Source organism: Gemmatimonadaceae bacterium (assembly GCA_035606695.1).
Taxonomy (GTDB): Bacteria; Gemmatimonadota; Gemmatimonadetes; order Gemmatimonadales; family Gemmatimonadaceae; genus JAQBQB01.
In genome coordinates this window covers 285,885-343,555 of the sequence record DATNEW010000026.1, presented here as the reverse complement: position 1 = coordinate 343,555, position 57,671 = coordinate 285,885, and the positions used below count along the sequence as shown (strand labels likewise).

General features: G+C 65.2%; 44 protein-coding genes and 1 riboswitch (2 of these 45 cut by a window edge). Of the genes, 18 read left to right on the top strand and 26 right to left on the bottom strand.

Annotated features, from left to right (window positions below; genetic code table 11):
* Positions 1-2,808, bottom strand: partial view of a hypothetical protein gene (locus tag VN706_12515; protein HXT16451.1) — the 5' portion only. 231 nt of this gene lie to the left of the window's left edge; the window shows 2,808 of its 3,039 coding nt (coding positions 1-2,808); its start codon is at positions 2,806-2,808; its stop codon lies off the left edge, out of view.
* Positions 2,809-2,993: 185 nt separating this feature from the next.
* On the opposite strand from VN706_12515, the gene mscL reads away from it, so the two are divergent.
* Complete coding sequence (gene mscL, locus VN706_12510) at positions 2,994-3,464, top strand: large conductance mechanosensitive channel protein MscL (protein ID HXT16450.1); 471 nt, start codon at positions 2,994-2,996, stop codon at positions 3,462-3,464.
* Here mscL and VN706_12505 read toward each other — a convergent pair.
* From VN706_12505 to VN706_12490, 4 genes are all read right to left on the bottom strand, one after another.
* The gene (locus tag VN706_12505; protein HXT16449.1) at positions 3,433-6,873 is read right to left on the bottom strand and encodes a hypothetical protein; all 3,441 of its coding nucleotides are present in this window, start codon (positions 6,871-6,873) and stop codon (positions 3,433-3,435) included. The genes mscL and VN706_12505 overlap by 32 nt on opposite strands.
* A 25-nt stretch (positions 6,874-6,898) precedes the next feature.
* Complete coding sequence (locus tag VN706_12500; GenBank protein ID HXT16448.1) at positions 6,899-7,789, bottom strand: DUF3667 domain-containing protein; 891 nt, start codon at positions 7,787-7,789, stop codon at positions 6,899-6,901.
* Positions 7,790-7,919: 130 nt separating this feature from the next.
* Positions 7,920-10,589 (bottom strand): ABC transporter permease, encoded by a 2,670-nt coding sequence (locus VN706_12495; protein ID HXT16447.1) that lies wholly within the window; start codon positions 10,587-10,589, stop codon positions 7,920-7,922.
* Positions 10,586-10,909 (bottom strand): PadR family transcriptional regulator, encoded by a 324-nt coding sequence (locus tag VN706_12490; protein ID HXT16446.1) that lies wholly within the window; start codon positions 10,907-10,909, stop codon positions 10,586-10,588. The genes VN706_12495 and VN706_12490 overlap by 4 nt, the downstream gene beginning before the upstream one ends.
* A gap of 230 nt (positions 10,910-11,139) precedes the next feature.
* Here VN706_12490 and VN706_12485 point away from each other — a divergent pair, with 230 nt between their 5' ends.
* The gene (locus VN706_12485) at positions 11,140-13,437 is read left to right on the top strand and encodes a carbohydrate binding family 9 domain-containing protein (protein HXT16445.1); all 2,298 of its coding nucleotides are present in this window, start codon (positions 11,140-11,142) and stop codon (positions 13,435-13,437) included.
* Between the two features lie 3 nt (positions 13,438-13,440).
* On the opposite strand, the gene VN706_12480 is transcribed toward VN706_12485, so the two are convergent.
* From VN706_12480 to VN706_12450, 7 genes are all read right to left on the bottom strand, one after another.
* Entirely contained in the window at positions 13,441-14,346 is a 906-nt protein-coding gene (locus VN706_12480; GenBank protein ID HXT16444.1) for a slipin family protein, read from the bottom strand.
* 105 nt (positions 14,347-14,451) lie between these two features.
* On the bottom strand, positions 14,452-14,904 hold the full coding sequence (locus VN706_12475; GenBank protein HXT16443.1) for a 3-hydroxyacyl-ACP dehydratase FabZ family protein: 453 nt from the start codon (positions 14,902-14,904) through the stop codon (positions 14,452-14,454).
* A gap of 15 nt (positions 14,905-14,919) precedes the next feature.
* Complete coding sequence (locus tag VN706_12470; protein ID HXT16442.1) at positions 14,920-15,198, bottom strand: hypothetical protein; 279 nt, start codon at positions 15,196-15,198, stop codon at positions 14,920-14,922.
* Positions 15,199-15,206: 8 nt separating this feature from the next.
* Entirely contained in the window at positions 15,207-15,494 is a 288-nt protein-coding gene (locus VN706_12465; GenBank protein ID HXT16441.1) for a hypothetical protein, read from the bottom strand.
* A 110-nt stretch (positions 15,495-15,604) separates the two neighbouring features.
* Entirely contained in the window at positions 15,605-15,937 is a 333-nt protein-coding gene (locus tag VN706_12460) for a hypothetical protein (GenBank protein ID HXT16440.1), read from the bottom strand.
* A gap of 14 nt (positions 15,938-15,951) precedes the next feature.
* Positions 15,952-16,536: a YdeI/OmpD-associated family protein gene (locus tag VN706_12455; protein ID HXT16439.1), complete on the bottom strand. Its 585-nt coding sequence runs from the start codon at positions 16,534-16,536 to the stop codon at positions 15,952-15,954.
* A 4-nt stretch (positions 16,537-16,540) separates the two neighbouring features.
* A complete protein-coding gene (locus VN706_12450) occupies positions 16,541-18,589 on the bottom strand; it encodes a M13 family metallopeptidase (GenBank protein ID HXT16438.1) in 2,049 nt (682 codons plus the stop codon).
* Positions 18,590-18,805: 216 nt separating this feature from the next.
* On the opposite strand from VN706_12450, the gene VN706_12445 reads away from it, so the two are divergent.
* Genes VN706_12445 through VN706_12435 form a run of 3 tightly spaced genes read left to right on the top strand, consistent with a single transcriptional unit; the run spans position 18,806 to position 22,126 of the window.
* The gene (locus VN706_12445; protein ID HXT16437.1) at positions 18,806-20,413 is read left to right on the top strand and encodes a M1 family metallopeptidase; all 1,608 of its coding nucleotides are present in this window, start codon (positions 18,806-18,808) and stop codon (positions 20,411-20,413) included.
* Positions 20,413-21,462 (top strand): glycosyl hydrolase family 18 protein, encoded by a 1,050-nt coding sequence (locus VN706_12440; GenBank protein HXT16436.1) that lies wholly within the window; start codon positions 20,413-20,415, stop codon positions 21,460-21,462. The genes VN706_12445 and VN706_12440 overlap by 1 nt, the downstream gene beginning before the upstream one ends.
* A gap of 58 nt (positions 21,463-21,520) precedes the next feature.
* The gene (locus tag VN706_12435) at positions 21,521-22,126 is read left to right on the top strand and encodes a hypothetical protein (protein HXT16435.1); all 606 of its coding nucleotides are present in this window, start codon (positions 21,521-21,523) and stop codon (positions 22,124-22,126) included.
* A gap of 85 nt (positions 22,127-22,211) precedes the next feature.
* On the opposite strand, the gene VN706_12430 is transcribed toward VN706_12435, so the two are convergent.
* A complete protein-coding gene (locus VN706_12430; protein ID HXT16434.1) occupies positions 22,212-22,598 on the bottom strand; it encodes an OsmC family protein in 387 nt (128 codons plus the stop codon).
* A gap of 155 nt (positions 22,599-22,753) precedes the next feature.
* Here VN706_12430 and VN706_12425 point away from each other — a divergent pair, with 155 nt between their 5' ends.
* Positions 22,754-26,218, top strand: a complete 3,465-nt coding sequence (locus VN706_12425) for a hypothetical protein (protein ID HXT16433.1) — start codon at positions 22,754-22,756, stop codon at positions 26,216-26,218.
* 59 nt (positions 26,219-26,277) lie between these two features.
* On the opposite strand, the gene VN706_12420 is transcribed toward VN706_12425, so the two are convergent.
* Entirely contained in the window at positions 26,278-27,120 is an 843-nt protein-coding gene (locus VN706_12420) for a hypothetical protein (protein ID HXT16432.1), read from the bottom strand.
* Positions 27,117-28,601, bottom strand: a complete 1,485-nt coding sequence (locus VN706_12415) for a hypothetical protein (GenBank protein HXT16431.1) — start codon at positions 28,599-28,601, stop codon at positions 27,117-27,119. The genes VN706_12420 and VN706_12415 overlap by 4 nt, the downstream gene beginning before the upstream one ends.
* Positions 28,602-28,829: 228 nt before the next feature.
* Here VN706_12415 and VN706_12410 point away from each other — a divergent pair, with 228 nt between their 5' ends.
* The 3 genes from VN706_12410 to VN706_12400 all read left to right on the top strand — a co-directional run bounded on the left by VN706_12410 (position 28,830) and on the right by VN706_12400 (position 31,381).
* On the top strand, positions 28,830-29,630 hold the full coding sequence (locus VN706_12410; GenBank protein ID HXT16430.1) for a hypothetical protein: 801 nt from the start codon (positions 28,830-28,832) through the stop codon (positions 29,628-29,630).
* Between the two features lie 10 nt (positions 29,631-29,640).
* Entirely contained in the window at positions 29,641-30,468 is an 828-nt protein-coding gene (locus VN706_12405; protein ID HXT16429.1) for a hypothetical protein, read from the top strand.
* A 139-nt stretch (positions 30,469-30,607) separates the two neighbouring features.
* Positions 30,608-31,381 carry a methyltransferase domain-containing protein gene (locus VN706_12400; protein HXT16428.1) on the top strand — a complete coding sequence of 258 codons (774 nt, stop codon included), beginning with the start codon at positions 30,608-30,610 and terminating at the stop codon, positions 31,379-31,381.
* A gap of 93 nt (positions 31,382-31,474) precedes the next feature.
* On the opposite strand, the gene metB is transcribed toward VN706_12400, so the two are convergent.
* Together metB and VN706_12390 are read right to left on the bottom strand one after the other, a co-directional pair.
* Positions 31,475-32,752, bottom strand: coding sequence for a cystathionine gamma-synthase (gene metB / locus VN706_12395; protein ID HXT16427.1), 1,278 nt, complete (start codon positions 32,750-32,752; stop codon positions 31,475-31,477).
* A complete protein-coding gene (locus VN706_12390) occupies positions 32,749-33,654 on the bottom strand; it encodes a homoserine O-succinyltransferase (protein ID HXT16426.1) in 906 nt (301 codons plus the stop codon). Before VN706_12390 ends, metB begins: the two co-directional genes overlap by 4 nt.
* 254 nt (positions 33,655-33,908) lie before the next feature.
* Positions 33,909-33,984, bottom strand: a riboswitch (SAM riboswitch).
* 104 nt (positions 33,985-34,088) lie between these two features.
* Between VN706_12390 and VN706_12385 the strand changes: the two genes are divergently transcribed.
* From VN706_12385 to VN706_12375, 3 genes are read left to right on the top strand one after another with little or no spacing between them, the layout of a single operon-like run.
* Positions 34,089-34,424, top strand: coding sequence for a PadR family transcriptional regulator (locus VN706_12385; GenBank protein ID HXT16425.1), 336 nt, complete (start codon positions 34,089-34,091; stop codon positions 34,422-34,424).
* 2 nt (positions 34,425-34,426) lie between these two features.
* The gene (locus VN706_12380; GenBank protein ID HXT16424.1) at positions 34,427-37,102 is read left to right on the top strand and encodes an ABC transporter permease; all 2,676 of its coding nucleotides are present in this window, start codon (positions 34,427-34,429) and stop codon (positions 37,100-37,102) included.
* Positions 37,103-37,122: 20 nt separating this feature from the next.
* A complete protein-coding gene (locus VN706_12375; protein HXT16423.1) occupies positions 37,123-37,680 on the top strand; it encodes a DinB family protein in 558 nt (185 codons plus the stop codon).
* Between the two features lie 78 nt (positions 37,681-37,758).
* Here the strand turns inward: VN706_12375 and VN706_12370 are convergent, their stop codons facing one another.
* From VN706_12370 to VN706_12360, 3 genes are all read right to left on the bottom strand, one after another.
* Positions 37,759-38,652 carry a sulfurtransferase gene (locus VN706_12370; GenBank protein HXT16422.1) on the bottom strand — a complete coding sequence of 298 codons (894 nt, stop codon included), beginning with the start codon at positions 38,650-38,652 and terminating at the stop codon, positions 37,759-37,761.
* Between the two features lie 312 nt (positions 38,653-38,964).
* On the bottom strand, positions 38,965-40,386 hold the full coding sequence (locus VN706_12365) for a lysozyme inhibitor LprI family protein (protein ID HXT16421.1): 1,422 nt from the start codon (positions 40,384-40,386) through the stop codon (positions 38,965-38,967).
* A 139-nt stretch (positions 40,387-40,525) separates the two neighbouring features.
* Complete coding sequence (locus VN706_12360; protein HXT16420.1) at positions 40,526-41,473, bottom strand: branched-chain amino acid transaminase; 948 nt, start codon at positions 41,471-41,473, stop codon at positions 40,526-40,528.
* Positions 41,474-41,643: 170 nt separating this feature from the next.
* On the opposite strand from VN706_12360, the gene VN706_12355 reads away from it, so the two are divergent.
* Positions 41,644-41,967: a helix-turn-helix transcriptional regulator gene (locus VN706_12355; GenBank protein ID HXT16419.1), complete on the top strand. Its 324-nt coding sequence runs from the start codon at positions 41,644-41,646 to the stop codon at positions 41,965-41,967.
* Between the two features lies 1 nt (position 41,968).
* Complete coding sequence (locus VN706_12350; protein ID HXT16418.1) at positions 41,969-44,713, top strand: ABC transporter permease; 2,745 nt, start codon at positions 41,969-41,971, stop codon at positions 44,711-44,713.
* Between the two features lie 188 nt (positions 44,714-44,901).
* Here VN706_12350 and VN706_12345 read toward each other — a convergent pair whose 3' ends face one another.
* Both VN706_12345 and VN706_12340 read right to left on the bottom strand, forming a co-directional pair.
* Positions 44,902-47,796: a prolyl oligopeptidase family serine peptidase gene (locus tag VN706_12345; GenBank protein HXT16417.1), complete on the bottom strand. Its 2,895-nt coding sequence runs from the start codon at positions 47,794-47,796 to the stop codon at positions 44,902-44,904.
* A gap of 162 nt (positions 47,797-47,958) precedes the next feature.
* A complete protein-coding gene (locus VN706_12340; GenBank protein HXT16416.1) occupies positions 47,959-48,360 on the bottom strand; it encodes a response regulator in 402 nt (133 codons plus the stop codon).
* Between the two features lie 153 nt (positions 48,361-48,513).
* Between VN706_12340 and VN706_12335 the strand changes: the two genes are divergently transcribed.
* Positions 48,514-49,599 (top strand): hypothetical protein, encoded by a 1,086-nt coding sequence (locus VN706_12335; GenBank protein ID HXT16415.1) that lies wholly within the window; start codon positions 48,514-48,516, stop codon positions 49,597-49,599.
* Between the two features lie 151 nt (positions 49,600-49,750).
* Positions 49,751-50,179, top strand: coding sequence for a cytochrome c (locus tag VN706_12330; GenBank protein HXT16414.1), 429 nt, complete (start codon positions 49,751-49,753; stop codon positions 50,177-50,179).
* Between the two features lie 7 nt (positions 50,180-50,186).
* Here VN706_12330 and VN706_12325 read toward each other — a convergent pair whose 3' ends face one another.
* Positions 50,187-51,758 (bottom strand): FAD-dependent oxidoreductase, encoded by a 1,572-nt coding sequence (locus VN706_12325; GenBank protein HXT16413.1) that lies wholly within the window; start codon positions 51,756-51,758, stop codon positions 50,187-50,189.
* A gap of 204 nt (positions 51,759-51,962) precedes the next feature.
* Between VN706_12325 and VN706_12320 the strand changes: the two genes are divergently transcribed.
* A complete protein-coding gene (locus VN706_12320; GenBank protein HXT16412.1) occupies positions 51,963-52,463 on the top strand; it encodes a c-type cytochrome in 501 nt (166 codons plus the stop codon).
* A complete protein-coding gene (locus tag VN706_12315; protein HXT16411.1) occupies positions 52,464-53,594 on the top strand; it encodes a peptidyl-alpha-hydroxyglycine alpha-amidating lyase family protein in 1,131 nt (376 codons plus the stop codon). It abuts the gene before it with no gap.
* A gap of 314 nt (positions 53,595-53,908) precedes the next feature.
* Here VN706_12315 and VN706_12310 read toward each other — a convergent pair whose 3' ends face one another.
* The 3 genes in view from VN706_12310 to VN706_12300 are tightly spaced (at most 58 nt apart) and all read right to left on the bottom strand, a layout consistent with a single transcriptional unit that may run on beyond the window.
* Positions 53,909-56,251, bottom strand: a complete 2,343-nt coding sequence (locus VN706_12310; GenBank protein HXT16410.1) for a PQQ-binding-like beta-propeller repeat protein — start codon at positions 56,249-56,251, stop codon at positions 53,909-53,911.
* 58 nt (positions 56,252-56,309) lie between these two features.
* Positions 56,310-56,813 (bottom strand): c-type cytochrome, encoded by a 504-nt coding sequence (locus VN706_12305; protein ID HXT16409.1) that lies wholly within the window; start codon positions 56,811-56,813, stop codon positions 56,310-56,312.
* Positions 56,810-57,671, bottom strand: partial view of a HupE/UreJ family protein gene (locus tag VN706_12300; protein ID HXT16408.1) — the 3' portion only. 503 nt of this gene lie beyond the right edge of the window; only the last 862 of its 1,365 coding nucleotides appear in the window; its start codon lies beyond the right edge, outside the window — the gene reads right to left on this strand; it ends in the stop codon at positions 56,810-56,812. Before VN706_12300 ends, VN706_12305 begins: the two co-directional genes overlap by 4 nt.

The window sequence follows — 57,671 nt, the reverse complement described above, 5'->3', positions numbered from 1 at the left end:
CGCCTCGACGTCGAGCGTGCCGCACACGTCGAGCTCCAGGAAATCGAATCCCATCTTGTACCGCATCTGCGCCACCGCGAGCTCGCCGCGCGCATCGCGCGTGTTGAGGAGCGCACGAATCGGCGCCATCACTTCATTCGCCCATGTGCCGTGCGTCCGCGTGACGGAATCGGGTACGGCGGTGTGCGCCTCGCCGTCGCAGCTCACCGGGTCGTTGCAGAGATACAGCACGATGGGCCGAACGTTGGCGCGCTGCGGGCTCGACTCGATGAGCCCAAGGACTTCCTGGAGCGTGACGAGTCCCGAATTCTCGAAGTAGCCGCCGTCCACGACGTGGCCGAGCTCCACGCCTTCCGAGGTTGGACTCACGAGATGACCGGCGGGACTGACGATGGTGAATCGCGCGCTGTTGTGGACGGCCGCGAACAACGGGAGATCGGCGTGCAGCAACTGCAACACGTCGGGTGAATCCTGGAGTACGTTGGTGACGATCACCGGCGATGCGACGTACCGTCTTCCGGTCTCGACATGCGTCGAGTTGAGAAACAGCGTCGGCATGGATACGCGGCTCGCCGAATCGCCGCTCAGCGACAGCAGGCCTTCGTGCATCGTCGGACGCGCGACGGTGTGCTCGTAGGAATCGTCCCACGAGTCCTCGAGTCCGCGCGAGCGATCGAACGCCATGATCGGCCAGGGGAGGAAACGCTGGAGCATGTCGGGCGCGACCATCTTGGCCAGGAGCGGCGACAGGAAATCATCGCCCATGAAATCCTTGACGCACGTCGTGTACGAGTGCGCTTGCGCCGTGTCGGCACACGGCAGCTTCGTGCGCGACCGGCCCGCGTCTCGCGCGACGGCCGTAAACATCGCGCCGCCCAAACTGCCGCCCGAGACGCTCGAGATGGCGAACAAATGCGGCACGAACGACGAATCACGATCCTCGGCCGCGGCAAGGCTGAGCGCCGTCCAGTACGCGGCGCGCAAGCCGCCGCCCGAGGCGGCGACCAGAATCATCGGCACGATCGGCTTGCTGTTTGCCGCTCCGCGCGCCGCAACCCACTGATCGAGCTGCGCCGCGGCCGTGACGCGCGGCGGCTCGACGGCCTTTACAGAACTCTCATCGGCCATCGTGCGAACGCGATGGTTGTCGTTCCACATGCTGAACAGGAACGCCGCGGCAATCGCGAGCCGCACGATCGGAACGCGGAAGCGCGCGTTCGCCCACACGGCGACGCTGCCGAAGAAGACCGCGTTCGCCACGACGAGCGACAGAATCCACACCGGGCCAATCGCGCGGCCGACGGGAACGGGCACGTACGCGAAGAGCAGCAGCAGCGTGGTGGTGATCACGGTCGCGATCGCCAGCTGTCGTCTCAGGCGCGCTCGGAGGAGTACGTCATCGTCGACGTCGAACGCCTCGAAATGATGCGGCCTGCCGGCGGCGACTCGCACCTCGCGGCGATAGTAGACGAAGAGATAGAAGAACCACGTCGAGACGAGACACAACCACGCGGCAATACGAAGCAGGTACAACCCGCGCGCCGTGTCGTCCCACGCGCCACTCGGCGGCAACAACACAACGAGGCCGAGCGCGCACGCGATGATCGCGCTGCCGAGCCGTCGCGCCGCGTAGTCGAGCGAGGCGTTCATGTCGGGGTCGTCCGTCGCCGCGGGCAGTGCGAACCGCGGCAGCATCAACACGCTCGGCGCGAACCGCTCGAGCAGCGTGACGCCGAGCAGGCCGCCCACGGCGGACAGCGCGAAAGCCGTGAGCGCGAGACCGGCGTTCGCGAACGCCGCGCCGCAGAGCGCGAACATCGCGACGCCGAGCACGCGCGGGAGATGCGTGGCGAAGAACGGATACCACGTCGATGCTTGTTCCGACTTGGCGTCGAGGCCGAGCTGCATCAGTCGCCGTCCGCAATACCACACCATCGTCGACGCGAACGCGATGGCCAGCACGGACTCGAGCGTGTGGATCACGCGATGGTCGCCCTCGGAGACGCGCTGCAGAATGTCCTGACCCTGGCCCACGAGCAACAGCGGCAAGGCGCCCAGCGCGACGGCGAGCACGCTGAATCGCAGGCGACGCAGCACGATTCCTCTTGGCCCCGACAACAATTCAGCGGCGATCGACCAGATGGAGCCGAGTACGAGCAGCCACTTGAGCGAGGCGCCGATCGAGCCGATGACGACCGCGGCGCCCACACCGGTCGGAATGGAGCTCGTCGCGCCCGCTGGAGAAAAGCCAATTGAACGACCGGCCAACCAGAGCGGCACGTTCTCGATCGTGAGATCGATCGCCGCCGCGACGAGCGGCAGCACGATGAACAGCCGGCGGCGGTGCTTATCAGTCTGTGCATGGACCGGCCGCCAGTCGTCGCCGGCTTCGTAACGCCGCCAGCGTTCGGCCCACAAATAGGTCGTGCTGAGCGCGAGCGCATAGCCGACGGAGAACAAGCCGTCGGGCAGGATGCTCGAGATCACTCCGTTGCGGCACGCGCCTTCGGCGCCGAGCAGGGCGGCGAATCGCGACGCGGAGAACGACACCTCGAGCCGCATCAGCGGTACGGGCAAGTTGAGGCATCCTGACGTGATCATCGCGTTCGTCAACAACGCGGTGCCCACGGCGATCGCGGCCGCGACGATGACGACGAACGCCGGGCTCGTGCGCTGTGAGGCCACGTCGAACCAGCGGCGCGCCGCGTCCGTCACGCGATAGAGCAGCGGCGCACGGTGCGCCGGGAGTACGGCGGCGGTCGATGCGTTGTACTTCGGCGTATCGGGACGATCGAGATGTGGCTTCACAAGCGACCGGTGGCTAGTGACCGCGGCACCAAATCCCGCTCTGGCGGCATCGCCCTCGAGAATGCGATAAGATGAAGCGGCGCGGAACCGACCGCCAGATTGCGATGGGTAATGGGCGATGGGCGACAAACGACGGCAGCGACCACCATCTGTTTGCGTTTTCTAATTCCTTCGAGGCTTCGCCAATGTGGAAGGATTTCAAGGCGTTCATCATGCGCGGCAACGTCGTCGATCTCGCGATTGCCGTGGTCATCGGCGGCGCGTTCGGCGCGATCGTCAAGTCGGCCGTCGACGACGTCATCATGCCGCCGATCAGTCTGATCACAGGCAAAGTCGACTTCGCGAACCGATTCGTGCTCTTGCGGCCGGGCACGAAGGCACCGCCGCCGTACGCCACGGTCGCCGAAGCGAAGGCGAACGGCGCGGTCACGCTCAACTACGGCGTGTTCATCAACAACCTGATCGCGTTTCTGATCATCGCGATCGTGATATTTCTCATATTGCGCGCCGTGAACCGCATGTACAACAAGCCCGCGCCGGCCACCGACAACGCTCGGCCCTGTCCCTACTGCACGTTGTCGGTGGCGAAGGCCGCCACGCGGTGTCCGCACTGCACGTCGGACCTCACGGCACGATCGGCCGCACCGTCTCCGTGATCGCCGGCAGCTTTCCTTCCATCTGCTTGTTGAACGCCGCGAGATCGCCGTCGACGAGCGAGCGATACGCCGTCTTCGCCGTTGCGAGCTGCTTCTCGATGTCGCCAAGCCAGGCGATGGACGCGTCGGTCGGCGCGTAGTCGGCGCCGCCCGCCACGTCGCCGGCGCCGGTGCTGATCGTGCCGTTCAACCAGATCAGCGCCATGTAGGGACTGAACGGCTCGACATAATACTTGTCGTCGCTCTCCATGTCGGATTTCGTGAGCAGCATGAGCTCGACGTCCATCATCTTCTTCTCGAGCGACGCCAGCGCGCCCGTGACGTCGGCCTTGCTCGCGTTCGCCTTCTCCTGATCGGCGATCTGCTTTCGCATCACCTCGAGGCGGTTGATCATGTCGACCGCGGAGTTCATGTCGTCGCGGACGCGGATGCCCGCGCGCGCGGACGCCACGAGATCGGCCTCGGTCGTGGTGATCTGCGGATCCTTGATGATCTCGAGCGGACTCGTCGTCGTGATGCCGTTGACGCTCAGCCGCACCGTGTACATGCCGGGCAGCGCGAGCGGACCGGACGTCTGCGCGCCCTGAATGCCCCAGTGCGTGACCGGCCGCGTTTGACGATTCTTGAATCGCGGTTCGTCGAAGATGAACGGATTGTCCGGCGCCGGCGTGCGCATCGCGACGACGCGCGGCGGATCGTAGCGCAGATCCCACACCGCGCGATTGTAGCCCACCCGCGTCGGCACCTGCATGGTGCGGACGACCTTGTTCGCCGAGTCGAGAATCTCGAGGCGCGCCGGACGCGCCGACACCGTGTCGAGACGGAACGTGATGTCCGCGTGTCCGCTGCGCGCCTGGCGATACCCCGGGTGCGGCGGATAGAGACGCGCCGCGTTCGCCGTGACTTCGACGGGCTGCTTCGTCTCGAGCGGCGCGATGTCGCGCAGAATGTAGATGCCGCGCCCGTACGTCGACACGACGACGTCGTGCCACCGCTTCGGCACCACGATCCACGACACCGCGGTGTGCGGCAAGCCCTCGTTGAACTGCGTCCAATGCGCGCCGTCGTCCAGTGAGTAATAGAACGCGTGCCCGGTGCCGGCGAACAACATGCCCTTGCGATTCGGATTCTCCGTCACGGCCATCACGTAATCGAGCGGGCTCGTCGCCGGCAGATCGCCCGTGATGTTCTTCCACGTCTTGCCGAAGTCCGTCGTCTTGAAGATGTACGGCTTGCGGTTATCCATCATGTGGAAATCGACGGCGACGTAGGCGGTGGCCGAGTCGAAGTGCGACGGCTCGATCTTGCGCACGGTGCCCCACGCGGGCATGCCCGCGGCGGTGAGACCGGGCGTGACGTCGGTCCACGAGTTGTTCGAGCCGCCGCCGGTGGTCGTGTACCACAGCTTCCCGTCGTTCGTGCCGGCCCAGATCAACCCGCGCTCGATCTCCGACGGCGCGATCGCGAACACGACCTCGCCGTAGAACTGGCCAAGGTTGTCTTCGACGATGCCGCCCGACGACACGATGTACTTGGGATCGCGCGTCGAGAGGTCGGGGCTGATCTCGCTCCAGCTCTGGCCGCCATTAGAGGTCTTGAATACCACCTGACAGCCGTAGTAGACCGTATTGTGATCGAACGGATCGATCGCCAGCGGCGGCGTCCAGTGGCAGCGATACTTGAGCTTGTCGGGCGGCGAATCGAGCGTGTGAATCCACGGGCTCACCGAGCGCGCGCGCTTCGTGCGATGATCGTAGCGCGTCACTTCGTTTCCGTAACACGATGCCCAGACGATGTTGGGATCGGTGGGGTCCGGTAATGTGAATCCGGATTCACATCCGCCGAGGCCGTGGTCCCAGGTCGAGGAGCCGCCGAAGCCGCCGCCCCCGCCGCCGCCTCGACCTCCGCCGGTGGTGTCGTCCGCCGGGACGGGGGTCCCTCGACTCGCTCCGCTCGCTCGGGATGACTGGGGAGAGGGCGCGCGGGAGCTTGTCATCCCGAGCGTAGCGAGGGATCCCCGTCCCGACGGAGGAGTCCCACGCCCGCGCGCCGCCGTCGAATCCGCATTGCCCCGACCACGGCCACCGCCACGCCCACCTCGCGCAAATTCCGCCGCGATGCCGCGCGTCGCCTGCGCGCCTTCCGGTGCGGTGCTCGGACCGCGCATCGTCCCGTTATCCTGCCGATTGCCATACACCCAGTACGGCACCTGATTGTCGACCGCGACGTGATACATCTGCGCGATCGGCAGTGCCACCGACAGAAAACCCTTCCCATGATCGTTCGTGAGCCGCGCGCCGAGATCGTTCGTCAACCCGAAATGATTGCCGTTCTTCGGGTCGATCCAGATGTCGTGATTGTCGCCGCCCCACGGCACTTCGACGAACGATTTGCCGCCGTCCTTCGACTGGAAGAAGCTGCTGTTCGCGAGCAGAATCTCGTCCGGATTCGCCGGCATCACAGCCAGATGGATGTAATACCCCGCTCGGCCTATGAGAGCTCTCTGATGGTTGACGACCTTCCACTTCACACCGCCGTCGTCCGAGCGCCATACTGAACCCTGATCGGCGGTTTGAATCAGCGCGTACACCCGCTTCGAGCTCGACGGCGCGATCGCCACGTCGATCTTGCCGATCGGCGGATGCGGCAGCCCCGGATCGATCACCTGCTTCCAGGTTTCGCCGGCGTCGCGCGACACGTACACGCCATCCTTCGGCTCCTCCGTGCCGCTGAACATCGCCCACGTGTGCATCACGACGTGCCACATGCCCGCGAAGAGCACATTCGGGTTCTTCACGTCGAGCGAGAGCCCCGAGCATCCATAATTGCCGCCGACGTACAACACGCGCTTCCAGTTCTTGCCACCGTCCGTCGTCTTGTACACGCCGCGCTCTTCCTGCTCGCCCGTCGCTCGGCCCAATGCACACACATAGACAACGTTGGGATTCGTCGGATGCACGATGATGCGCCCGATGCGCCCCGTCTGATCGAGGCCCATGTGCGTCCACGTCGCGCCCGAATCCGTCGACTTGTAGATGCCGTCGCCGAACAGATCGGCGTCGCGAATCGCCCACCCTTCACCGGTGCCGGCCCACACGATCGACGGCTTCGACGGTGCGACCGCCAACGCGCCGATCGCCTGCACCGGCATGCTGTCGAACACCGGGCGGAACGTGGCGCCGCTATCGGTCGACTTCCACACGCCGCCCGACGCGGCGCCCAGGTACCAGACGCGCGCATCGCCCGGCACGCCCGATATCGACGCGATGCGTCCACCCTCCGCGGGTCCCATCATCTGGAAACGGAACGGATCGGGTATCGGTGCGCGGGGTAAGGGTGTATTGCCTCGTTGCGCGAAGATCGCGCAGGGAACGAGAAGCGCGGCGAGCGCGCGGAGTGAAGTGCGCATCAAATGCATCAAGTGGGGTCTCGGATCAAACAGAGTGCATCCCGACGATCAGGAGTACGTAACGGTAGAGATAGAACACGAAGGTGATGACGAATGCGCCGGCAATCCCGGAAAGCACCGTCCTCAGCTTGCTCATATCGTACGCTCGCAGGAGCGCGCGGGCCAGATACATCGCGAGAATGATGGCAAGCAGCTCTGTCCACAGCTGGATGCCTGCGTCGTTGCTCATCGGATGCCCGAGCGGTCGCAGAATCCACCGGTTGGTGCGGATGATGAGCTCGAGCGTGACGGGAATCGCGATGAACACGAACGAATAGAAGTGCATCGAGAACACGATGTCCTTGACGAGCGATTGGCGGCGCCCCGCTGCCATGACGGCGACGCAGATCGCGAAGAACGGCACCATCAGGATCACGAGCGATTTGGCCTGTTCGTGACTCGTGGCGTCGTACGCCGCCTGGAAGGCGACCGAGTCGCGTTTGGTCGCGACCATGCGGTCGTGCGCCATCGCGCGCGCGGACTGCGACCACGGCATGCTCGTCGTGTGCACCGACAGCGGCGTATCGAGAATCGAAAAACGTTCGGCAGACGACCAGACGAAAAAGAGCAGGTTGAGCGCCAGGAACAGTTGCAACGGCGACAGATATGGCAGCCGCGCGCCGCGCATGAACTGCGCGGTCAGCTCGCCGGGGCGCAGCAACAACAGCTTGAGCGTGCGAAACGTCCGCCCATCGAGGCTTCCGATGGCGTCGATGACGTTCTCTTTCGTGAAGTGGAATATCGAGTACGAGCGGTCGGCGGCGCGCTTTTCGCCGCATTCGGGGCAGAAAGGCGTGCAGAGCGCGGCGCCGCAGGTGACGCATCGCTCCGTTGGCTCGGAAGCAGGGTCGGCGGCCGGGAGTACAGTGGCGGTCATGACGCGGATAGAGTATCACCCGCGAGACGGAGCCGGAATGGCCCGCCCGGGTCATCCCGAGCGGAGGCGCGAAGCGCTTCACCCTTTGTCATCCCAGGCGAGCGAGCGTAGCGAGCGCTCGGGATGACACTTAGCTGTCATTCAACGCCACGATCGGCGCCACGCGCATTGCCCGCCGTGCAGGCAGATACATCGCCAGCAACGCGACCGCGAGCAGCGTCGCACCGACGCCACCGAGCGTCACGGGGTCATGCGTCGTGACGTGATAGAGCTGTTGCCGCAGCACCGACGTCGCGAGCAGCGAGAGCCCAAAGCCGATCACGAGACCACTCACGATCGGCGCCAACCCGCGACGAATCACGAATTGCCACACGCGCCCGGGCGTCGCGCCCAACGCCATGCGCACACCAATCTCGTGCGTGCGCTGGCTGACGAAGTAGGAGACCACGCCGTAGATGCCCACCATCGCGAGAACCAGCGCGATGCCGCCGAGCGTCGATAGCAAAATGGTATTCATGCGCGCGGTGGCGAGCGATTCCCTTCGATAACTCTCCATGCTCCTCGCGTCGGCGATCGGCAGCGACGGATCGATGTGCGCGATCACCTCGCGAAGCGGACGCACGAGCGTCCGCGGATCGGCATCGCGATTCCTGGTCTTCAGCACGACGATGAGCGAACGCTGAAGCAGCGGCCACAGATACTCCGGCGTCTGCTCGACCGGCGAGTAAAATTCGGGCCGCACCGGCTTGTCGAGCCCCGCATCGTGCAGATCGCCGGCGATGCCGATCACCGTCATGTAATGCGGCGCTGCTCGGCTCTGCGACAACGCATCGACCCGCTTGCCGATGGTCTCGCGCGGATCGAGGGCGGGCCACAACTTCCTGGCCATCGCCTGGTTGATCACCATCACCGGCGGCGAGCTCGCGCGATCGGTCTTCGCGATGTCGCGTCCGGCAAGCAGCGGAATGCCCATCGTCGCGAGATAGCCGTCGCTCGCCAGGCGCATGTTCGCCGACGGCGGCTTGTCCTGTCGCTCGCCTTCGGCTTCGATGGAAGAATTGAGCGCCGAACCGGAAAGCGGAGGCAACAGCACCAGCGACGACGAACGCACGCCGGAAATGTGCGCTGCTTCGTCGCGCACGCTCTCGAACAGCCGCACGATCGACGGCCCGTCGGGGTAGCGCGATTCAGGAAGCATCAGTCGCGCGGTCAGCACGCCGCGTGGATCGAAGCCCGGATCGACATGCTCGATGAGCCAGGCGCTGCGAAGCAGGAGGCCCGATCCAACGAGCAGCGTGATCGCGAGCGCGACCTCGGCCGTCACGAGCACGGCGCGCAGACGATCGCGTCCGCCGCGACTGCTCCGTCCACCTTCACGCAACGCGCCCTGCAACTGCGGACCGGCCGAGCGAAACGCGGGCAGCAGCCCGAAGACGATCGCGCTCACCACACCGACGCCCAGCGTGAAGCCGAACACGCGCCAATCGATGCCTGCCTGCTCGATTCGCGGAACATCGCTCGGCGCCACGGTGACGACGAGCTTGACGAGCGCGAATGCGATCGCGAGTCCGAGCACCGATCCCGTGACGGCGAGCACCAGGCTTTCCGTGAGCAGTTGCCGCACGAGCCGGCCGCGACCGGCGCCGAGTGCGGCGCGAATCGCCAGCTCCTTCGCGCGTGTCGATCCGCGCGCGAGCAGGAGGTTGGCGACGTTCGTGCACGCGATGAGCAGCACGAAGCTCACGGCGCCCAGGAGGATCATGAGCAGATCACGGTAGTCGCCGACGAGGTCGTCGACGTAGCGATGCATCTGGATCGCATACTGATTTACGGGCCGGGTGCGTTCCGGAATTCGCTCGGCCATGGTGCGCTCCGCGGCGGTCGCGGAAGCCATTGCCCGCTCGAGCGTGACACCCGCGCGAAGCCGCGCGACGATCGGCAGATAGTGCTCGTTGTACTGCACCCTCTGCTCGGGCGTGAACGCGAGCGGCACCCAGATGTCTTCGGAGCCGTTGGTGAAGTCGAACGAGGACGGCATGACACCGATGATGGTCGACTGCCGCCCGTCGAGCGATACCGTGCGGCCGACGAGCGACCGTTCGCCATTGAAGTGCGACATCCACAGGCGATGGCTGATGACGGCCACATTCGGAGCGCCCAGCTCGTCGTCGTGCGCGGTGAACGCGCGGCCGATTTGCGGCTGCACACCGTACACGGCGAAATAGTCGTGCGCGACGCGGCCACCCTGGATCATCTCCGGCGCGTCGCCGGTTTTCATCGCGATCCCGACCTCGAGAATTCCGGCGGCAACGTGCTCGAATTCGTGCACGTTACGCATCGCGAAAAAATCGGGCACCGAGGGCGAGTGCGTATCGCCGTCGGTGCTCGCGTAGACGACCACGACGCGGTCGGCGTGATCGAACGGCAGCGGACGGAGCACGACGGCGTTCAAGACGCTGAACACCGCGGCCGTGGCGCCGATGCCAAGCGCGAGCGTGAGGACAGCGATGGCGGCAAACGCGGGGGCCTTGACGAGCTGCCGCAGCGCGAACGCGACGTCCTGCGTCAGCTCATGCCGATATTCGGCCTTTCGTTGATTGCGGTCGCGCTCCTGCGCATAGCGGCGGCATTCGGCGTCGACCGCGGCGGCGTTGCCGAAGCGGCGCGCGGCTTCGGCGCGAGCATTCTGTTCGGACATTCCATGCTCCACGAGCGCTCGCGTGGTCATCTCGAGGTGGAAGGCGAGCTCGCTCTCCACTTCGTCCTCGATCGATGCGCGCCAGAACGGACGGCGCGTCATGTCGGCAGCAGCAGCGGCGCGATGGCTTCGACGAATGCGGCGAACTCCTTCGTCTCGGCGCGAAGCTGCCGGCGGCCCTTGTCGGTGATGTTGTAGAACTTTGCCCGGCGTCCGAGCTCGGAGGTTCCCCAGTCGGCTTCGATCCAGCCGTCGCGCTCCATGCGATAGAGCGCGGGATAGAGCGAGCCTTCCTCGACCTGGAGCGCGTCGCGGGTTTGTTCGCGGATCCAGGAGACGATGGCGTAGCCGTGGCGTGGGCCGAACGTCAGCGTTTTGAGGACGAGTGCGTCGAGGGTGCCGTGGAGGGAGTCTTTGGGCATGGGCGTCGGGGCGATGTCATCCCGAGCGGAGGCGCGCCGCGCCGGAGTCGAGGGGACCCCGTATGCCGAGGAGAGCGCTCTGTTCAGAATGGTGTTGCCTAGATGTCTAGACCAACATTCACCGATGATACCTAGCTGTCAAGGCTACGTTCCCTCGCCGCGTTCTACGCGCGGTTAGGATTCACCGAACTCCCCGACGATCCGCCCCCCGCTCCTATATAAGTTCGCTGATGCTTCTTCCCTTCCTCGCCGCGTTCCAGCTCGGCTTGGGCGTTCCGCCGCGCGTGTACAACGGCCGCGCCGGCGACACGCAGGTGGCCGCCCCGCGCATCGACGCCGACGTCGTCATCGACGGTCGTCTCGACGAGCCGGCGTGGAGCCGCGCGGCCCTGCTCACCGGATTCTCTCTCTATCAGCCCGTGGATCAGCGGCCGTCGCCCGACTCCACCGACGTCCTCGTGTGGTACTCGAGCGACGCGATCTACTTCGGCATTCGCGCGTACGCGCAGCCGGGCACCGTCGCGGCCACGCTCGCCGATCGCGATCGCGTGAGCAGCGACGACAACGTCGAGATTCACCTCGACACCTTCCGCGAGCTGAATCGCGCGTTCGTCTTCATCGTCAATCCACTCGGTATTCAAGCGGACGGCACGAAGAACGAGGCCGGCGGATTCATTCCCGGCTCGAACGTGGCCCCCGGACAGAACGACTTGAGTGCCGACCTGGTCTGGCAGTCGCGCGGGCGGGTGACAGACTGGGGCTACGAGGTCGAGGTTCGGATTCCGTTCAGCAGCCTGCGCTATCCCGCCCGTGCCGTCGAGTCGTGGGGCCTGCAGATCGACCGCCACGTGCAGCGCAACGGCTATGAGGAAACGTGGACAGCGGCGCGCCGAGGGTCGGCGTCGTTCGTCGCGCAGGAAGGAATGCTCACGGGGCTCGCCGGAATGCATCACGGGCAGATCGTCGAGGTGAATCCCGAGCTGACGAATACCACGAACGGCCTGCCGTGCTGCGATCCGGCGTTCACGCAGTGGCGCTACTCCTCAAACCCGCAGTTCGGCGGCAACATCCGCTGGACGCTCGGCAGCAACGTGGTGCTCAACGGCACGGTGAAGCCCGACTTTTCGCAAGTCGAAGCGGATGCGACGCAGATTGCCGCCGACGAGCGGTTCGCGCTCTTCTACCCGGAGAAGCGTCCCTTCTTCGTCGAGGCGCTGGATCAGTTCAACGTGCCGAACACGCTCGTGTACACGCGATCGATCGTGCAGCCCGAAGGCGCGGCCAAGGTCACGGGCAAGGTCGGGCAGGCGGACGTCGCGGTGCTCTCGGCGGTCGATCAGCCGCAGCTGGGTGCGAGCGACCATCCGCTCGTCGACATCGTGCGGCTGAAACAGAGCTTCTGGGGTCAGTCGCAGGCCGGAATGTTGTACAGCGATCGCGTCGGGGCGGATCGCGCGAATCGCCTCTTCGGCGGCGACACGCACATCGTCTTCGGCGACATCTACTTCGCGCAATTTCAGGCCGTCGAGAGCATGACGAGCGACCACGGCATCGCGCGCAGCGGCCCGATGTGGGAGGCGGTGCTCGACGCGACGGGCCGGAAGTGGGGCTTTCATTACAACGTCATCGGCATTCACCCTGATTTTCAGGCCGACAACGGATTCGTGCCGCGCGTTGGCTTCGTGCAGCCGAACGCCGCCAATCGCTTCACGTGGTACGGCAAGCCCGGCGCCTTCGTCGAGCGATTCAACATCTTCCTGACCGAAAACGCGCTCTGGGGCTATAAAGACTTTTTTAATACCAAAAGTCTACTCGAGGATCACGCGAGCGCGCAGTTGAGCGTGAACGTGCGCGGCGGATGGAGCATCGGCGCGTCGCCGAAGGTGTCGAGCTACGCGTTCAGCCCCGGCGATTACGCGCAGCTGGTGAACTTCGTCCCGTCGGATCGGATCGAGTCGCTCGTCAGCGGATTCACCGTCGCGACGCCGCAATTCCGCCGCTGGGCAGCGTCAGTCGGCACGACCATGGGCGGCGACGTCGATTTTCTCGAGACCTCGCGCGTCGAGCGCCGGGATTACAACGCGTCGCTCGATCTGCGGCCGAACGAGCGGCTGCGCATCGGCGCGACGTACGTGAGCAGCGCGTTCACCCGACGCAGCGACGGTGAGGTGAGCGCGACAACGCGCATTCCGCGCATCAAACTCGAGTATCAGCTCGCGAGGCCGATCTTCGTGCGCGTCGTGTCGCAGTACACCGCGACGCGCCGCGAGCCGTTGGTCGATCCGCGCACGGGCGAAATCATCGTCCTGGCGAACAACGGTTCGCCGACGCCGTCGACCGCGAGCGCGTCCAACTCGCTGCGCACCGACTGGCTGTTCTCGTACCGCCCCGCGCCCGGCACCGTGTTCTTTCTCGGCTACGGCGGCAGCATGAGCGAGGCGGATCCGCTGGCGTTCAACGGCCTCAGGAGAACGGCGGATTCGTTCTTCGTCAAAGGCAGCTACGTCTTTCGGACGACCGTGCCGTAGCGATTACTCGGAACCTGGTTTCGGCGTGTCTGGTGAGACGTCCTGCAGCGCCGGTTCGCCGACCTTGATCGCGGGCGCTGCGCCGTTCGCGCCGGCCGCCTGAAGCAAACTCGCCGCGGCGCGCACGAGCGCCGCACCCGGCGGCGTGGCCGCCGCGATGCTGTCGTCGGCGGTCCTGAGAAACGGCGTGAGCAGATCGATCGGCAACGGAAAGATCGTCGTCGAATTATTCTCGGCCGCGATCTCGCTCACCGTCTGGAGATAGCGAAGCTGCAGCGACGCAGGCTGGCTTTGCAGCATGCGCGCCGCCTGCGCGAGTGTTTCCGATGCCTGGAGCTCTCCCTGCGCGCTGATCACCTTGGCGCGGCGCTCACGCTCCGCCTCGGCCTGGCGCGCGATCGCGCGGCGCATGCTGTCAGGCAGCAACACGTCCTTGATCTCCACCGCCGACACTTCGATCCCCCAGAAATCCGTTCGCTCGTCGATGATCTTCTTGAGGATCTCATTCACCTTGTGCCGATCGGCAAGCAGTTCGTCGAGCTCCACCTGGCCCAGCACCGACAACAGCGTCGTCTGCGCGAGCTGCGTCGTGGCGTACAGAAAGTCCTGCACTTCCAGGACGGCGAGCGACGGGTCGGTCACGCGAAAATAGAGAACCGCGTTCACCTTGACCGAGATGTTGTCGCGCGTGATGACGTCTTGCGGCGGGATGTCGAGCACGACGACGCGCATCGAGACGCGCCGCATGCGCGAGAAGATCGTCGGAACGAAGATGAGACCAGGCCCGTGCGTCCCGCGATACTTGCCGAGCAGGAAGACGACGGCGCGCTCGTATTGGGTGACGACGCGGAGGCTCGACAGCACGTATGCGGCGATGGCTGCGGCCGCGATTCCGATCACTTGTAGCACGTCACACCTCTGGTACAACGACCAAAACAGACAAAATCTGACGAGATCCGAGAACTGCGATCGGGAAGCTTCGGCCCGTACCTTAACAGTACTTCTCGGATCTGGTCAGATCTTGTCTGTTTTTGTCGTTGTTGATTCTTTCTCGCCGGGACGGACGATCGTCACCAGCTCCGCGCGCAGAATTTCAGATCCGGTCACCGAGGCAACGCCGTGGGTGCGACAAATGCCACGACGCCACAGACGCAGTCGTAGGTCCAGCAGCACCTCATCCCCCACGCGCGCGGCGCCGCGCATCCGAACGTGCTCGGCGCCCATGAAGTAGGCGATCGCGCCGGCGGGGCTGTCGCTCAAATCCGCGATCAGCGCACCGCTCGTCTGCGCCAACGCCTCGAGCAGCAGCGTGTGCGGCATCGCCATGCGATCGCCGTCGCTCCACCACTCGCCCGCCGTCACCTGCTTGTGACCCACCACGCGCTTGCCCGGCTCGATCACCTCGACGCGATCTACCAACAAGAACGGATAACGATGCGGAAGGAGCGCGGCCGGTGAACGTCTCACGCGTCGAGCGTGCGTCTAGTGAAGGTGTTTCAGGTATCCGTATATCGCGACGACGACGACGCCGATCGCCAAGCCCGAGAGCAGATTGCGCAGATTACGGTTCGATGTGCTCGACGATGCGACGGACAGCGCCAGACCGACGATCAGCGCCCACGAATAATACGGCACCGGCTTCCATCGAAGCGTCACGAACAAGTTCACGCACGCGGCGAGCGCGACCAACACGAGCGCGAGCCAATTGAGCGGCTTCACACGCGCGGGAGCGAGTGATGCGGATTCAGGTGCGGTCATCATCGACCTCCTCAGAACGTGTGCGTGAAGATCCCGTACGCGGCGGCGAGAACGAGGCACAGTCCGACCGCGGCGACGACGGACTTCATCGTACGACTGCCGATCGTCGCCGACACGATCGAGATGACCAGGCCGCCCATCAACAACCAGCTGTCCATCTCGGGCGGATGCCCGCGCATGCTCCGCACGATGGTGTAGAGCGCGACGACGATCAAGACCGCGGTCGCCCCAAGCTTGACGCGACGATCGCTCGCCGCAGTAGTGAGCTCGGGGGTACTGCCCGGATGCGCGGTCATCATCGGCCTCGTCAATAGGAAGGATGCGCGTAATGTGTGTGCGCCCACCTGTCGCGGCCAGAGGTTTCGTTCCTGGCCGGTATCGTTACGAGACCTGCGACCGTAGCCCGCGCTTACGCGCGATGCACCGGATCAGACGCGGGGTGCTGCTCACCAAGCCGCACGAATCCGCCGAACGTCAGCACCCACCGAAAGGCGCGATACACCGCGGCGGCCGGTCCCGCGAACGGACCGTGGCCCTTCCCGAACACCGAATTCAGTCCGCGCAAAATCACCAGCAGCAGGCCGAGGACGCCAAGCGCGACGCCCCAGAACGGGAACACGATGATGAAGAAGATGAGCGCGAACGGCAGCAGCAGGAGCGGAACGATCGGCAGGTTCGCGACCGCCTCGGTCGACACCGTCAACGCTCCCGGTTGATCTACCTGCGAGCGTGTGTCAATCATATATGGGAACCTAACTACATGTACTTCCAATTGCGAGGCTTGCCCTCCGCCATCCACTCGACGGCCTGAGCAATTCGCTTGGCTCGCGTTTCCTCGCGCTTCGCATCGACGATCCACTCGACGTACTCCCGCTGATGGCTCGGGCTGAACCGATCATAGGCGGCCAGCGCCTTCTTGTTCTTCCGGATCGCCGCCATGAAATCATCCGGCATCACGAGCGCTTTCTTCGGCTTGGTGGGTCGTTTGGGAAGAGGCGTGCCCTCCGCGTTCAGCGCCATCGCCTTCCTGATGAAAGAAGCCATCAATTTTTTCGATGGCAGATCGTTCACGCTCGTCGCCTTGCCGAACACGTCAACGGCGTTCCGGCCGTCGACCTCGAGCAGCTTCTCCTTCCAGAAGCGAAGCAAGGCGTACTCCTTGAACGCGACCATCGCGCAGAGAATGCCGTGATACATGAACGTGGGATGACTCCACTTTAGAGTTTCCTCACATTCCGGGCACGCCTCGTGAACGGTCGCGCGCAAAGTGTCGAGAATCGGCTTCGCGAATTCCGGCGCCTTGGCGATGTACGCGTCGATGCGCTTGTCCTTCGTGCCCATGCCGTTACCAGATGTGTGGTATCAACGCCGCCGATCGCACCATCGGATCGCCGGGCTTGCAGTTGAACGCCGCCGCGAACGCCGCCATGTTCGAGAGCGGTCCATTCACACGCCATTTCTCCGGCGCGTGCGGATCGACCGTGACGCGCGTCTTCATCTGCTCGGGACGCGAATGGCTGCGCCAGCTCTGCGCGTAGCCGATGAAGAATCGCTGCTCCGGCGTGAAGCCGTCGATCAGCCCCGGGCGGCCGTCACGCTTGAGCGCACGCTGCAGCGCGTCATACGACGTGAGCAACCCGCCGTAGTCCGCGATGTTCTCGCCGAGCGTGAGCTTGCCGTTCACATGGAAGGTGTCGACCTGGATGTAGTGGTTGAACTGATCCACCACCTTCTGCGCCTCGCGCGTGAATTGCACCGAATCACTCGGCGCCCACCAGTCGCGAAGATTGCCCTTGGCGTCGAAGTGACGGCCTTCGTCGTCGAACCCGTGCGTCAATTCGTGGCCGGCCCAGCTGCCGCCAAGCGAACCGTAGTTCGCCGCGTCGTCGGCCTTCGGATCGAACGTCTGCGGCGCGAGCGCGCCGGCGGGAAACACCATCTCGTTCTTCGTCGGATCGTAGTACGCGTTCACGGTCGGCACGGTCATGCCCCATTCGGTGGTGTCCACCGGCATGCCCGGCCGATTCATCGTGCGCTTCCACTCGAACTCCGCGGCGTGCTGCGTGTTGAGCACGAACGGGCCTTCGTCGACGCGCAGGCTGCTGAAGTTGCGCCACACGTCGGGATACCCGACCTTCTCGCCGACGTGCGCCAGCTTGTTGGCCGCCTGGCTTTTCGTCGCCGGCGACATCCAGCTCAGCGCCTGAATGCGCTGCCCGAACGACGCGCGAATGTCGTCGATCACCGATTTCGCGCGCGCGCGCGCCGCGGGCGAAAACGTCTTCGCGATGTAGGCCTGGCCGAGTGCTTCGCCGATCGTGCGGTCGGCGACGCGGAGGCACCGCTTCCAGCGCGGCAGGAGCGCCTTCGCGCCGTTGAACTTCGATGAGAACTTGAAATTCTCATTCACATATGCGCTGCTGAGCCACGGCGCACCGTCGGCGATCGTGTGATAGCGCAGGTACGCTTTCCACGTGTCGACGGGCGTCGACGCGACGAGCGAATTGAATCGCTTGAAGAACTCGGGCTCGGACACGTTGAGCTTGTTGACCGGCGCATTGAGGCCGACGTCGTGAAAGTACGCGGCCCAGTCGACGTTCGGCGTGATCGCGCGGAACTGCGAGAGCGTCATCGGGTGGTCGATCGCCGACGGATCGCGGCGCGCGACGCGCGTGAGCGTCGCCTTCGCGAGCTCGGTCTCGAGCGCGATGATTTTTTGCGCGTCCGAGTGCGCGGTCGCCGCGGGCTCCCCGGACATCGTGAGCAGCGTCGTGATGTGATTCAGGTACACGGTGCGCAGCGAGTCGGACGAGGGATCGGTCTTCGTGTAGTAGTCGCGATCGGGCAGCCCGAGTCCGCCCGAGCCGAAGCCGCCGAGATAGCGCTGGGCATCGTGTGGATCGACGTCGGGACCGTAGCCGAATCCGGCGTCGACGCCGCGGACGTGCGCGGCGGCGATCTGATGCATGACGTCGGCGCTCGTTTTCATCGCGGCAATCGCGTCGAGCTCCGGTTGGAGCGGCGTGACGCCGGCGCGTTCGGCGCCCGCGGAATCCATGCACGTCGCGTAGTAGGTGCCGAGCTTGTGTTCCGTGCTCGTGGCGGGAAGCGAGGCGCGCTTCGCCATCGCGTCTTCGACCACGGAGCGCACGACGAGCTCGTTGCGATCGCTCATGTCGCGACCGACGCCGGATGTCGAGTAGGCCGCGGGAATGGTGTCCGTAGCCAGCCACGCGCCGTTCGCGAATTCGTTGAAGTCGACGCAGGCGTTCGCTTTGCGGTTCATGTACGCGACGTCGATGACCTTGAGCGGGGCGAGGGAGGTCTTGGCCGCCTGCGCGGAGGCAAGCGATGGGAGCGCGAAGGCAACGACGAGGAATACGCGTTTGATCATTGGGCGTCGGCGATGGGCGTTGGGCGATGGGCGTTGGGCGATGGGCGTTCGGTACAGGGAATATGAGTGCTGGGAGACCGCTTGTCATTCCGAGCACTGCCTTGTCATTCCGAGCGCTGCCTTGTCATTCCGAGCGTAGCGAGGAATCTTGCCTCCGTACGGATTGGCCTGCCTCTCTACCATGACGTTAGATCCCTCGCTTCGCTCGGGATGACAATGCGACTCATTGCATTTCTGCTGGTACCCTCCGTCGCGCTCGCCCAGCGCCCCGCGCACGTTTTCACGCACGCCGACACGTTGCGCGGCTCGAACGGCGCCGGCCGCGCGTGGTGGGACGTGACATTCTATGACTTGCACGCCACGGTGAATCCCGCCGACAGCAGCGTGCACGGATGGAACACCATCACGTACCGCGTGCTCCAGCCCGGGAAGAAGATGCAGATCGATCTCCAGCAGCCGATGCAGATCGACAGCGTCGTTCAGGACGGTGTGCGGCTGTCGCCGAGTCGAGATGGCAACGCGTTCTTCATTCCGCTCCTGGCCGCGCAGAAAACCGGGGCAAGCAAGTCGATCACGGTGCACTATCACGGTCGGCCGCGCGTTGCGATTCGTGCGCCGTGGGATGGCGGCTACGTGTGGACGCGCGACAGCCTCGGGCATCCGTGGATCGCGACGGCGGACGAAGGATTGGGCGCCAGCGTGTGGTGGCCGAACAAGGACTACCTGGCCGACGAGCCGGACAGCCAGCGGATTGCGATCACACTGCCGTCGTCGATGAAGGATGTGTCGAACGGGCGGCTGCGCTCGACGAAAGCGAACGCCGACGGCACGACGACGTACGAGTGGTTCGTCGCCGATCCGATCAACAACTACAACGTCGAAGTCAACGGCGGCGACTACGCGCATTTCAGCGACGTGTTCAAGGGCGAGAAAGGCAATCTCACGCTCGACTTCTGGCCGCTGTCGTATCACCTGGACACCGCGCAGGTGCAGTTCAAGCAAGCGAAACCGATGCTCGCATGCTTCGAGCATTGGTTCGGGCCGTATCCGTGGTACAAGGACGGCTACAAGCTGATCGAGGCGCCGCATCTGGGGATGGAGCATCAAAGCGGCGTGGCGTACGGCAATCACTACAAGAACGGCTACCTGGGCCGCGATCTGTCGGCCACCGGCTGGGGCATGAAATGGGACTTCATCATCGTGCACGAAAGCGCGCACGAGTGGTGGGGGAACAACATCACGGTGAAGGACCAGGCCGACATGTGGGTGCACGAGAGCTTCGCGAACTACGCCGAGGGGCTCTATGCCGAGTGCCAGGACGGCAAGCAGGCCGGCGCGGAGTACATCATCGGCAGCCGCCACAACATCAAGAACGATGCGCCGATCGTCGCGCCGTACGGCGTGAATGCCGACGGCTCGGGCGACATGTATTACAAGGGCGGCAGCATGCTCCACATGATGCGCCAGATCGTGAACGACGACGAGAAGTGGCGGCGCGTGCTGCGCGGCGCGCAGTCGGCGTTCTGGCATCAGACGGTGACGGGCGCGCAGATCGAGGCCTACTTCAGCCGCGCGTCAGGCGTCGATTTGAGCAAGGTGTTCGAGCAGTACCTGACCACGACGGATATTCCTGTATTGGAATATCAGAATACTGATAAGAACACGACGTATCGCTGGACGAACGTCGTGAAGGGATTCGCCATGTCGGTGAAGGCGAATGGGGCGTGGCTGCATCCGACGGCGCAGTGGAAGACGATGGCGCGGGCGGACACAGTGATCGTTGATCCCAACTTCTATGTGCAGGTGCGGAAGGTGGCGCGGTAATGCATTGGACCAGAGCGCGGTGCGCCGCTGCGCTCTTGATCGGCGGCGCCGCGCTGCTCGGCAGGCCGCGCGTCGCCGGCGCGCAGCAACTCGAGTCGCTGTGGTACGCCACGGGCTCCGAGCAAAGCACGCAGGCGTTCCTCGCGCACGCCGATCGCATCGCGATCGTTTCGCCGCAGGTGTTCTTCTTCGACTCCCTGGGCAACATCTCCGGACATGTCGATCCGCGCATGGTCGCCGCGGCCCGCGAGCGTCACGTGCAACTCGTGCCGCTGGTGATGAATCCGGGATTCAACCAGGCGCTCATGCATCGCATCCTCGTGACGCCCGACGTACGCCAGCATGCGGTCGAACGCCTTGCGTCCCTCTGTCGCGACAATCAGTTCGCCGGCATTCAGTTCGACATCGAGAACGTGCACGTTTCCGACCGCGATTCGTTGACGGCGTTCATGCGAGCGTCCGCGACGGCATTGCACGCGGTACACTGCACCGTGTCGGCGGCCGTCGTTCCGCGCATGAGCGACGATCGCGGACCCACGACGTACCATCAGTGGATCTTCGACAACTGGCGCGGCGTGTACGACTACAAGGCGCTCGCCGACGCGCTCGATTTCCTCTCGTACATGACGTACGCGCAGCACACGGGCGGCTCGACCGTCGGACCGGTCGCCGGCTACCCGTGGATGGAGGATTGCCTGCGCTTCGTCCTCGCCCAGGGTGTGCCGCCGGAGAAGATCTCGCTCGGCATCCCGTCGTATTCGGACTATTGGTATCCCGCGTACGACACCACGGCAGGCGCGCGCATGCGAGGCGGCGACGTGTCGTACGCCCGCGTCACGGAGCTCGTCGCCAAGTTCGGATTGGTGCCCGTGTGGGACGATCGCGAGAAGGCGGCGACCGCGTCGTGGAGCAACGCCGGCGTGTATGAGCATTTGTGGATCGAGGATGCGCGGGCGTTCGCCGCGAAGCTCGAGCTCGTGCGCAAGTACAAGCTGCGAGGCTATTCCGTGTGGGTGCTGGGGTCGGAAGATCCGGCGGTGTGGCGCTGACGTCCCGTCAAGACATTCGAGCTTGCGTGTTCGATCGTGCGTCCCATCTTTGTGCCTCATGACCATCATGATCGGAGGCACGAACATCGCCGTCGCCCGCGCGACGACCATCGCGAGCGAGAGGTTCACCGACGCGACGAACCGCAATCAATTGCCGCTCTACTACTTCGACCAGTTCTGTCTGGACTTCGTGATCGCCGCCGTGAACACGGCGAACAGCACGTTCGTCGGCACGTCGGAGTATCTCGCCGACCTTCGGACGCGGCTGACGACGTTGGATACCGAGTTCACCAACACGCGGACCGCATGGCTGGGGCGGACCAACCCGGGATGGATTCGCTTTTCGCAGATTCCTGCCGCCCAGCAGCCCGGAGCGCGCAATCTGATCGTCAACAACTTGCCGGCGCCGGGCGCCGATCGCGGCGTGCACAACACGAATCCGGTGGCGGCGGGCGGCGGAACCGTGCGGGAATTCGATCTGACCGCCGCGCACGACGGTCGCATGACACGGCGCGTCGCCGGTCCGGGACGCCGCGGCTACTACTTCTCACGCCACCATGCGGCGGCGCAGTATGAGTATTTGCTCGTGACCGATTCGCGCGGCCGCCCGCTGCTGCGCAATCTGCCCGCCGCCGATCCGATTCCTGAGGTTCCCTGCCCCTGAGCGTGGTGAAAACGCGTCGTCGCTAGCCCACACGATACGTGACGACGACATCCGGGGTCGCGACCGCGACCGTGCCGTAGAGGGGTCACCGCCGCTTGAAACTCTCCACGAGCGCCGCGGCGGTTGCATCGTCACAGCCCGTCAGCGTGAAGTCCACGCGGACGGTATTGAGCAACGTGACGTCCGTGCGCGCCTGTTTGGTGCGATCGTTGGCGCCGTAGATCTTCACCGCGACCTTGTCGAGCGGCTTGTTCTCGGTCCTGGCGATCACATGAATCAGCTCGACGCCGCACGCCGCCACCGCCGACAGAAACAGCTCGACCGGCGTGATCTCCTCGCCCGGACAGCCGTTCTGCGCCGGTCCGTCGACGATGAAATGATGGTCGCGCGCGCTGCACAGCACCCGGCCGAAGATGTCGGTCGATTGGGCGGCGATGGTGTATTCGCGGAGGGTGGTCGGGGGGGCGGTCATGAAAGGCGGGCGTATGGGCGTATGGGCGTATGGGCGTGAACCGCGAACCTAACCCCAGCGAAGGCGCGTGCAAGGCCGTACAATATCATAGCCAATCGCCCGCCTTTGGCTTGTCGCCCATACGTCCACGCGCCTACACGCCCATACGCCCGCCTATGCATCGCATCGCGCTCGCCGCGCTCGCCACACTTTTCGTCGCGGCGTCCAGTCCCGCCCTCGCTCAGAATGCGCAGAACCGCCCGCTCCCCGCGGACTCGATTCTCGTGCGCTCGCTCGCGTTCCGTTCGATCGGACCCGCCGTCATGTCGGGCCGCATCGCCGCCATCGCCGTGGCCGAGAGCAAGTCAGGGCGCGCGCAGATCGGCAACGTGATCTATGCGGGTGCCGCAACGGGCGGTATCTGGAAGTCGACCAACGCGGGCGTCAGCTGGACGCCGGTGTTCGACTCCGTGCGCACGGGCTCGATCGGCGCCGTCGCCGTCGCGCCGTCGAATCCCGACGTCATCTGGGTCGGCACGGGCGAATCGAACAACATGCGCAGTTCGTCGTGGGGCACGGGCGTCTACAAATCGACCGACGGCGGCAAGACGTGGTCGAGCGCCATGCTCCCGAAGTCGCAGCACATCGGCCGCATCGTCGTCGACCCGCGCGATCCCAACATCGTGTACGTCGCCGCGCTCGGTCCGCTCTGGGCGTCGGGCGGTGACCGTGGTCTCTACAAGACCACCGACGGCGGCAAGACGTGGACGAACACGAAGCAGATCAGCAAGTACACGGGCTTTGGCGAGCTCGTGATGGATCCGTCGAATCCCGACGTGCTGTACGCGGCGTCCGAGCAGCGCGAGCGCCGCGAATACGGATTTCTTCCCGCGGGCACCGAAGCCGCGATCTACAAGACGACCGACGGCGCGAAGACGTGGACGAAGCTCGCCGGCGGACTGCCGAACGGTGAGATCGGCCGCGTGGGCTTGAGCGTTTGCAAATCGCGGCCGTCCGTGCTCTACGCGATGGTGCACGCGAAGGCGCCGGAGAACGGCTTGTATCGCACCGATGACGCCGGCGCATCGTGGAAGCACGTGAATGACGTCAACGGCACGGCCTGGTACTACAGTCAGGTGATCTGCGATCCGACCGATCCCGATCACGTCGTGACGCTCAACGCCAACTCGCGCGAATCGCACGACGGTGGCCGTACGTTCACTCCGTTCGCGGCGGGCAACGGCATTCACACCGATCACCACGCGCTCTGGATCAATCCCGAGAACGCCGATCAAATGATGCTCGGCTCCGACGGCGGGTTGTATCAATCGTATGACGCCGGCAAGTCGTGGGATCACGTGGAGAGCATCGTCGCGGGCCAGTTCTATTCGATCGCGGTCGACGACGCGCAGCCGTTCTACAACGTGTATGGCGGATTGCAGGACAACCAGACGTGGGGCGGCCCGAGCCGCACGCGCAATTCGTTCGGCCCGACCAACGCCGACTGGTTCCGCATGGCGGGCGGCGATGGATTCTTCGCCGTGCCCGATCCGGCGGATCACGAGATCGTGTTTGCCGAGTCGCAGCAGGGCGGCGTGGTGCGATATGATGCGCGCACGGGGCAGACGAAGAACATTCGTCCCACGCCGACGCCGCCGGAACGCTACCGCTTCAACTGGAGCGCGCCGATTCTGCCGTCGATGCACGCGCCGAAAGTGGTGTACATGGCGGCCAACTATCTCTTCCGCTCGAACGATCGCGGCGACACGTGGGAGAAGATCTCGCCCGATCTCACGCGCGGCATCGATCGCAACACGCTCGCGCTGCGCGAAGGCGTGCCTGATTCCACCGCGCTCGGGCGCAATGAAGGCACAGCAGAGTTCTCGAATATCACAACGATCGACGAATCCGGCTTCCGCGCCGGCGAGCTCGCGGTCGGCACCGACGACGGCATCATTCAGGTCACGCGCGACGGCGGCAAGTCGTGGACGAAGGCGGATCATTTCGCCGGCGTGCCCGACACGACCTTCGTGAGCCGGGTGGTCTGGTCGAAGACGAACGAGGGAACGCTGTACGCCACGTTCGACGGCCATCGCAGCAATGACTTCCATCCGTACGTCTACAGGAGCACGGACTTCGGCAAGAGCTGGACGTCGATCACGGGCGACTTGCCCGACGGCGGCGCCACGCAGGTGGTGCGCGAGCATCCGCGCACGGCCAATCTGCTGTTCGCCGGCACCGAGTTCGGCGTCTTCTTCACGACGGACGGCGGCACGCACTGGACGCAGCTCAAGAGCGGCATTCCCGGCGTGGAGGTCGCGGACATTCAGATTCAACCGCGCGCGAACGATCTCGTCGTCGGCACGCACGGTCGCGGCATCTACATTCTCGACGACATCACGCCGCTCGAGCATCTCGCGAAGGCGCGCGCGGCCTTGCAGTCATCGGTCGCCTATCTCGTCCCGGTGCAGGACGCGCTGCTCTTTCAACCGAACGGAAGCCGCAATTCCGGCATGGGCACGCGCGGGTTCAGCGGTCAGAATCCGGAGCCGGGTCCGCACATCACGTATGCGTTGAACGCGCCGACTGATGCGAAAGTCTCGCTCTCGATTCTCGACAACGCGGGCACGGAAGTGCGCGAATTACCGGTGAGCAAGCAGCCGGGCATGCATCGCATCACGTGGGACATGCGTGTTGGTCCGCCGTTGACGGCGCCCGTCGACACGTTGACTCTCAACGCGGCGAACGCCGGTGGTCGCGGCGGTCGAGGTGGACGTGGCGGCGGCGGTGGCGGTGGTGCACCGGCTGATTCCGCGGGCCGCGGCGCCGGTGGGTTCGGTGGTGGATTCGGCGGCGGCCGCGGCGGCAACGCGGAGCCGATGTTCCCCGCATTGCCGGGTCGTTACGTTGCCCGACTCACGGTGACGCCGACGACCGGCGCACCGACGGTTCTCACACAATCGTTCGCGCTCACGAAAGATCCGATGGTGACGCTGAGCGAGACGGAGCTCAAGCAGCTCTACGCGTTCCGTCTCGACGTGACGAAGCTTCAGCGCACGCTGCGCGAGCGGCAGGCGCAGCTCGACACGGCGCAGCGTGTGTTCGCCGCGGCAAAGCGCGCGGCGGATTCGTCGGGCACCAAGGTCACGCCCGAGCTCAAGACGCAGATCGCGGCGGTCGAGAAGGAGCTGGCGGACGTGAACCGCGAGCTCGGCGTCGCGGGCGGCGGTCGCGGTGGATTCGGCGGGGGTGGTGGCGGTGGTGGCGGTGGTCGCGGCGCCGTGGTGGCGAACGCGGGTCGCGGCGGAGCTGGTGGCCGTGGCGGACGCGGCGCTGGCGCGACGCAAGCGGGTCAGCCGGCGAGCGCAGAGCCTGGTCGCGGCGCTGGCGCCGCACCTGTCGAGGATGAACAGACACCCGCGCAACAACAGACGCCGCAGACCATTCAAGCGCGACTTGGCACGACGACAGAGATGCTCAACGTCACGTTCAATCCGAGCCCGGCGCAGAAGAAGACCGTACAGGCGCTGCCGGCGGAGATCGACAAGCAGGCGGCGCGCGTGAAGAAAGTGTCGACGACTGATTTGCCGGCGCTGATCAAAGCGTTGAAGGATGCGGGTGTCGAGGTGAAGGCGCCGTAATGCCCGCACGTTCTGTCATCCTGTGCGTGAAGCGCGCAGGATGATAGGCAACGCTCGAGTCAGATCAGTACGCCGCTCACCTGTGCGGGGAGCTCGGCTTCGACGTCGGCAAGCGAGACGTTAACTACCCGAAATCCGTTCGCGACGCCAAGTCGCTCGGCCAGCACCGTCGCGGCCGTGATCTGGGCAAGGCAGCGCATCGGGATCATCGCGATGAGCAGCTCCACGCCGCGCATGCGTAACTCTGTGATTAGCTCGAAATAGCCACTCGCGCAGTTGCCGTTGCCGGATTCGATCATACAGAATTCGCCGAGCTCAGGATCGCGCACGGAAATTCTGCTGAGCGTTTCGTCCGAGTGTAGATGCGCGAGGCCGTGACGACCGTTCATGGCGTGCTCGCGCAGGTGTCCCACGCTTCGCTGGCGCAGCCAGCGTTCCGAGAATAGCCAGCGATTCTCCATGCACGGCAGCACGTCATCCGCGTCGAGACCGGCTTGCGAGAGTAACACATGATGGAAATGCGGAAGTTCCGGAACCGCCTGGTAGTATTGTTCGACGAGGGCGACTGCGAGCTGTTCGCGTAAGTGCCGATCTTCGACTGCGGGGCGGACGAATTGAACGTCATCGACGGATGCGACGAGCTGCGTTCGGGGAGAGCACGCCGACGCCAGCGCTTGGCACGCGGCGTACCATGTGAACTTCGTAAACGCCATGAGGTCGGCTGGCACGCCCTCGGGAAAGCTGGAAGCGTCGAGGAAATCCATCGTCTTACCGCCCGCCGAAAACAGGGCGTAATGGCCCGCCAGCACCGCCACTCGACTGGGCTCCGCGTCGACGATGCGTTGCGCGAGCCACTCCGAGAGCTTTGGAAGCTCAATCTTCGTGGCGGCCGGAGACGTCATTTCGCAACCTCAGGCGGCATGGCCAGGCGATCGATGAAGTAGGTACGGATCCACTTTGTCGAAGCGAACACGTGCTTCGGCGGCGACTGCCGAACCGAGTCGTTGTAGCGCGGCGCGCCCCACGTTCCAAGACCGACAATATGGACCATGGCGCCAGCGCTCACGCGGGTGCGGTGCGGGTTACCGACCGAACCCTCTCGCGAATCTGCATCGGGCCCTGGTGCGCACGCGTCGCGGCTTTCGTTCACGTTGGCGGAGAGCTCCTCCATCGACGAGCGAGACTTCGAGTCGAGCGTTTGGCTCCCGAACCCCGGAAGCAGAATATCCTTGCTCCAGTCCAGCTCTTGCAGTGACGGAGGCGGAACGAGCGTGCTGTAGCCATCCACGAGCGCCGGTCCACCACACAGCAACGCGAGGCCGGTTTTGAGACTGGCTTGCACCGTCGCATGAACCCTGTCTTTGAGCGTCCGAAACGAATCGTTCTGCTCATCGTGCCTGAGCTGGCGTGCAAGTAGGACGATATCCAGGACCAGCGCTTCGAAGAGCTGCTTCGCCGAAGTCGTGGGCGGGGCGGACGCGTTTCTTGGCGGCAACCATCCGTGGTCGAGGTATGCCTGCTTCGCCGCGGCTTCGTTCGCGCACGCCTTGACCAACAGGTAATAGCCCACGGGGTCGTACGGATAGAACCAGTGATGCGCGAACAGCATCTGGAGTACGCACTGCACCGAGTGATCGCTAACACCGGCCTCGAGGAGGGCGCCGAGATGCCGCGTCACGCGGGCTTCTCCGAAGAGCACGTTCGCGCGCACCGTTCTCAGACGCGGCGCAATCGCGGCGACATAGTCGATGAGATTGGAGTATTCGGGAACTTGGACGTCCCGTGCGCTTTGCTCTTCCTTTGTCAAGGTGAAGATCGTGCCCAGCACCGGCGTGCGCCGCCAGACTGGAAGATCGAACGCGTTGACCAAGGGCGCTAAGGCGAGATGGTGGATCCACCAGCCCTTTGGAGGTACCGGGTCGCCGCCGCCCGGCTTCGATGCCTCTCCGACAGGAATGCGGTAGCGTGCTTGTTGCACGCGAAAATCCGCTGACCGGGCGATCGCCGAATTGGCCTGGCGATAGTTCGATACCGCGCTAACGTCGATCTCGTCCGATTTCGGGAATCGGCTGAGGCAGTGTTCCTGGTTCAAGAGAAACAGTCCGGTTTTTCCCGATGCTGCGCAGGTGTGAACGGTATCTGGCTCGGTGATTCCGGCGGCCGCGGGATGCGGCCCGACGTCGAACAACGGACCTGGAGATTCGTCCCGCAGCCCGTCACAGCCGAGCGGCTGGAACAAATACACCGAGACCTTGGCGTCGACAGGCAGAATGCGTCTCAGCCGGCTCCGCGCATCTTCGCGTTCCTGCTGGGCGAGGACTTCGAGCGGGTGTAAGGCACGCGGCGACGGCGTCGTTCGCCCGTCGAATGATGTAGTGGCCACGGCGTCGGGGATCGAAGTATTGGGAGGGAATTAGGCCCGAAACTTCACGCGAAAAAACCAATGATGCAAGAGCTCTAATCACCCGTAACCTTCTAATCGAACCTTCCGAGCGTCTTTCAGCTGAAACGAGCCGGTTAATCCCTCGGATTCACGTCTTCACACCCTCGCAGCGGGGAATTGATTCCACGTCGTCCCGGTGCTGCTACCCCAGTCCTGAGGGTTTTCCTAATGAGCGTGATCCGCCTTTTCCTTTTCGCCGCGAGCGTCGCGTCGGCGCCGCTCGCCCCCCCGCACAACAGCGTATCGATCATTCCTCCGACGACGCAAGTTCAGCCGACGATCGCGCCGACCGTCTCCGCCGCCGACACCACGTGCCGGCCCGCAACGGACATCGTCCTCGTCGACGACATGTCGACGTCGATGCTCCACAGTGCCCACCTGGCGCCGAAACGAGAGGGGCTGGATGCGTTCGTCCAATCCGTGCCGGCGTGCAGCGCGGGCGGAATCCTCGTCACCGTCGTCGGAGCCGATCCGACCCGGCGCACCGTAGAACTGCGCATCGACGCGCGTCCCGCGCACAGCCGCCTGCCGGTTCGCGTCAGCGATACCGCGCACAACCCGTTTGCGGCAAAACAAGCACAACGCGCCCAGCACGTCGCGGACTCGCTCGCGCTCGTCGCGGCGGCCACGTACGACAGGACCTCGGCGGCGGAGCGCGCGGCCTTCATCAATGAGGCGATCGCGATTCACAATCAGGTATTCGAGAGGGCCAACGGTTCGCGCGTCTGTCAGGCGCTTCGAGACGCCGTCGAGTTCTTCAACAGACCGAAACCGGCCGGCGCTCCGCGCGCCATGCGCATCCTGATCCTCAATACCGATTTGTTGGCAACCGATGTCGGGACCGGTTGTCCGTCCGCGCGCATCGCCGACATGGTGCTCACGCTCGCCGACCGACCTCGACACAGCGTCAATGTCATCCCGGAGCCCGCCCGCGTCTTTTCACTCAAGGATGTTTCCCTACTCTTCTGAGAACTCGAACATGTCGACCACCATTCCTTTCGCCGAAAATCCCGACAGAGCACGCACGCGCGCGGTCGAGCAACTCGCCGATGGTGTCATCAACGCGAAGATGCAGTCCGACCACGACACGACCGCGCTCACCCTGGCCGAGACGGCCCTCAACACGCTCGACATCGACGCCGGCGAGCTGCTGGACGAAGCCGACAAGCTGCGCCCGCGCACCGTCATGCTGATCATGATGATCGTGTTGGTGATGTTCCAGGACCAGCGGTTCCTCTCGGCGTTCGCGCGCATGATCGCCGATCTCTCTGGTACGGCGGCGTCGTCGCTGTTCTGGATCGCGTCGGTGGTCTCGCTGGTGCTGACCGGAGCCGACGTCGGTGTGGGGTTGCTGTTCCCGCGCCGCGCTGTGTCACGACAGATGGCATATGGGCGCGCGGCGATCATCGGTTCTCTGCTCGCCGTGCCCGCGATCATCAGTTGGGCGACGTGCGTCGCCGGATGGGCGGACGTCAACGGCGTCATGCCGCCGGAAAAGCTGGTCGTCAGCGTCGCGATGGTCGCCCTGACGGTGGCGGCGCACGCGGTGGTGATTGCGCTGGCGTCGAGCGGCGTGGGGCCGTGGGTTTACTATCGCGCGGCGCGTATGTTCCGCGTCGTCGGGCTTCGCGATCTGACGGAAAAGCAGCTCGAGAGTCGCAAAGAGCTCGATCGGCGTATGGTTCGCTTCCTGTTGGAGGTCGGTGAAGCGAAAGCGGAGAAGTTGCGCGACTTCATCTTCAATCGCGCGCCCAGCAAGGGGGTGCCGACTCAAACGGAGTTGTTCTCCGAGCTCGGCATCAACTAATCGATGACGAGCACGATAACTGGCTGATGACCCAAGGTCTTCAGCCAGTTTTTCGTTGTCGGCCGAGCGAAGGCGCGATCAGGCTCCCAGCTCGCTCGTGGGCGCGCGTCGAAAGCCATAGTTTCCGAACAACAATCGGATGGTCGAGCGCGCGTACGCGCGATACGTTGCGAACATGGTGGTCATCGAACGGGATTACGTCCTCGGAACACACGACGAGGAAGGGGAACGGCTCGGAGTGCAGCACGTCGTGTGGCGCTCACGTGCACTTGCGGCGTGGCGGCGCGCCGGATTCGGCCGCGGGGACACGCTGATCGACGTCGGGTCAGGGCCCGGCTACGCCACGATGGATCTTGCCGAACTTGCTGGCTCCCGTGGACGCGTGATCGCGGTCGATCGATCGCGGCGCTTTTTGAACGTATTGCGGAAGGTGCAGCACAATCGCGGCATCGGACACATCGATACGATCGAGTCCGACCTCGCCGAGATCGATCTCGGCGATCGCGTCGCCGACGGAGCGTGGTGCCGATGGGTGCTGGCGTTCCTGCCGAACCCGCGCGCGTTGCTCGAGCGAATCGCGCAGGCGCTCAAGCCCGGCGGCGTGTTCGTGTCGCACGAATACTTCGACTATGCCAGTTGGCGTGTGCTGCCCCGCTCGCCGCTATTCGAGGAGTTCGTGCAGGCCGTGATGGCGAACTGGCGAAAGAGCGGCGGCGAGCCGGACGTCGCGCTGGACATTCCGCGGTGGCTCGAGGAGCTGGGCTTCACAATCGAATCCACGACTCCGCTCATCGATGCGATCACGCCGGCCAATCCGATCTGGCAATGGCCGGCGTCATTCATGGATGTTGGGTTGCGGCGGTTGATCGATCTGGGCGCGGTGAGCGCCGAGCGCGGGGCCGCCCGGAACTGACGCGCGTCGCGAACGATCCGACGGCGCGCATGATCACGCCGGGGGTGTTGGAGATCGTGGCGCGGAGGCAGTGAACCACTCTCCCCCGCAATGTCATCCTCGCCCCGAGCGTAGCGAGGGGGAAGGACCCCTTGGTCGCCGAGGAGAACTCTCTCCGCAGCGATCGGGGTCCTTCGGTCGCTGCGCTCCCTCAGGATGACAAGAGTGCTCAATCGCCACCACATCCAGCGCCCGTACCAGATCGCGCGCCAGATCTTCTCCCGACTCGATCCCCACCGACACTCGCACCAGCGAGTCACTAATCCCCGCGCTGGCACGCGCCGCGGCGTCCATCGACGCATGCGTCATCGTCGCGGGATGCGCGATCAAACTCTCGACGCCACCCAGCGACTCGGCGAGCGTGAACAGCTCGAGATTGGCCGCAAGCGTCTCGACCGCCGCCGTACCGCCGCGGATCTCGAAGCTCACCATCGCGCCGAACCCGGCTTGTTGCGATGCCGCGATCGCGTGCCCGGGATGCGTGAGTAAACCGGGATAATAAATTCGTGATACCGCCTCATGCCCCTCGAGCGCGGCAACGACCTCACGCGTCGACGCCAAATGCTGCGTGAGCCGCGCGTGGAGCGTTCGGATGCCCCGCAACGTCAGGTAGCTGTCGAACGGCGCGCCGGTAATCCCGAGACAATTGGCCCACCACGCGAGCTCCTGCCCGAGCGACTTGTCGCGCGTCACGACCGCGCCGCCGACGACGTCGCTGTGTCCGTTCAGATACTTCGTCGTCGAGTGCACGACGACGTCGGCATCGAATCGAACGGGCTGCTGCAGCGCCGGCGACAAGAAGGTGTTGTCCACGACGGCCAACGCCCCGGCCGCGTGTGCGGCCTGAATCACGGTACGGAGGTCCGTGATGCGCAGCAACGGATTGCTCGGCGTCTCGATCCAGACGAGCCGCGGCGCATGACGCGCGATCTCCAACGGCGCCTCGACGCTCGTCAAGTCGGCGAACACCAGGGTGAAGTGCGCTTTCGCCGCGAGCGCGCGCAGCAGCCGCTGCGTTCCACCGTAGCAATCGTGCGCCGCGACGATGGTGTCGCCGGGCCGCAGGAGCTGCAGCACCAGCGTCACCGCCGACATGCCGGTGCTCGTCACCACGCCCGCCGCCCCGCCCTCCAGATCAGCGATAGCGTCGGCCAGGTTCGTGCGTGTCGGATTTCCGCTGCGCGTGTAGTCGTAGCGCCGCGGCCTGGCGAAGCCCTCGAACGAGAACGTGGACGAGAGGTGCAGCGGCGGGACCACGGCCCCATGTTCCTTGTCGGTGGCGATCGCGGCGCGCACGGCACGCGTGGTCGGGGTGTATTCGAGTTTGCTCATTGGATGATAGTCGTGGCGATGGCGATCTCGAGAATGGTCCCGAGCGCATCAGGTTCCGTGAGAAAGGCGTCGTGACCGCACGTGGACGCGAGATGAATCAGGCGAGTCGGCGCGGCGATCGTCGCCGCCAACGCCTCGAGCTGCGCGCCCGGAACGATCGCGTCCCCCTCGGCGGCGACGATGACGGTGGGCGTCGTGATGCGCGCCGGATCGACGCGATGCAGGTCCCCCGACAGCGAGAGTGCTAAGAACCGTTCGGCCGACCACCGGTCGGCGAATTGCTCACCGTGATGCGCGAGATACGACTCGACCGGAAAGGTCGCGTCGTTATCGTACAGCGAGTCGGGCCGCGGATCGAAACGCTCGCCGAATTCTTCGCGGCTGCGGTACGTCGTCATCGCGACTCCGCGCGCGATCGCGAGCGCGGAGCGCGTGCGGCCCGTCTCGAGGCCGAGCTTGACGATGCGCCGCTGCAGCGCACGCAGCGCCGTGCTCATCGGATGCGGTTCGTGCGGCGCACTGATCGCCACCAGCCGCTCGATGCGTTCCTGATACCGCTCGGCGAACGCCAGTCCGACCATTCCACCGTACGACGCGCCGACGAACGCGTGAACGCGCGCGACGCCGATCTCGTCGAGCACCGCGGCGATCGCATCGGCCTGATCGTGCGTGGTCACGACGCGTCGCGGCTGGCCGTCCGCACGCCGGCCGCCGTCGATGAAATCGACGCCAAGCACGCGGTAGCGCGTCGTATCGATGGGCTTTGCGTCGCCGACGATGTCGCTCCACCACGCCGTCGCGTGACGCGTCGCGGAGATACCGCCGAGGACGACGATGAGCGGCGCGCCGGCTTGACCGGCGAGCTCATAGGTGGTTGTGGATTGCGCGATGGTTGTCGTCATGGCGATCGGCGGCGAAAAAAAATCCCCGGGCTCGAGAAGAGACCGGGGAGGGGTGAGCGGGTTGCTCGCGGCGATGGCGCGCTCATCCGCGCATGCGTCGTCCTCCGTGCGACTCTCTCGAGAGAGAAGCGGTCGTCATTCGCATGGTCATTCGCATGGTCATTCGCATGGTCATTCGCATCATTCGCATCATTCGCATGGTCATCGACATGATCGTTCGCATGAGGGACAACAAAAAAGCCCGGGCGATGGTGGCCGCCGGGCTCGATCGCTTTTTAGCACATTGTTTTACGTGGCGGCAAGAGGCGGCAAATGACCACGAGACTTCGATTGTGAGATCATGATACGCCGCGACCGGACCCGTGTCAAGAGTACTCTTGACAATCAACAGGAGCGGGTCATACTCTCCTCTTGACGATCAACTGGAAGGAACGATGGACGAGCCGAACACCGACGTCATCCCCGGCACGCTCGACATGCTCATCCTCAAAACGTTGAGCCTCGCGCCGTTGCACGGCTTTGGCATCGCGCGGCGCGTCGAGCAGATCTCGCGCGGCGTGTTCAAGGTGAATCCAGGCTCGCTCCTGGTCGCCCTGCAACGCCTCGAGCGCGCCGGGCTGCTCGACGCCGAGTGGCGTGAGACCGAAAACGCGCGCCGGGCGAAGTTCTACTCGCTGACGCGCGCCGGCCGTAAGCAACTCGAAGTCGAGACAGCCGATTGGTCGCGGCGCGTCACCGCGATCGCCCGACTCCTCAAGACGGAGGCCTGATCATGTCAGCGCGGTCATTCTGGCGCCAACTCACCCGCGGCCTCGCCGCGATCGTCAACCCTGCCCGCGCCGACGCCGATGTGGATGACGAAGTGCGCGACTACGTCGATCGGCTCACCGCCGAGCTCACCGCGAACGGCATGGCGCCGACCGATGCGCGGCGCGCGGCAATCGCACAAACCGGCAAGCCGCCTGCCGTGCGCGAACACGTGCGTTCGTCCGGTTGGGAGCACGTCGTCGAAACAACGCTCGCCGACGTTCGGTACGCGCTCAGACGCCTGCGCCACAACCCGGGCTTCACCATCGTCGCGACGCTGACGCTCGCGATCAGCATCGGCGCGACCACCGCGATCTTCAGCGCGGTGAATCCCATTCTCCTGCGGCCGCTTCCCTACCCTGGCGCGGACCGCCTCGTCACGATCGCCGATCGCCGCGACGACGGCTCTCCGTTCGATCCCACCTACGGCACTTACGTCGAGCTCGCGGCGCGCGCGCGCTCGTTCGCGATGCTCGCGGCGTCGGACGGCTGGACGCCGTCGATTTCCGGCACGACCACGGAGCCGGAGCGCCTGGCTGGCCGCCGGGTGAGCGCGACGTTCCTTCACACGCTCGGCGTCGCACCGCTCGCGGGTCGCGGCTTCGATGCCTCGGAGGATCAACCGGGTGGACCGAACGTCGCGATCGTCAGCGATCGCCTGGTCCGCCGCCGATTCGCCGGCGACGCCGCCGTCGGCCGGACGATCACGCTCGACGGCGACGTGTACACCGTGATCGGCGTGATGCCGAGCGACTTCGTCGACCCCGTCGCATCGGCGACGGACATCTGGGCGCCGCTTCAGGTGCGCGCCCACGCGCCGTTCAATTCGCGCGAGTGGGGACATCACTACCGCATCCTCGGACGGATCGCGCCGAACGTGGACGTCGCGCAGGCAGCGCGCGAGGTCGCCGCGATCGGCGCCGGCGCGATCAGCGAGTTTCCGCGCCCGAGCTGGAGCAATATGAGTAGTGGTATGGTCATTCGCTCATTACAGAATGATATCACCGCCAACGCGCGGCCGGCGTTGCTCGCGATCGTCGGCGCCGTGTTCGTGTTGCTCGCGATCGCGTGCGTCAACGTCACCAACCTGCTGCTTGCCCGAGGCGCCCAGCGGCGCGGCGAGTTCGCCATGCGATCGGCGCTCGGCGCCGGTCGCGGCCGGGTGCTGCGCCAGCTGCTCACCGAAAGCGTGATCCTGGCGATGATCGGCGGCGTCGTCGGCCTCATCGTTGCGGCAGCGGGGGTTCGCGCCCTCGTGATTCTGAGCCCGCCGGGGCTGCCGCGCATCGAGGCGGTGCGATTCGATGTGGGCGTATTTGCGTTCGCCGTCGCGCTGACGACACTCGTCGGTCTCGTCATCGGGCTCATGCCCGCGGTCGTCGCGTCGCGCGCGGGATTGAATCACGGTGCGCAGGGCCTCTCGCGCCGGACGGTGGGCGGACGGGCCGCCGCGCGAAACGTGCTCGTCGTCGCGGAGGTGGCCCTCGCGATCGTGCTGCTGGTGGGCGCGGGATTGCTCGCGCGGAGTCTCAATCGCCTGTTCGGCGTCGCCCCAGGCTTCAATCCGTCGCACGTGCTCTCGATGCAAGTCGTCGAATCCGGCCACGCATATCACACCGACACCGCGCGAGCGCGCGCGTACACCGAGGCGCTCGACGCCGTGCGTCGCGTGCCCGGTGTCGTCGACGCCGCATTCACGAGCCAGCTTCCGCTGAGCGGAAGCCTGGATAGCTATGGATACGAGCTGGCGGCGTACCCCGCCGCCAAGCCGGGCGATGACGGATCTACCGGAGCGTTTCGCTACCAGGTCACGCCTGATTATTTCCGGACGATGGGCATTCCGCTGCGCCGGGGGCGATTGTTCGACGCGACCGATCGCGTCGGCGCGCCGGAATCGATCATCATCAGCCAATCGTTCGCCAATCGAAAGTTCGGACACATGAATCCGATTGGCCAACGAACACACTTCGGTCCCGAAGTCAACGGCGATCACCCGTGGGGAACCGTCGTCGGCGTCGTCGGCGACGTGAAACAGGAATCACTCGGCGGCGAAACCGGAGACGGCTTCTACGTGCCGATGGGCCAGTGGTGGTGGGTGGACAATGACGCGACGCTCGTCGTGCGCACGTCCGGCGATCCGGCGCCGCTCACCGCCGCCATCAAGCGCGCGATCTGGTCGGTGGATCCGACGCAACCGATCCTGCGCATCGCGACGATGGACCAGGTCATTGCGGCCACGGCGTCGCAACGGCGGTTCGCGGCCATCGTGTTTCAGGCGTTCGCGTTCACCGCGCTCCTGCTGGCGGCGATCGGATTGTATGGCGTCATCGCGGGCAGCGTCACGGAACGCACGCGCGAGATCGGCATTCGCACCGCGCTCGGCGCCACGAGTGGAAACATCGTCGCCGGCGTCGTCGGCAATGGACTCTTGCTTACAACTGTCGGTGTCCTGTTCGGAATTAGCGGCGCATTCGTCGCGAGCCGCATGCTCGAGACGCTGCTGTTCGGTGTAACACGTGGGGACCCGAGTACGTACGTCGGCGTCGTCGGCTTGGTTGCCGGCGTGGCGGTATTAGCGTGTTGGGGTCCGGCGAAACGCGCGGCACGCGTCGATCCGGCCATCACGCTGCGCGCCGAGTAACCTCTCCCGTGGAGACCACCATGAAGCGCCTTGGATTTGCGACCCTCACGTTGTTGCTGCCGGCTGCGTTGAGCGCGCAGCAGGCCGACCCGATCACGACCTCGCTCAAGCAGGCGGGCGGGCAATACGCCGGCTGGCTCACCGCCGCGTTCGACTCGGTTCCCGAGAGCAAGTACTCATTCAAGCCCACTGAAAAGCAATTGACCATCGGCATGGTCGCGACGCATCTCGAGAACGCGAACTATATCATCTGCTCGGGCTTCAGCGGCATGCCGTGGAAGCCCGGCGCGAAGGACTCGCTGCCCGAGGCAACGCGCGCGACGTGGCCGAAGGACACGCTGATGACCCGGCTGCGGGCGTCATTCGACTTCTGTAATCAGGCGTTCGCCTCGATGAACGACGCCAAGCTCGCCGAATCGATGGAGGTCGGACCGCCGAACAACCGGCGCACGATTCCGAAGGCACGGTACGCCCTCATCTACGTGACGGACCTCGTCGATCACTACAGCCAGATGGCGAATTACATGCGGCTCAATGGCATGACGCCGCCGTCGTCGCTTCCGCGAAAAGCGCCGTAGAGAGACAGCGCGCGCCGGAGTCGGGTGAGATCCACGCCACCCGGCTCCCGGCGTTCGTCGCTCTCACCGTCTGTCGCCTCAATCACACGCCACCGCCGCCGCGGACGCGGCGATCTCCCGCTCGATCGGAAGCCGCACGGAGTTGCCCCATTCGGTCCAGCTGCCGTCGTAATTGCGGACCTTGTCGTAGCCCAGGAGATAGGTGAGCACGAACCAGGTGTGGCTCGACCGTTCGCCGATGCGGCAGTACGCCACGACGTCGTCGCCGGACGCGAGTCCCTGCTCGGCCTCGTACAGCTGTCGAAGCTCGGCGGCATTCTTGAACGTGCCGTCGGAGTTCGCCGCCTTGGCCCACGGGACATTGCGTGCCCCGGGAATGTGTCCGCCGCGCAACACACCCTCCTGCGGATACTCGGCCATGTGTGTCTTCTTTCCGCTGAATTCATCCGGCGAACGCACGTCGATCAGCCTGCCGCCGGCGAGCGCGTGCTGGAGCACCTCGTCGCGAAACGCGCGAATGCGCGCGTCGTTGCGCTCGCGGGCGACGTAGCTGGTCGGAGCGAACGACGGCACGTCGGCGACGAGCTCGCGGGCTTCCTGTTCCCATTTGAGCCGTCCGCCATCGAGGATTTTCGCGTTCTGGAATCCAAATAATTGAAACACCCAGAAAGCGTACGTCGCCCACCAGTTGTTCTTGTCGCCGTAGAACACGACCGTCGTCGAGGCGTCGACGCCCAAGCGCCGCACGAGCGCTTGAAATGCCGGCCGATCGATGTAGTCGCGCGTCACCGCGTCGTTGAGATCGATGTGCCAATCCACTTTTTGCGCGTTGCGAATGTGGCCCGTGTCGTAGAGCAGCACGTCTTCGTCGCTTTCGATGATGCGAATGTCGTGGTCGTCGAGGTGCCTCGCGAGCCACTCGGTGCTCACGAGCGCGTCGGCGTGCGCGTAGCCTTTCGATTCGATGGACATGATTCGGCGGGTAAGAGGGTCGGTGGGTGCAGCGGGTGCGGAAAAACAAAACGGCCGCTCGAGGGAGCGGCCGGATGAAGAATCCCGAAGAGATGGAAGCGTTTGCCGCTTAGGGCGCGAGCTTCGACTCCGGCCGCATTGAACGACGCAGGCGCGCACAACAACACGCGCAGCGCTCGAACCGACAGGCGCAACCACACACGCAGCAGCATGCGCGACAACGCGCCGCGCCGCACAGCGTGCGGAGGGTGCCGAGGCGGCGGATCGAGGTCGCGGAGGAATGCATGGTCATCGAAAGTGTAATACCGCTGCCTAGGGCCGCAAGGACATGTTGTCGAGGCGCGCCTGTAAATCCTTGGTTCGCTGCGACGAGCGGTCCGCGTAGCAGGCCGCGCGATCGCGCGCGTAGAGCGGGCCGTCGCCGGCGGTGTGGCACGCGTCGTCGCGGTCCTCGAGCCAGCGTCGCTGTTCGCTGCGAAGGTCGGCCACCGTCGCCGGATCCGGATCATCATCCGCGACGTTCGCTTGACGGCGGAGCGCGGCGATAAGCTTCTGATACACGCTGTTGAGCGGTGCGTCGTTCTCCGCGATGGAGTTCATCAAACAGCGATGTTGGTCGCTCGACGTGGGCGACGAGCATGCATCGCCGTTCGTTGGCTGCGCCGCGGTGTCGACGGGCGCCGCCGGACGCGGCGGCGGTGCCGGTCGTGCGGCCACCGGAGGCGGAGCGACTTGCGCCGGCACCGGCTGCATCATCGGCTGCGGGGCTTGTTGCGTCGGCGTCGCCGGCTCGATGATCACCGGATTGACCGGCGGCTGCGTCACCGCCGTGTCGGTACGATTCGAGTGCAGCGCGCTCTCTCCGGCCGCCTCACCGTTGCCTGAATCGAGCACGCCGTTCGACGTCTTCGTCACCGTGCTCTGATCGCCGTCGCGACGGTGAATGAGTGCCGCGGCGAGCACGATCACCGCCGCGAGCACCACGATCGCCGACATCAGCCGGCCGTTGAAGCCCATCCCGCTCCGCTCCTGTACGATGACGGTCTGTTCGTCATTCGCGGCCACCGGTGCGACCGGCGGATACGTCGCGTTGCGCGGCTCGACAACGGTTGCAACCGGAACTTCCTCGTCGGCGATCACGCCGCCGGCGAGCAAGCCGAGATATTCGGTGATGTCGACCGGCGCGCCGCCGGTCATGCGCGCGGCGAGATTGCGCAGTGTCGCGGCGTCGTCGGATGGATTCGGCCACGGCTCGAGCGCGAGCAGGACGCGTCCACTTCCCTGCTGAAACACGATCGACTGCGGCGAGACACGCCGATGCTTCACACCGTTCACACGGGCCCAACCAAGCGCGGCGGCGACTTGCCGGAGCGTGGAGGACACGCGCGGCTCGGGCATGCTGCCGATGGCACTGAGCAGCTGATCGAGCGTCGAACCGCGCACGCGCGCACGTACGATTGCGAACGTGTGCTCGTCGAGCCACCGGCCTTCGATGACGGGAACGATGGCCGGGTTGCGCCGCTCGGCGAGAATCTTCGCGTCGGCGGCGAAGGCCTCGAGATAACTGCGATCGCCCGCCGCGCGCACCACGCTGATGGTGACATCGCGGTTGAGTCCGATGTGGCGCGCCAGATACGTCGGCGTCTCACCGTCGCGGTGGAGCTCGGTGAGGATCTGATAGTCGCCGTCCAGCTTGCTGAAGTCGACGGGCGAGTCGGAAAAATCGGTCGGCATATGCCCGGCAAGCTCTGCGTGAAGCGTGCCTGCGATGGGCGTTGGGCGGTGGGCGGTGGGCGTGAAAATCAAAAGGCGACGGGAGTGTCTTCGTCGCCTCTTGCCGTTTCGCCCAACGCCCACCACCCAACGCCCAGCGCTACCGCACCGCACTCCGCTCCGCCCGCACGAACGTCAGCCATCCGTACGGATCTTCGACGTTGCCGTGCACGATGTCGAGGAAGCGCTGCTGGATCTGCGTCGTGATCGGTCCGCGCTTGCCGGTGCCAACTTGCAGGCGATCGACGCTCCGCACCGGCGTGACTTCGGACGCCGTGCCGACCAGGAAGACTTCGTCGCACGTGTAGAGCATTTCGCGCGGCATGTCCTGCTCGACCACGGTCAACCCGAGATCGCGCACGAGCCTGATGATGCTCCGGCGCGTAATGCCGTGCAGCAGCGTCCCGTTGACGGGCGGCGTATACACGACTCCGCGCGAAACGACGAACAGATTCTGGCCGGAGCCTTCGCTCAACATCCCGTCCGTCGTGAGCGCGATGCCTTCGGCGAACCCGTTGCGCAACGCTTCCATCTTGACGAGCTGGCCGCTCAGATAATTGCCGGCGACCTTCGCCATCGACGGAATGGTATTCGGCGCCACACGCGCCCAGCTCGAGACGCACGCGTCGACCCCGTTCTCCAGCGCGCCTTCACCCAGGTACGCGCCCCACGGCCAGCACGGCAGATACGTCTCGACGGGACTGTCGAACGGCACCATCCCGCTCGCGCCGTAGCCGCGCAGGATCATTGGCCGCAGGTAACACGACTCGACATTGTTGCGCTCGACCAGCTCGCACGAGGCGGCCACGAGCTCGTCGATCGAATACTTCACTTCCATACGATAGATCTTCGCCGAGTCGAGCAGACGCTGCAAATGATCTTCGAGACGGAAGATCGCCGGGCCGTGCGGGGTCTTATAGCATCGAATGCCCTCGAAGATCGAGGAGCCGAATTGCATCGAATGCGCGAGCACGTGGACCGTGGCATCCTGCCAGCGGACGAATTCGCCGTCGCGCCAGATCCAGTCGGTCTCGTTGAGTTTGGCCATGAAGGTCCTCTAAGGTCCTCGAGGGAGCAGATAGGTCGCCGGGTACCGCGGGTCCTGCGCGACTCCGGAAATATCGCCGGGCGGCGGCAGGGTGGCAAAAAACGGGCGCCACCTTGCGGCAACCCTTTTCTTCATCTTAGTGTCTACCCCTAGAGACTAAGAGGAAGACCATGGCCCTGCTCAAAGGCACACTCGACGTCCTCGTGCTCAAGACGCTGTCCTGGGCGCCGATGCACGCGTTCGAGATCACCAGCTGGATCGAGGAACGCTCGCATGGCCGCGTCGAAGTCGACGACGCCGCCCTGCTCCAGGCGCTCCGCCGTATGGAAGCGCGCAAGCTCCTGGCCGCCGAGTGGGGCGTGACGAAGAATGGGCGGCGGGCGCGCTACTATCGCATGACGCCCGCCGGACGCGCGCACCTTCGCGCCGAATCCGAGCGCCTCGTCGATCACTTCGATGCGCTCGTGACGATCCTCGCCGCGAGGAACACGTAAAGTGCGCTTCAACCGCTTCCACATCCGGCCCGGCGTGCGGCGGCTCTTCCGCATCGCGCCGCGCAACACGGCCACGACGCATGCCGACGTCGACGAAGAGCTGGCGTCGCTCATCGCCAACCGCGTCGACGCCCTCGTCGCGCGCGGTGTATCGCCGGACGTCGCGCAGGCAGAAGCGCTGCGGCGTTTGGGCGTCTCGCTCGATGAGGCGCGCCGACAACTCCACCACTCCGCCGAACATCAGGAGCGACGTATGCAGCTCAGCGATTTCATCGAGAGCTTGTGGCAAGACGTTCGATACGCCGCCCGCGGCCTGGTGCGCCGCCCGGCGTTCACCTTGGTCGCCGTGCTCACGCTCGCCATCGGCATTGGCGCGACGACGGCGATTTTCAGCGCCGTGAACGTCATGATGCTCCGCGCGCTGCCCTACGCCCGGCCGGACGAGTTGATGTCGGCGTCACTCACGGTGCCGGCGCGCGGCGGACTGCCCGCCGTTTCGCAGATGCCGTGGTCGTATCCCAAGTTCGTCTACTTTCGAGATCATCAACAAACGTTCAGCGAGCTCGCGGCGTTCTCGGGACAGTCGGCCGTGATCACCTCGGGCGACGCCGAACGCCTCTCCGGCGAAAGCGTCAGCGCGAGCTATCTCCGCACACTGGGCTTGCGTCCGATCGTCGGGCGCGACTTCGATCCCTCGATCGATGCGGCGCCCGGCGCGCCGAAGCAGGTCATCATCGGCACGGCGCTTTGGGAGCGCCGGTTCAACGCTGACCCACACGCCGTCGGCCAGACGATCGACTTCGATCACCTGCCCTTCACCATCATCGGTGTCGCGCCGCGCGGCTTCAAAGGCCTGACGGGCAACGCCGAATTCTTCGCCCCGATCACGACCGGGTCGGCACGGGACCTGAATCAGCCGATGTCGCATTACTTGCGCGTGGTTGGGCGGCGCAAGCCGGGGCTGACCGCCGCGCAGGCGAACGCGTCGGCGAAGATGCTCGGCGCGCAGGTGTCCAACCAGTATCCCGATCCCTACGGCGGCGGCAGCCCATGGGGCGCACGGGCCGATCCGCTCAATGAAGGCCGAGTGTCGCCACTCGTGCGGCAGTCGCTCTTCGTGCTGCTCGGCGCCGTTGGGTTCGTGCTGCTCATCGCCTGCGTGAACGTGGCGAATTTGCAGCTGGGCCGCGCGCGCGGCCGCAGTCGTGAGATCGCGGTGCGCATGGCGGTGGGCGCGGGACGCCGCCGCGTCGTACGGCTGCTGCTCGTTGAGAGTTTACTCATTGCGCTGACTGGCGGTGCGTTCGCGCTGCTGGTCGCATGGATCGGAACGCGCGCCCTGAGCACGGTACGATCGGAGGTCATCGATTTCGCCGCGCGGTCGATGATCGGGTCGGTGAATCTCGCGCAGGTGCACCTCGACTGGGCTGCCTTGGCATTCACCCTCGCCCTGACGCTGGTGGTCGGTGTGATCTTCGGATTGGCGCCGGCGTTGCGCGCGACGCGCTCGACGCTGTCGAACGCCATGAAGGACGGCGATCTCGCCGGCGAGCACGGTGTCACGAGCGCGTTCACCGGCCGGCGAGTTCTCGTCGTCGTCGAAGTCGCGCTCGCGCTGGTGCTGCTCGTGGGATCGGGCCTCATGCTTCGCAGTCTCGTCAAGCTGTTGGCGATCGACGAAGGGTTCGACCCGCGCAACGTGCTCTCGCTGCGCCTGACCGTTCCGGCCGGCACCATCGCGCATGATTCCTTGCCGGGCTTCTACACGCAGCTTCTTTCGCGTCTCGCCGCGGTGCCGGGCGTGTCGCACGCGGCCATCGGCAGCTGTCCGCCGCTCAGCGGCGGCTGCAACATCACGGTCGCATGGAACGGCAATCGTGAGCCCGATCCGGCGCACGATCCGCTGGTCGGCGTGAACTGGGCATCGCCTGACTATCTCAAGACGCTCGGAATTCCACTCAAGTATGGTCGCAACTTCACGAGCGCCGACCGCGTCGGCACGCAGCGAGTCCTCCTCGTGAGCGAAGCGGCGGCCCGCCGCGTCTGGCCAAACGAGAACCCCATTGGGAAGCGCATTCGCCTGGGCCAGGGTGATTTCAGCGACATCCTCGGCGCCGAGGTGGTGGGCGTCGTCGGCGACACGCGTCAGTGGGTCGATTCACTGCCGGCAGCCGACTTCTACGTGTCGTACGCGCAGTCGCCACGCACCGGGCTCTTCGTGTTCGTGCGATCGACGCGCGACGTTGCGTCGCTGGGCATCGATGTGCGTCGCGCGATCAAGGATTTCGCGCCCGGATTCCCGGTGTACGACATGCAGACGATGACGGCGCGCTCGGCCGGCGCGACCGCCCGGCCGCGATTCAGTGCGACGCTGCTGGCGCTCTTCGCGCTCACCGCGTTGGCGCTGGCCGTCGTCGGCATCTACGGCGTGATGTCGCTGATGGTCAGCGCCCGCACGCGCGAGATCGGCATTCGCATCGCACTCGGCGCCGATTCCCGGCGCGTGCAACGGTTGGTCGTGAGCGAGGGTATGGCATTGGTTGCCATCGGCGGCGCGATCGGGCTTGCGGGCGCGCTGTTGTGCACGCGGCTGCTGCGGTCACTGTTGTTCGACATGGCGCCGACGGATCCACCGACATACGTGGCGATCGTGGTGTTGTTGTCGGTGACCGCGGCGGCGGCGAGCTGGCTTCCCGCGCGCCGTGCGTCGCGGGTCGATCCGTTGGAGGCGCTGCGGGCGGATTAGCGCTCGCCGTGTCATCCCGAGCGAGCGTCAGCGAGTCGAGGGACCCCCGTCCCGACGGAGGGGTCCTCCTCGGCGACCAAGGGGTCATTCCCCTTCGCTCCGCTCAGGGTCAGCATGACAACCTGGCATCGAAGAGAGGAGTCCCTCGACTTCGGCGCTTCGCGCCTTCGCTCGGGATGACGAGCGCGCTAGCGCCGGCCACCCGTTTTCTTCTCCACCGAAATCGGCAACGCCGGCCGCTTGTCTTTGTCAATGTACCGCTCGCCGTCGATCATCCACTTCGGCGCCGGCGCGCCCTTCAGGTAATGATCGAAGAACTCTGAAATACGCGTTTCATAATCGACCTGATTCTCGAGCTTGCGGAGCCCGTGATCCTCTCCTGGGTAGGACAGGAAGATGACGGGCTTCTTGTTGAAGCGCAGGGCGTTGTACCACTCGACGTCCTGCAGCCACTCGACCGTCTGGTCGTTGTCGCCTTGCATCTGGAGCAGCGGCGTGTTCATCGTCTTCACGCCCGAGATCGGCGACTGATCGTAATACAATTTGGGATCGGTGTACGGGTCGGTGCCGTAGCGGCCCTGGCCTGTCATGTCATAGCCCTGGTTGTTCTGGCCGCTGCCGCGGAAGAGCGTGTTGAACTCGGTCGTGAGGTCGATCGGCGCGGCGCCGGAGACGACGGCCGCGAACATCGTCGAATGACCGGCGATGTATGCCGAGCCTCCGCCGGAGTAGCTGTGGCCTTGCAGGCCGACGTGCTTGGGATCGGCGTAACCCATCTCGACGACCTTCTTCACCGCGTTCTCGACCGACTCGAGCATGTCGGAGTGTGACGTGCGCGTGTGGAAGTAGATGTCCGGCTGCATCACGAGGTAGCCGTTGCTCACGAAGCCGGCGAACTGCGGGCCCGTCGCGTACTTCGGCACCTGGTAGATGTGCAGGTTCTGCGAGTTCTTCTCGTAGAAGTTGACGAGCATCGGCAGGCGCGTGCCGGGTTCATACCCGTCGGGAATCGCGAGCGTTCCCTGGAGCTTGTGGCCGTCCTTGTCGGTGAAGTCGAACAGAACGCGATGTCCCCACCGATACTCGGCCTGCTGCGGATTGGCGTCGCTGATCTTTATAGAATTATTGAATGAGTGATTTGATACGCGCAGGTCCGGAAACTCGGTCCAGTCTTCTCGCGTGAACAGGAACCGGTCGGCGTTCGCGGCTTTCTCCGGGCGGCCGAAGTTCTTGTCGTCATAGACGAGTTGCTCGAGCCGGCCATTGGCCAGCTCGAAAAATCCGGACTTCTTCGTGTATTCGCCGTACGCCGACAGGAAGAGCGGCTTCGAGAGATCGATCTTGTTGTCGTTCGAGCCGAAGCCGCCGCGGCCTCCGCCGCCGCGCCCGGTCGGAGCGGGTGCCTCGGGATCGAGATTCACCCAGCGCAGGCGCATGTCGCCCCTGGTGCCGGCGCCCTTCGTCAGGTTCACCGCGGGCGCGCTGCCGTCGAGCGACACCTGCCACAGGTCGAAGCGGTGTTCGAGAATCACCGACTTGCCGTCCGTGCTGTAGCCCGCGACGCCGTAGGGCGGCTTCTCGACGACGTGATCCTCTTCCGCGTTCACGAACGAGACCGGCACTTTGTCGGTGATGTCGCGATGCGTGTTCGTCGCGAGCTCGTACGACCACACCTGCTTGTTCTTCCAGTAGAGGAAGTATTTGGAGTCCGGCGTGAGTCCGAGCGTGCGGATCTGCGCCGTGAGCATCGGTGTCCGCTCGCCGGTCGCGACGTTCACGCGATAGTAGTCGGCGCGCGCCTGTTGATAGTCGGAGACGTATTTGCGATCATCGCCGACGACGGCCCACTTCCCGTCCTTCGTCACCTGGACGATGCGCGTGGTCGAGTCAGCAACACGCAGAATCTTTTCCGACGCGAGATCGAGCGCCGCGCGATCGGTGCGATTCCGATCCGCCGTCGCCTGCGAGCGCTGCACGCTCTGAATGCGATCGTCGTTCGCGTGGTAGATGTCGACGTCCGACGGCGCGACGAGCGTATCGCCCGTCACCGGCTTCGGCTTGCGATCCTGCGACTTGAGGCCGAAGAACAGCCGATCGTCGTGTTCGCTCCACGTGAGCGTGCCCTTCTCGCTGGCGACGAAATTGGCCGGCATGCCGTGCGTTCCGGCCGCGATGGCGACGCGGTGCACCGTCTTGCCCGCCAGCCCCGTTACGGCGATGATCGCGTTCTCGCGCTGCGCGAGCGTATCCGTATCCGTGCCATGGATCGCGGCGAGCGCGCTGCCGTCGTCCGACCACGCAAGCCGCGCGTAATGTTCGCGCGCGTTCTCGAGCACCCGGTCCTGACCGTCGGCGAGACTGGAGACATAGAGGCCGTTGCCGGTTTCGTTCGCCGCATCGACCGTGAACGCCAACAGCGCACCGCTCTTGTTGAACGCGAACTCATTCACCGAACCGATCAATCGGTCGGTGCCCGCCTCGAGATCGCGCACGATGAGATCCGCGCCCTCGTACTGTGGCGCCGGAACAGCACGCGCGCGATGCACCGCGAACACGGTCGACCCTTTATTGAACTCGAATGTCGCAACGTCGTCCCAGGTCGTCTTGTCGCCCGTCGCGAGATTCACGAGCTCCGCTTTGCGCGCCGGCGCGGCAGGCGTCGTCGCGCCCGGCCCACCGGCGACACCGCCGCGGCCGCCTCGTCCGCCGCGGCCCGCGGGCGCGGCCGGCGGTGAGACATAGTACGCCACCCACCGCGCGTCGTCCGAGAACATCGGACGCGTTCCGCCCTCGACGACGATCTCGCGATTGCCATCCACCTGCTTGACGTGCAGTTGATCGTCGCGCCGCACCTGCGCGTACGACCACGCCACCCAGTTGCCGTCGGATGAGATCACCGGCGTCGCGATCGTACGCCAGCGCGCGTAGTCGGCGACGGGCAGCGCCTTCTTCGTATCGGGATCGCGCTTCGGTGTGACGGCCGACCCTTGCTGGCGCGCGCCCGTGTTCTGTTGCGCGTGAACGGGAACGGTTCCGATCTCGATCGCGAGTGCGGCAGCGGACAGCGCGAAAACGACGCGCATGGTGGAACTCCTGGGAAGGCTTGGGAAGAGGCGACGTCGCGGACAATATGCGGGACGTTACACGCGTTGTCAGCTAGTCTGTGCTGCTCTTCGCGGCTCTTCGCCGGCCTTCGCCGGTCTTCGCCGGCCTTCGCAGCTGTTCGCGCGCTCGGCGACTCGCTCCTATTCGTTTTCAGGACGCGTCGCGCGCCGTCCCGACAGATAATCCACCGCCGCCAGGAAGCGGGGCACGGGAATCGGCTTCTGCATCACGAGCCATTTGCCCGGCGCCGCCGACAGATTCCAGAACTCGTCGGTCCATCCGCTCACATACAGCGTCGGACGCAGCCCGACCATGTCGGTGATCTCGTGCGCCAAATCGGCGCCGTCCGCATCAGGCAGCGCGATGTCGAGCACGAGCACGTCGATCGCGCCGGCGAGCCGTTCGATTTCCTGCAGCGCGGCACGACGACTCCCCGCCAGCGCGACGTCGTAGCCGTGCGCGCGGAGAATCTCGTCGTACGACTGGCAAATGAGCGGATCGTCGTCGACGACCAGCACTCGCTGCGATGCGGAGGAAGACAAACCGGATCGGATTGAGGACTACGACGCGCGGCTTCGCGCAGTCCTTCGTGGGGGAGTATCGACGTCCGCGCGACAACACATTACACGATGGTCAACAACTTTGCCTACTCGCGCGTAATTTTCTGTATACATCACCGCACCATTGGAGCGAAAGTGTCCGTCGAATTTTTGTCGCGGCGTCGCGGAGGGTTCGCGTCGCGTGTACTGCCGTCGCTCGCCGTCGCCGGCGTCCTGGGAACGCTCATCGCCGCACGGCCCGTGCACCGGCTCGCCGATCGGCTCGCGCCGGGCGTGACCTTCCGCATCACGTCGACGACTCGCGTGTATCCGGGCGACACGCCGCGCGGTCAGGATGCCGAGATCATGCGTGGGCGCGGTGTCGCGGTGGGCGGCCATGCGCGGATCGAATTCCTGGCATTTACTCCCGCTCCGCAGGGCGTGACGACCGACGACTTCCTGATCGCCACTGACTCCGGTCACGTCTTCGTTCTGCACTCGAACAACCAGCGCTACACGCCGTCTGACGATGTGTTCGGTGGACCCGCGGTGGTGACGTTGAATCGCGTGCTCGGCGGTGGCGGACGCGGATTCCCCGGCGCGGGCGGTGATCCGAACGCAGCTGGCGGTGGCGGCGGCGCGGGCCGAGGTGCCGGTGGCGGGGGCCGTCCTAATCGGGGCGGTGGTAATGGAGGTTTTCCGGGCGGCGGCGCGCGCGGTGGGCGTGGCGGTCGCGGCGGCCGTGGTGGGCTCGGCGGGTTCCTCAACCAGATTCAGCTGCTCGACGTCACGTTCAAGATCGACAAGCTCGGCGCAGCCGAAGCGATCGATGGGCGCCCGACGCAGCATTATCGGATCACGACGGACTATCGCATTCTCTGGGGAGACCAGAGCATCCCGGCGCACGCCGTGACCGAGCTGTGGACGACGCCGCTGCCGACGGACATTCCAAATCCGTTCGAGCCGCTCATCGTCGCCGATCAGTCGACGGACGGCCCGCTCATCGAGTATGCGCTCAAGCTGCGCTATGCGCGCGCGCAGGTCGAAGGCACGCCGATCAAGGTCGTCACGACGACGACGCTCTCGGGCATTCACGACATCATCGGCTTCCAGTCGTTCGTCGGGAACGATCCGACCGTCGACAAGCTCACGGTGGTGCAGCAGACGGAGATTCGGAGCGTCACGCCGGCGGATGTCGATCCCAATCTCGTCACGGTGCCGGCGAACTCCGGGGCGCAGTAAGCGCGCCAGACATCGTCATGCCGAGCGTCAGCGAGGGATCTAACATCACGATAGAGTGACATCCCTCTACCCTGACGCTAGATCCCTCGCGTCGCTCGGGATGACAAAGACACACTTCACTCTTTAATCATTCACACGTCGTCATATGAGAGTGCTCATTCTCATCGTCGCGATGGCGTCCGCCACCGCCTTCATGCGGGACGCGGCCGCCAAGCGGACGGCGGTCGAGCGTACGACGTTGGACAGCGTGTACTCCGCGGCGCAGGCGTCGCATGGAGACACCATCTACAAGGCGACGTGCGTGAAGTGCCATGGCGCGGCACTCGAGGGCACGGCCACCGATGGTGGGCCACTCACGGGAAAGCCTTTCCTCGACAACTGGAACGGGCTCGCCATGGATCAGCTGTTCGACAAGGTCTTCACCACGATGCCGTCGGACAAGCCACAGTCGCTGCCGCGCAAGGAGGTCGCCGACGTGCTGGCGTACGTCCTCTCGAGGAATCAGTTCCCGGCGGGAAGTGCCGCGCTCCCCGACAGCATGGAGCTGCTGCGCGACATCAAGATCGCGACGAGCCGATAACGAACGGCTAGGGCTTCCTGGTGCTGTCCGCGGGCGCCGGCTTCGGCGGCTCGTATTCCTTTTCAGGAATCTTGAATATCGGGTCGATCGCCGGCAGCACCGTTCCCATCACCCGATGCGCCACGTAATCGCCGATCTTGGGCGAGAACTTGGCACCCTCGGCGTTGCCACCCGCCGCAATCCACACGTTCGACCATTGCGGATGCTTATCGATGATGAAGTTGCTGCTCGACGTCGTCTCGTAGTGGCAGGCGTGGGTCTGCGCGACCGGCGCGTTGGCCATCAATGGGAAGCGGTGCGCGATGAATCGGCGTGAGCCGTCGAGCCGCGACTGATCCGCCCAACGATCGCTCGTATCGGGATCCTGCTGCTCCGGTGGCACGTTCTGCTGATTGAACTCACCGCCACCGCCGCCCGCGGCGGCCCCTCTGCCGCCTCGGCCACCGCCGCCACTCCCGCGCCCACCGCCAGTCGATGCCTGACCCGACTGCGTGGCGCCCCCTGCGTTCGCGAGATTCGACCCGGTATCCGTCGCCGCTCCATTCGTGTTGCCGCTTGCCACCGCGCCATTGGGCGGCGTCGGCGCACGCTCGGCGCCGCGCACACGAAAGCCGCGATTGTCCACCGGCAGCGCGGCCCAACCCGTCACGCCGGGAAAGTTGTAGCTTGGCAGGTTGGGATAGGTGAAGCGGTAATCGCCGATCGGCGTTCCATAGTACACCACATAGCCCATGGGCGTGCGCGTCTTCTTCGCGAGGATGTCCGGGAAGGTTTTCCCGAGCCACGGACCGACGCAGTACACGAACGTGTCGGCGCGCAGCGTGGCGCCGGTGTCCAGCGACACCTCGTCGAGTTTGCCATTAGAGGTCTTTGATGGCGTCACTCGGCCGATCACGATCTTGCCGCCCAGCTTCTCGAAGACGGCGGCGGCGGCCTGCGCGGCACGGCGCGCGCGCAGTACGCCGGCGTCCGGCTCGTAGAGAACCGCGGTGATGTCATCCATCCCGATCACGGGGAACGACTTCCGGACGTCGTCCGGATTCAGAACCTTGTACGGAATCTTGTTCTTGTCCCACCACACCTTGCAGCGCAGCTGAAAGTTGTCCCATTCGCTGCGCATGATCAGATCGCCCGTGACGTGAAACAGATTGAGCCGGAGATACTTTCCCCATTCGTCATCGAACGCGATCCACTTGGTCATCGCTTCGCGCGCCCACAACATCCAGAGCTCGCCGAGTGCACCGGCCTTGTCGCCGTAGGAGGAGCGCACGCCGCGCGTCTCGTCGCCCGACGTCGCGCGCGCGTTGCCGGGGCCATAGATGTCGACCATCGTCACGTTGGCGCCCATCGCGCGCAGGTTCATCGCGGTGAAGCTGCCCCAGAGACCCGCGCCGACGACGACGACGTCCGGTGACGCGCTCGCCGAGCGCACGGATCGTGTCGCTTTCGGGCCGGGGATCGCCGCGTTGGCGACGGTCGCGCCGCCCAATATCAGCGAACCTGCGCCGGCACCGGCAACCTTGATGAAGTCGCGACGCGGCAGCGCCTTCGTATCGTCGTCGTTCGAATGATTCGTCATGAGGGATTCAGCGGTGGAAGTCATGGAGAAGATGTGGCGCGTCGCGCGTGAAATCAAACCGCCGCTGGAGGTAAATCCCGGCACGAGCAGACTCGCCAAACGCCGTCCGCCGCGTATAATTGCTGCCTGGTTGAATGTTTGAGTGCGTGCACGATCGAACGCCGCGGCCGGCCGCGGCCGCGAACCAGCGTATGGAGGCTGTCGATGCGGGTGAACCGCCTGAGTGTGATCCTCACCGCCACGGCGATCGTGGGCTGTACGAGCGCCGTCGCGACGAATTTTCGCCCGCCGCTCGAGGCCAAGCTGTCGCCCGGCGCGAAGACGGGCGCGCCGATTCCGCTGCGCATCGACCCGAACGCGAAAGTCGTCATCGCGACGGTGCCGAATCTCCCGCCGGCGCCCTATAGCGACGCTCAGGCCGCGCGCGGCGAGCGGGTGTACGACGCGACCTGCGCGACATGCCACCAATCGGAAAAGTTCATCGGTCCACAGTTCGCCGCCGACTGGAACGATCGACGCGTTGGAGATTTCTATCAGCTCATTCGCAGCTCGATGCCCGTGGACAATCCCGGTGGCCTCAAGGATCAGGAATACCTCGACATCGTCGCGTATCTGCTCAAGGCGAATCACGCGCCGGCCGGCGCCGATTCGGTCAGCGCGGACACGACCTTCATGCGGCAGCACAAGATCGCGGTGCGGCCCTAGATGAAACGCCTCGTCGCGCTGCTCTCAGTCGTCGCGGCGTCGACCGCGGGCGCGCAGGCCGGTGGCCCGTCGATGGCGCCCGTCAACGACTTGCCCAATCCCTATCAAACGATCTCGGGTTGGGCGAAGCTGCCCGAGGGGCGCACGTGGGGCTCGACGAGCGCGGTGACGATCGACCGCGATGGTTCGAGTGTCTGGGTGGCGGAACGCTGCGGGGCGAATAGTTGCACCGGATCATCGCTCGATCCGGTGCTCTTGTTCGACGCCGGCGGCAACCTCGTGCGCCACTTCGGCGCGGGACTCTTTCAGGCGCCGCACGGTATTACGCTCGATCGCAACGGCAACGTCTGGGTCGTCGACTGCTCGTGCACGGGCGGTGGACGTGGTGGGCGCGGACGCGGCACTGACACGGCGAGGCCGGCCGCGGCGCCGCCTCCACCGCCGGCGGCTCCTTCGGGCCATCAGATCTTCGAGTTCAGCCGCGACGGGAAACTGCTCAAGGCACTCGGCACACCGGGCGGCGGACGCGGCGCGGCGTTTTTCTTTCAGCCGAACGCGGTGCTCGTGGCGCCCAACGGCGACATCTTCGTCTCCGAGGGCCATGCGTCGAACGCGAACGCCACGGCTCGTGTGTATAAGTTTTCGAAAGACGGAACTCTCATCAAGACGTGGGGCCAGTGGGGCGCCGGTCCGGACGACTTCGACCAGCCGCACGCCCTCGCGATGGATTCACGCGGCCGGTTGTTCGTGGGCGACCGCGGCAACAACCGGATCAAGATCTTCGATCAGGACGGCACGCTGCTCGACACGTGGTATCAGTTCAGCCGGCCGAGCGGGATCTGGATCGATCCGAATGACAACATCTATGTCGCGGACTCGGAGTCGGGGTCGGTCAATCCGGCGCACGGCGCGTGGAAGCGCGGGATTCGTATTGGGAGCGCGAAGGACGGCTCGGTGAAGTACTTCATTCCGGATCCCTGGCCGACGTGCGCGCAGGGCCAGCAGTCGTCGGCCGCCGAGCCCTGTTCGCGGAGCACGAGCGCGGCGGAGGGGGTGGCCGTGGACAGGAACGGCGTCATTTATGGCGCCGAGGTCGGGCCGATGCGGTTGCAGAAGTATGTGAAGCCGTAGGGTCGACAACACCAAGACAAGAGCCTTTACCACGGACAACAGCCGGACGTCCGCGGACCGGCACGGAGACGGCGGGAAAGGCAGTCAAAGACAGTGTTATGTGTATTGGAAGAACGCCCTCGGGACGCTTCGAACCAGCGTCCCGAGGGTGTTCTTTCTCATTCAGTCGCCTTGGGTTGTTTTTATATTCTAATTAAAAAATACTACAACAGCCGAAACCCTCTGGTCGATTGTACGCTGCCGACCCGGAAACGCCGTTACACCCGCCGTCTCCGTGCCGATCCGTGGACGTCCGCTGTTGTCCGTGGTCGGCTTTATCGATTCGGCAACGCCAACGCCGTGAGCCCGATATTGCTCCCCTGCCCGTACGCAAACACGATGTACTGCTTCCCATTGTGCATGAACGTCATGGGCACCGCGGTATTCACCGACGGAATGCTCACCGCGCCCACCTGCTTCCCGGTCTGCTTGTCGAACGCGTAGAGCTGCGCGCCGGCCGGCGCCGCCGCGTTCGCGCCACCGCCCCCAGCCCCGCCCCCGCCGCCGCGCCCTCCGCGGCCACCACGACCGCCCGGGCCACCGGAACGACCCGTTCCGTGAATCACGAGCGTCTTCGTCGTGATCACCTCGGCCTGCCCGTTCAGCGCCGGAACCTTCGGCAGCTGCACGCCGGCGAACAGGGGATCATTCGACGTCTGGTCGCGCCAGCGATTGCCGTTCGGCACCCACCACTTCTTGTCGCCCGAGTTGAGGTCGTACGCGGTGATGCCGCCCAGCTCTTTCGGCTTGAGAATCGAGACGCCGGCGATCGTCGTGGCCGCGCGAGGCTCGAAGCCGGTACCCACGTTCTCGCCGGCCATCTGCACGCCGGCCGGGGCCGGCAGCGCGCCGATCAGGCCGCAGCTGTTGTGCGGCTGGCTGTAGGCGTGCTCGGAGCACGGATCGTGTTCGACCTCGATGGTCCCGAGCCCCGACTGTCCACCGACGTAGATCCAGCCCGTCGCCGGATCGACCGCCGCGCCGCCGTCGATGTTCACGCCGCCGCTCGCGCCCGGAGCGTACCACGAGCACTTGTACTGCGAGGGGCCGCTCTTCCCCTTGCCGTCGGCCGGCGACGGCGGAATGAAGTACGGGCCCATCCGGCAGTGTTGCGCGAGCTTTAATGCTGAATCCTTAATTGCAGGAGTATAATCGATGAGATCCGCGGCCGTGAGCCCCTGGTGCGAATACGGCGCCGGCCGCGACGGCACGGGCTGCGTCGGCGACGTCAGCTCGTTCGGGACGTCGCTCTGCAGCACCGGCGTCTCCGGGATCGGCCAGATCGGCTTGCCCGTCACGCGATCGAGCACGTAGATCCAGCCCTGCTTCGACGTCGCGGCGATGATCTTCCGCGGCTGCCCGTTCACCGTCACGTCGAGCAGGTTCGGCGCCATCGGGAAGTCGTAGTCCCACACGTCGTGGTGCACGGCCTGATAGTGCCACTTCCGCGCGCCCGTCTTCACGTCGAGCGCCACAATGCTGTTCGCAAAGAGATTGTCGCCCGGGCGATGGCCGCCGTACTCGTCGCTCAGGCCTTCGCCGACCGGGATGTAGACGAGACCCAGCGCGGGATCGGCCGTGTACGGCGCCCACGCGTCAGCCTTGCCCGTTCCCGGCGTATCCTGCTTCGACCCGTTCTTCCACGTCTCGGCGCCAAATTCGCCGGGCTGCGGAATGAGGTTGAAGTTCCAGAGCTGCTTGCCGGTGTGGATGTCGAAGCCGCGGATGTGGCTCTCGATGTTGTGCAGACGCAGCGGATAGTAGCCGTGCATCGACGAGTTCCCGACGATGATCACGTCGTTGACGACGATCGCCGGCGAGCTGTTCGCGATCTGCCCGTGCGCGGGATCGATGCCCATCGTCCCATCGGCGCCGGTCTTCGTGACCGGGTCCCACTTCTCGCCCGGCTTTGCTCGGCGCAGCGGCGCGGCTTCGCTGATCTGCATGGAACCCGAGTCGTCCACCGCCAGCGGCACGAGCGGGAAACCGAGTCCTTCCTCGAGATCGACGATGCCGTCCTTGCCGAATCTCGGATCGGGCTTGCCGGTCTTCGCGTCGATCGACGCGAGATGATACCCGGGCGTAATGACGATGACACGCTCGCTCGTCCCGTCCGTCCAATACGCGAGGCCTCGGCCCGCGAACTGCCGCGGCGCCTTCTGCCACCGCAGACCTTCATCCATGCCCCAGTCCCACAGCGTCTGGCCGGTCGAAGGATCGATCGCGAACGCCTTGCGCCGTGTCGTCGCGACGGTGAACAGTCGGCCGTTCGCATAGAGCGGTGTCGTGCGATAGTACTCGTCTTCGCCGTATTTGCCGGCATCCCAGCGCCACGCGACCTGGAGCGAATCGAAGTTGCGGGCGTTGATCTGATCGGCGTCGGAGTACCGTGTGCTCCACGCGTCGGCCGCCCAGTATCGCCACTCGCCGGGCTTGTTGCCGCGCTCGAGCGCCGGCGACTGCGTCGCGCTCGAAAGCGTGGCGCGCGCCGCCAGTCCCAAGGCGACCACCGCCGCCACGCCTCCCGCGAGCGCCCACGTCGTTGCTCCAGCGCGAAGGTGCATCATTCGCTTCGCTCGCATCGCCCGCATCGCCCGCGTCACCGCCGATCGCATCATGGCCTTCTCCTCGTTCCCTGACGAAAGGGTATCCCGCCGGTGGGTGGTATTAGAGATCTTACTTTTTCGCACTGACATCAATCCGAAACTTCTTGAGCGAATCCGCCTCGGGCCACAGCTCGTTCGTGCCCGGGGGCATGCGGTTGAGCTGCAGCACGTACGCAAGCACGTCCGCGGTCGCGTCGGGCGACAGGCTGCCCGGGTCGTTGCCGGGCATCTTCGTCAACACGTACGTGTAGAGCTCCGACAGGTGCTTGCCTTTCCAGTGCGTCTCGAAGTTGACGCCGGTAAAGAACGCCGCCGTGTGACACGAGCGACAGGTGCCCATGTACACGTCCTTGCCTCGACTCGCTTGATCCGCCGAGTACACGCTATCGAGCGTCGAGGGGCCCGTCGCGACTACCGCGGTCGCCGTGCTCGATGTCGCCGCGCTTGCCGCTGTTGCCGCCGCGCTTGCAGCAGGTGCCGGAACCGCCGGCTTCGCCGCGGAACCGCCGCAACCCAAACCAAAGGTGCAGGCGCCCAAGACGCCGGTGATCGCAAATCGTGCTGCTCCGTTCACTCGCCTTCGCCTCCCGGCGCCAATTGGGGCGCCGCCGCCGGTGTGGTGCGGCTCACGCGCCGCGCGAATGTGTACACAGCCCAGCCCACCGCGCCGATCGCGATGAGCGCCATCGCTCCTCGAACTACGCTCGCGCCAAACGCGGCGCTGAGCGCGGGCATCTCGACGTGATACGCCAACAGCGTGGATCCCCGGTCGAGCATCCAGTGCCACGCCGTGTGCGCGACGAACGCCGACAGGATGATCGTGCCCATGCGCTCCGTCACCACGTGCGTGAACGCCCAGTTGATCGCGGGGACGGCGAGCGCCAGCACGAACATCTGCCCCAACTCCACGCCGACGTTGAACGACACCAACGATGTCGCGAGATGCGTCCCCGCGAACTGCAGTGACTCGCGCAGCGCGAACGAGAATCCGAAGCCGTGCACGAGCCCAAAGCCGAACGCCACGAGCCACCGGCGCTCGAGCTTCGCGCCGACGATGTTCTCGAGCGCCATGTACACGATCGACGCGGCGATCAGCACCTCGATCAACGGCGGGAACCACAGCGCGTCGGGCGCCATTCCCGCCGCGCTCGCGATCAGCGTGATCGAGTGCGCCACCGTGAACGCGGTGATGATCGTGATCAGCGGTCGAATGCGGCGGAACGGAATCACGAGGCACAGGATGAACAGCAGATGATCGATGCCGCTCAGAATGTGCTCGAAGCCGAGCGATACGAAGCTGCGCGCGGCTTGATACCAGCGCGGGTCGAGCCGTACGAGACCCGGATCGCCGGCGTACTCGAACGCGCGCTCGCTGCCGTTCTCCGGCAGAAACCGCAGCACGGTCGTCGTCCGAACGCCGAGCCGAGCGAGG

Coding starts and splice junctions, on each gene's coding strand:
- VN706_12470 (HXT16442.1), bottom strand. CDS start 15,198: ATGATGACCGCACCTGAATCCGCATCACTCGCTCCCGCGCGTGTGAAG.
- VN706_12315 (HXT16411.1), top strand. CDS start 52,464: ATGAAACGCCTCGTCGCGCTGCTCTCAGTCGTCGCGGCGTCGACCGCG.
- VN706_12410 (HXT16430.1), top strand. CDS start 28,830: ATGAGCGTGATCCGCCTTTTCCTTTTCGCCGCGAGCGTCGCGTCGGCG.
- VN706_12460 (HXT16440.1), bottom strand. CDS start 15,937: ATGATTGACACACGCTCGCAGGTAGATCAACCGGGAGCGTTGACGGTG.
- VN706_12345 (HXT16417.1), bottom strand. CDS start 47,796: ATGCGCGTCGTTTTCGCGCTGTCCGCTGCCGCACTCGCGATCGAGATC.
- VN706_12365 (HXT16421.1), bottom strand. CDS start 40,386: ATGCCGACCGATTTTTCCGACTCGCCCGTCGACTTCAGCAAGCTGGAC.
- VN706_12380 (HXT16424.1), top strand. CDS start 34,427: ATGTCAGCGCGGTCATTCTGGCGCCAACTCACCCGCGGCCTCGCCGCG.
- VN706_12310 (HXT16410.1), bottom strand. CDS start 56,251: ATGATGCGATCGGCGGTGACGCGGGCGATGCGGGCGATGCGAGCGAAG.
- VN706_12405 (HXT16429.1), top strand. CDS start 29,641: ATGTCGACCACCATTCCTTTCGCCGAAAATCCCGACAGAGCACGCACG.
- VN706_12495 (HXT16447.1), bottom strand. CDS start 10,589: ATGACGCGCCGTCCGTTCTGGCGCGCATCGATCGAGGACGAAGTGGAG.
- VN706_12400 (HXT16428.1), top strand. CDS start 30,608: ATGGTCGAGCGCGCGTACGCGCGATACGTTGCGAACATGGTGGTCATC.
- VN706_12385 (HXT16425.1), top strand. CDS start 34,089: ATGGACGAGCCGAACACCGACGTCATCCCCGGCACGCTCGACATGCTC.
- VN706_12445 (HXT16437.1), top strand. CDS start 18,806: ATGCGACTCATTGCATTTCTGCTGGTACCCTCCGTCGCGCTCGCCCAG.
- VN706_12370 (HXT16422.1), bottom strand. CDS start 38,652: ATGTCCATCGAATCGAAAGGCTACGCGCACGCCGACGCGCTCGTGAGC.
- VN706_12360 (HXT16420.1), bottom strand. CDS start 41,473: ATGGCCAAACTCAACGAGACCGACTGGATCTGGCGCGACGGCGAATTC.
- VN706_12320 (HXT16412.1), top strand. CDS start 51,963: ATGCGGGTGAACCGCCTGAGTGTGATCCTCACCGCCACGGCGATCGTG.
- mscL (HXT16450.1), top strand. CDS start 2,994: ATGTGGAAGGATTTCAAGGCGTTCATCATGCGCGGCAACGTCGTCGAT.
- VN706_12435 (HXT16435.1), top strand. CDS start 21,521: ATGACCATCATGATCGGAGGCACGAACATCGCCGTCGCCCGCGCGACG.
- VN706_12450 (HXT16438.1), bottom strand. CDS start 18,589: ATGATCAAACGCGTATTCCTCGTCGTTGCCTTCGCGCTCCCATCGCTT.
- VN706_12425 (HXT16433.1), top strand. CDS start 22,754: ATGCATCGCATCGCGCTCGCCGCGCTCGCCACACTTTTCGTCGCGGCG.
- VN706_12465 (HXT16441.1), bottom strand. CDS start 15,494: ATGATGACCGCGCATCCGGGCAGTACCCCCGAGCTCACTACTGCGGCG.
- VN706_12420 (HXT16432.1), bottom strand. CDS start 27,120: ATGACGTCTCCGGCCGCCACGAAGATTGAGCTTCCAAAGCTCTCGGAG.
- VN706_12355 (HXT16419.1), top strand. CDS start 41,644: ATGGCCCTGCTCAAAGGCACACTCGACGTCCTCGTGCTCAAGACGCTG.
- VN706_12430 (HXT16434.1), bottom strand. CDS start 22,598: ATGACCGCCCCCCCGACCACCCTCCGCGAATACACCATCGCCGCCCAA.
- VN706_12440 (HXT16436.1), top strand. CDS start 20,413: ATGCATTGGACCAGAGCGCGGTGCGCCGCTGCGCTCTTGATCGGCGGC.
- VN706_12375 (HXT16423.1), top strand. CDS start 37,123: ATGAAGCGCCTTGGATTTGCGACCCTCACGTTGTTGCTGCCGGCTGCG.
- VN706_12455 (HXT16439.1), bottom strand. CDS start 16,536: ATGGGCACGAAGGACAAGCGCATCGACGCGTACATCGCCAAGGCGCCG.
- VN706_12390 (HXT16426.1), bottom strand. CDS start 33,654: ATGACGACAACCATCGCGCAATCCACAACCACCTATGAGCTCGCCGGT.
- VN706_12500 (HXT16448.1), bottom strand. CDS start 7,789: ATGACCGCCACTGTACTCCCGGCCGCCGACCCTGCTTCCGAGCCAACG.
- VN706_12325 (HXT16413.1), bottom strand. CDS start 51,758: ATGACGAATCATTCGAACGACGACGATACGAAGGCGCTGCCGCGTCGC.
- VN706_12505 (HXT16449.1), bottom strand. CDS start 6,873: ATGCGCACTTCACTCCGCGCGCTCGCCGCGCTTCTCGTTCCCTGCGCG.
- VN706_12485 (HXT16445.1), top strand. CDS start 11,140: ATGCTTCTTCCCTTCCTCGCCGCGTTCCAGCTCGGCTTGGGCGTTCCG.
- metB (HXT16427.1), bottom strand. CDS start 32,752: ATGAGCAAACTCGAATACACCCCGACCACGCGTGCCGTGCGCGCCGCG.
- VN706_12490 (HXT16446.1), bottom strand. CDS start 10,909: ATGCCCAAAGACTCCCTCCACGGCACCCTCGACGCACTCGTCCTCAAA.